General features: G+C 67.4%; 50 protein-coding genes and 1 pseudogene (2 of these 51 only partly in view). 32 read left to right on the top strand and 19 right to left on the bottom strand.

Annotation, left to right across the window (positions count from 1 at the left end; translation table 11 throughout):
• From WFK61_RS06055 to WFK61_RS06030, 6 genes are all read right to left on the bottom strand, one after another.
• Window positions 1-490: the 5' portion of an HAD family hydrolase gene (locus WFK61_RS06055; protein ID WP_336810643.1), read on the bottom strand. Its footprint begins 188 nt before the window's first position; 490 of the gene's 678 nt are visible here — the first part of the coding sequence; it begins with the start codon at window positions 488-490; its stop codon lies beyond the left edge, outside the window.
• A 73-nt stretch (window positions 491-563) separates the two neighbouring features.
• Window positions 564-2,024: a xylulokinase gene (xylB, locus tag WFK61_RS06050; RefSeq protein WP_336810642.1), complete on the bottom strand. Its 1,461-nt coding sequence runs from the start codon at window positions 2,022-2,024 to the stop codon at window positions 564-566.
• Between the two features lie 20 nt (window positions 2,025-2,044).
• A complete protein-coding gene (locus WFK61_RS06045; RefSeq protein WP_336810641.1) occupies window positions 2,045-3,085 on the bottom strand; it encodes a zinc-dependent alcohol dehydrogenase in 1,041 nt (346 codons plus the stop codon).
• 89 nt (window positions 3,086-3,174) lie between these two features.
• Entirely contained in the window at window positions 3,175-3,903 is a 729-nt protein-coding gene (locus WFK61_RS06040; protein ID WP_336810640.1) for an SDR family oxidoreductase, read from the bottom strand.
• Window positions 3,900-5,555 carry an FGGY-family carbohydrate kinase gene (locus tag WFK61_RS06035; RefSeq protein ID WP_336810639.1) on the bottom strand — a complete coding sequence of 552 codons (1,656 nt, stop codon included), beginning with the start codon at window positions 5,553-5,555 and terminating at the stop codon, window positions 3,900-3,902. The genes WFK61_RS06040 and WFK61_RS06035 overlap by 4 nt, the downstream gene beginning before the upstream one ends.
• A gap of 140 nt (window positions 5,556-5,695) precedes the next feature.
• Window positions 5,696-6,784 (bottom strand): LacI family DNA-binding transcriptional regulator, encoded by a 1,089-nt coding sequence (locus tag WFK61_RS06030; RefSeq protein WP_336810638.1) that lies wholly within the window; start codon window positions 6,782-6,784, stop codon window positions 5,696-5,698.
• Between the two features lie 566 nt (window positions 6,785-7,350).
• On the opposite strand from WFK61_RS06030, the gene WFK61_RS06025 reads away from it, so the two are divergent.
• The gene (locus tag WFK61_RS06025; RefSeq protein WP_336810637.1) at window positions 7,351-9,249 is read left to right on the top strand and encodes a caspase family protein; all 1,899 of its coding nucleotides are present in this window, start codon (window positions 7,351-7,353) and stop codon (window positions 9,247-9,249) included.
• 1 nt (window position 9,250) lies between these two features.
• On the opposite strand, the gene WFK61_RS06020 is transcribed toward WFK61_RS06025, so the two are convergent.
• Together WFK61_RS06020 and WFK61_RS06015 are read right to left on the bottom strand one after the other, a co-directional pair.
• On the bottom strand, window positions 9,251-9,679 hold the full coding sequence (locus tag WFK61_RS06020) for a hypothetical protein (RefSeq protein WP_336810636.1): 429 nt from the start codon (window positions 9,677-9,679) through the stop codon (window positions 9,251-9,253).
• Window positions 9,680-9,835: 156 nt separating this feature from the next.
• A complete protein-coding gene (locus WFK61_RS06015) occupies window positions 9,836-11,452 on the bottom strand; it encodes a PucR family transcriptional regulator (protein WP_336810635.1) in 1,617 nt (538 codons plus the stop codon).
• Between the two features lie 273 nt (window positions 11,453-11,725).
• Between WFK61_RS06015 and WFK61_RS06010 the strand changes: the two genes are divergently transcribed.
• From WFK61_RS06010 to arcC, 6 genes are all read left to right on the top strand, one after another.
• Window positions 11,726-13,291 (top strand): SulP family inorganic anion transporter, encoded by a 1,566-nt coding sequence (locus WFK61_RS06010; RefSeq protein ID WP_336810634.1) that lies wholly within the window; start codon window positions 11,726-11,728, stop codon window positions 13,289-13,291.
• Window positions 13,292-13,400: 109 nt separating this feature from the next.
• Window positions 13,401-14,633 (top strand): tetratricopeptide repeat protein, encoded by a 1,233-nt coding sequence (locus WFK61_RS06005; RefSeq protein WP_336810633.1) that lies wholly within the window; start codon window positions 13,401-13,403, stop codon window positions 14,631-14,633.
• Window positions 14,634-15,575, top strand: coding sequence for an oxamate carbamoyltransferase subunit AllH family protein (locus WFK61_RS06000; protein ID WP_336810632.1), 942 nt, complete (start codon window positions 14,634-14,636; stop codon window positions 15,573-15,575). It begins immediately after the preceding gene.
• Window positions 15,553-17,097: an acyl-CoA synthetase FdrA gene (gene fdrA / locus WFK61_RS05995; protein WP_336810631.1), complete on the top strand. Its 1,545-nt coding sequence runs from the start codon at window positions 15,553-15,555 to the stop codon at window positions 17,095-17,097. The genes WFK61_RS06000 and fdrA overlap by 23 nt, the downstream gene beginning before the upstream one ends.
• A 2-nt stretch (window positions 17,098-17,099) precedes the next feature.
• A complete protein-coding gene (locus WFK61_RS05990) occupies window positions 17,100-18,530 on the top strand; it encodes a YlbE family protein (protein ID WP_336810630.1) in 1,431 nt (476 codons plus the stop codon).
• A gap of 98 nt (window positions 18,531-18,628) precedes the next feature.
• The gene (gene arcC, locus WFK61_RS05985) at window positions 18,629-19,612 is read left to right on the top strand and encodes a carbamate kinase (protein WP_336810629.1); all 984 of its coding nucleotides are present in this window, start codon (window positions 18,629-18,631) and stop codon (window positions 19,610-19,612) included.
• Window positions 19,613-19,882: 270 nt separating this feature from the next.
• Here arcC and WFK61_RS05980 read toward each other — a convergent pair whose 3' ends face one another.
• The 5 genes from WFK61_RS05980 to WFK61_RS05960 form a co-directional block, all read right to left on the bottom strand.
• Window positions 19,883-21,076 carry an amidohydrolase family protein gene (locus WFK61_RS05980; RefSeq protein ID WP_336810628.1) on the bottom strand — a complete coding sequence of 398 codons (1,194 nt, stop codon included), beginning with the start codon at window positions 21,074-21,076 and terminating at the stop codon, window positions 19,883-19,885.
• A 190-nt stretch (window positions 21,077-21,266) separates the two neighbouring features.
• Window positions 21,267-22,139 carry an ABC transporter permease gene (locus tag WFK61_RS05975; RefSeq protein ID WP_336810627.1) on the bottom strand — a complete coding sequence of 291 codons (873 nt, stop codon included), beginning with the start codon at window positions 22,137-22,139 and terminating at the stop codon, window positions 21,267-21,269.
• On the bottom strand, window positions 22,136-23,077 hold the full coding sequence (locus WFK61_RS05970; protein WP_336810626.1) for an ABC transporter permease: 942 nt from the start codon (window positions 23,075-23,077) through the stop codon (window positions 22,136-22,138). Before WFK61_RS05970 ends, WFK61_RS05975 begins: the two co-directional genes overlap by 4 nt.
• Before the next feature lie 10 nt (window positions 23,078-23,087).
• A complete protein-coding gene (locus tag WFK61_RS05965) occupies window positions 23,088-24,692 on the bottom strand; it encodes an ABC transporter substrate-binding protein (protein ID WP_336810625.1) in 1,605 nt (534 codons plus the stop codon).
• A gap of 402 nt (window positions 24,693-25,094) precedes the next feature.
• Entirely contained in the window at window positions 25,095-25,643 is a 549-nt protein-coding gene (locus tag WFK61_RS05960) for a cupin domain-containing protein (RefSeq protein WP_336810624.1), read from the bottom strand.
• A gap of 140 nt (window positions 25,644-25,783) precedes the next feature.
• On the opposite strand from WFK61_RS05960, the gene aptA reads away from it, so the two are divergent.
• Window positions 25,784-27,133 (top strand): omega-aminotransferase AptA, encoded by a 1,350-nt coding sequence (aptA, locus tag WFK61_RS05955; RefSeq protein ID WP_336810623.1) that lies wholly within the window; start codon window positions 25,784-25,786, stop codon window positions 27,131-27,133.
• 6 nt (window positions 27,134-27,139) lie between these two features.
• On the opposite strand, the gene WFK61_RS05950 is transcribed toward aptA, so the two are convergent.
• A complete protein-coding gene (locus WFK61_RS05950) occupies window positions 27,140-28,030 on the bottom strand; it encodes a MurR/RpiR family transcriptional regulator (protein ID WP_336810622.1) in 891 nt (296 codons plus the stop codon).
• Window positions 28,031-28,269: 239 nt separating this feature from the next.
• On the opposite strand from WFK61_RS05950, the gene WFK61_RS05945 reads away from it, so the two are divergent.
• The 9 genes from WFK61_RS05945 to WFK61_RS05905 all read left to right on the top strand — a co-directional run bounded on the left by WFK61_RS05945 (window position 28,270) and on the right by WFK61_RS05905 (window position 38,234).
• On the top strand, window positions 28,270-29,595 hold the full coding sequence (locus WFK61_RS05945) for an aspartate aminotransferase family protein (protein ID WP_336810621.1): 1,326 nt from the start codon (window positions 28,270-28,272) through the stop codon (window positions 29,593-29,595).
• Window positions 29,596-29,602: 7 nt separating this feature from the next.
• Window positions 29,603-31,072 (top strand): M81 family metallopeptidase, encoded by a 1,470-nt coding sequence (locus WFK61_RS05940; protein ID WP_336810620.1) that lies wholly within the window; start codon window positions 29,603-29,605, stop codon window positions 31,070-31,072.
• 43 nt (window positions 31,073-31,115) lie between these two features.
• On the top strand, window positions 31,116-32,696 hold the full coding sequence (locus WFK61_RS05935) for an ABC transporter substrate-binding protein (RefSeq protein ID WP_336810619.1): 1,581 nt from the start codon (window positions 31,116-31,118) through the stop codon (window positions 32,694-32,696).
• Window positions 32,697-32,790: 94 nt separating this feature from the next.
• A complete protein-coding gene (locus WFK61_RS05930) occupies window positions 32,791-33,735 on the top strand; it encodes an ABC transporter permease (RefSeq protein WP_336810618.1) in 945 nt (314 codons plus the stop codon).
• Window positions 33,732-34,604 carry an ABC transporter permease gene (locus WFK61_RS05925; protein WP_336810617.1) on the top strand — a complete coding sequence of 291 codons (873 nt, stop codon included), beginning with the start codon at window positions 33,732-33,734 and terminating at the stop codon, window positions 34,602-34,604. Before WFK61_RS05930 ends, WFK61_RS05925 begins: the two co-directional genes overlap by 4 nt.
• Window positions 34,604-36,271, top strand: a complete 1,668-nt coding sequence (locus tag WFK61_RS05920; RefSeq protein ID WP_336810824.1) for an ABC transporter ATP-binding protein — start codon at window positions 34,604-34,606, stop codon at window positions 36,269-36,271. Before WFK61_RS05925 ends, WFK61_RS05920 begins: the two co-directional genes overlap by 1 nt.
• On the top strand, window positions 36,268-37,131 hold the full coding sequence (locus tag WFK61_RS05915) for a carbon-nitrogen hydrolase family protein (protein WP_336810616.1): 864 nt from the start codon (window positions 36,268-36,270) through the stop codon (window positions 37,129-37,131). The genes WFK61_RS05920 and WFK61_RS05915 overlap by 4 nt, the downstream gene beginning before the upstream one ends.
• A 17-nt stretch (window positions 37,132-37,148) precedes the next feature.
• Entirely contained in the window at window positions 37,149-37,694 is a 546-nt protein-coding gene (locus WFK61_RS05910; protein ID WP_336810615.1) for a carboxymuconolactone decarboxylase family protein, read from the top strand.
• Window positions 37,695-37,934: 240 nt separating this feature from the next.
• Window positions 37,935-38,234, top strand: a complete 300-nt coding sequence (locus WFK61_RS05905) for an alkylphosphonate utilization protein (protein ID WP_336810614.1) — start codon at window positions 37,935-37,937, stop codon at window positions 38,232-38,234.
• A 179-nt stretch (window positions 38,235-38,413) separates the two neighbouring features.
• On the opposite strand, the gene WFK61_RS05900 is transcribed toward WFK61_RS05905, so the two are convergent.
• Window positions 38,414-38,818 (bottom strand): AtzH-like domain-containing protein, encoded by a 405-nt coding sequence (locus tag WFK61_RS05900; RefSeq protein WP_336810613.1) that lies wholly within the window; start codon window positions 38,816-38,818, stop codon window positions 38,414-38,416.
• On the bottom strand, window positions 38,815-40,026 hold the full coding sequence (locus tag WFK61_RS05895) for an amidase (protein WP_336810612.1): 1,212 nt from the start codon (window positions 40,024-40,026) through the stop codon (window positions 38,815-38,817). Before WFK61_RS05895 ends, WFK61_RS05900 begins: the two co-directional genes overlap by 4 nt.
• A gap of 38 nt (window positions 40,027-40,064) precedes the next feature.
• Here WFK61_RS05895 and WFK61_RS05890 point away from each other — a divergent pair, with 38 nt between their 5' ends.
• Window positions 40,065-40,679, top strand: coding sequence for an RNA polymerase sigma factor (locus tag WFK61_RS05890; protein ID WP_336810611.1), 615 nt, complete (start codon window positions 40,065-40,067; stop codon window positions 40,677-40,679).
• Between the two features lies 1 nt (window position 40,680).
• On the opposite strand, the gene WFK61_RS05885 is transcribed toward WFK61_RS05890, so the two are convergent.
• Entirely contained in the window at window positions 40,681-41,211 is a 531-nt protein-coding gene (locus tag WFK61_RS05885) for a phosphatase domain-containing protein (protein WP_336810610.1), read from the bottom strand.
• 159 nt (window positions 41,212-41,370) lie between these two features.
• On the opposite strand from WFK61_RS05885, the gene WFK61_RS05880 reads away from it, so the two are divergent.
• From WFK61_RS05880 to WFK61_RS05870, 3 genes are all read left to right on the top strand, one after another.
• Entirely contained in the window at window positions 41,371-42,615 is a 1,245-nt protein-coding gene (locus tag WFK61_RS05880; RefSeq protein ID WP_336810609.1) for an amino acid ABC transporter permease, read from the top strand.
• A gap of 1 nt (window position 42,616) precedes the next feature.
• On the top strand, window positions 42,617-43,714 hold the full coding sequence (locus WFK61_RS05875) for an amino acid ABC transporter permease (RefSeq protein WP_336810608.1): 1,098 nt from the start codon (window positions 42,617-42,619) through the stop codon (window positions 43,712-43,714).
• Between the two features lie 75 nt (window positions 43,715-43,789).
• A complete protein-coding gene (locus WFK61_RS05870) occupies window positions 43,790-44,476 on the top strand; it encodes a GntR family transcriptional regulator (RefSeq protein ID WP_336810607.1) in 687 nt (228 codons plus the stop codon).
• Here the strand turns inward: WFK61_RS05870 and WFK61_RS05865 are convergent.
• A complete protein-coding gene (locus WFK61_RS05865) occupies window positions 44,452-44,970 on the bottom strand; it encodes a phosphatase domain-containing putative toxin (RefSeq protein WP_336810606.1) in 519 nt (172 codons plus the stop codon). The genes WFK61_RS05870 and WFK61_RS05865 overlap by 25 nt on opposite strands.
• A 178-nt stretch (window positions 44,971-45,148) precedes the next feature.
• Window positions 45,149-46,192: a transporter substrate-binding domain-containing protein gene (locus tag WFK61_RS05860; protein ID WP_336810605.1), complete on the bottom strand. Its 1,044-nt coding sequence runs from the start codon at window positions 46,190-46,192 to the stop codon at window positions 45,149-45,151.
• Between the two features lie 244 nt (window positions 46,193-46,436).
• On the opposite strand from WFK61_RS05860, the gene pip reads away from it, so the two are divergent.
• The 11 genes and pseudogenes from pip to WFK61_RS05810 form a co-directional block, all read left to right on the top strand.
• The gene (pip, locus tag WFK61_RS05855; RefSeq protein ID WP_336810604.1) at window positions 46,437-47,414 is read left to right on the top strand and encodes a prolyl aminopeptidase; all 978 of its coding nucleotides are present in this window, start codon (window positions 46,437-46,439) and stop codon (window positions 47,412-47,414) included.
• 10 nt (window positions 47,415-47,424) lie between these two features.
• A complete protein-coding gene (locus tag WFK61_RS05850) occupies window positions 47,425-49,239 on the top strand; it encodes a S9 family peptidase (RefSeq protein ID WP_336810603.1) in 1,815 nt (604 codons plus the stop codon).
• Between the two features lie 14 nt (window positions 49,240-49,253).
• Window positions 49,254-50,681 (top strand): M20 family metallopeptidase, encoded by a 1,428-nt coding sequence (locus WFK61_RS05845; protein ID WP_336810602.1) that lies wholly within the window; start codon window positions 49,254-49,256, stop codon window positions 50,679-50,681.
• Between the two features lie 90 nt (window positions 50,682-50,771).
• Window positions 50,772-52,409 carry an ABC transporter substrate-binding protein gene (locus tag WFK61_RS05840; protein ID WP_336810601.1) on the top strand — a complete coding sequence of 546 codons (1,638 nt, stop codon included), beginning with the start codon at window positions 50,772-50,774 and terminating at the stop codon, window positions 52,407-52,409.
• 64 nt (window positions 52,410-52,473) lie between these two features.
• Window positions 52,474-53,490 carry an ABC transporter permease gene (locus WFK61_RS05835; protein ID WP_336810600.1) on the top strand — a complete coding sequence of 339 codons (1,017 nt, stop codon included), beginning with the start codon at window positions 52,474-52,476 and terminating at the stop codon, window positions 53,488-53,490.
• A gap of 9 nt (window positions 53,491-53,499) precedes the next feature.
• Window positions 53,500-54,426, top strand: coding sequence for an ABC transporter permease (locus WFK61_RS05830; protein WP_336810599.1), 927 nt, complete (start codon window positions 53,500-53,502; stop codon window positions 54,424-54,426).
• 70 nt (window positions 54,427-54,496) lie between these two features.
• Window positions 54,497-54,955 (top strand): annotated as a pseudogene (locus WFK61_RS26120) (ATP-binding cassette domain-containing protein); the annotation flags it as partial.
• 144 nt (window positions 54,956-55,099) lie between these two features.
• Window positions 55,100-55,285, top strand: coding sequence for an ABC transporter ATP-binding protein (locus WFK61_RS26115; protein ID WP_404979083.1), 186 nt, complete (start codon window positions 55,100-55,102; stop codon window positions 55,283-55,285).
• On the top strand, window positions 55,282-56,076 hold the full coding sequence (locus WFK61_RS05820; RefSeq protein ID WP_336810597.1) for an ABC transporter ATP-binding protein: 795 nt from the start codon (window positions 55,282-55,284) through the stop codon (window positions 56,074-56,076). Before WFK61_RS26115 ends, WFK61_RS05820 begins: the two co-directional genes overlap by 4 nt.
• Window positions 56,077-56,119: 43 nt before the next feature.
• Window positions 56,120-57,130: a serine hydrolase domain-containing protein gene (locus WFK61_RS05815; protein WP_336810596.1), complete on the top strand. Its 1,011-nt coding sequence runs from the start codon at window positions 56,120-56,122 to the stop codon at window positions 57,128-57,130.
• Window positions 57,131-57,164: 34 nt separating this feature from the next.
• Window positions 57,165-57,468: the start of an MmgE/PrpD family protein gene (locus WFK61_RS05810; RefSeq protein ID WP_336810595.1), read on the top strand. It continues 1,049 nt past the right edge of the window; only the first 304 of its 1,353 coding nucleotides appear in the window; it begins with the start codon at window positions 57,165-57,167; its stop codon lies beyond the right edge, outside the window.

Raw genomic sequence — 57,468 nt, 5'->3', positions numbered from 1 at the left:
GCTCGGGCGCGACGCCGCGCTCGCTTGCGGCCAGCAGGAAGAGGTCGGGCGCCGGCTTGCCGCGTTTCACGCGCGTCGTGCTGAAGATCCGGCCGGCGAACAGGTCCCAGAGCTCGGTCTTGCGCAGGCAGATCTCGATGCGCTCCTCGTCGCTGGACGAGGCCACGCAATAATCACCGGCGAAGGATTCGACGGCGTCGCGGACGCCTGCGACGGGCTGGAGATCGCTCCTGAACGCCGCGAAGAGCTGTGCGCGCCAGTCCCGCGTGAAGTCAGCCGAGGCCGGGCGGCCGGTCATTCTCTCGTAATCCTCGATGACTGCGCTGGCCGGCCGCCCGAGATAGCGGCGCATGACCGTCTCCAGATCATAGCTCTCGTCGAAAGGCGAGAGAATATCGACCAGGGTCTGGCAGCTGATGGTTTCGCTGTCGACGAGCACGCCGTCGCAGTCGAGGATGACGAGGTCGAAGGGCTGGCGCGGTGTGAGCATCGGGCAACAGTCGATTTGAACGAATGCTCACATGAAGAGCATTCGCCCGATCATCTGTCAAACTTCGCCCCGGTCAGCGCAGCGCGTGACTGACCTCCGCGGCGCGACGCCAGAGGGCGTGGCGTTCGGCATAGGCCGCAGCCCTGTCAGGGTGCGGCCTGAAGATATCGGCCTCGCCTGACGGTGGCGCGCAGACCGCTTCCGGGCTTTCGCCGGTGCAGGCGAGGCGGGCGAGGCGCGCGGCGCCGAAGGCCGCCCCGGCCTCGGCCTGGCGATAGCGCCGGAGTGGCAGGTTCAAGACGTCGGCGAGGATCGCGAGCCACGTATCCGAACGCGCGCCGCCACCGATGGCCATCGCTTCGCCGATCGGCGATGTCCCGTCTTCAAGCGCTTCCTTGCCATCCCGGAAGGCGAAGGCGACGCCCTCCAGCACGGCCCGGGTCATGGCCTTGCGGTCCGTGTCATGGCCAAGGCCGAGGAAGCCGGCACGCAATTGCGGGTCGTTATGCGGCGTGCGCTCGCCCGAGAGATAGGGCGTGAAGATAACCGGCGAGGGGCGGTCGATCTGCCCGCCGAGCTCGCCCAGCAGAGCCGCTTCGGATTGCCCGGACATGGACGACCACCAGCTCAGGCTCGCCGCTGCGGAGAGATGGACGGACATCTGGTGCCAGCGGCCGGGCAGGGCGTGGCAGAAGGCATGCACGGCGCTGCCCGCGCGGGGCTCGAAGCCAGCTGTCGTGCGCCACAGGACGCCCGAAGTGCCGAGCGACAGGAAGCTGCTGCCGGGATCGACCGCGCCCAGCCCGACCGCTCCAGCGGCATTGTCGCCCGCGCCTCCCGCGAAAAGGGGCGGAGCATCGAAGCCGAGTTCGCGGGCCAGTTCGGGGCGCATGCGGCCGGCGGCCTGCGAGCCTTCGACGAGGGCAGGCATGTGGCTGCGGTCGAGACCGGTCGCGGCCAGCATCCGGTCCGACCAGTCGCGTCGGCCGGTATCGAGCCAGAGCGTGCCGGACGCATCGGACATCTCCTCGATCGCGTCACCAGTGAGGACGAGCCGGAGATAGGCTTTCGGCAGCAGGACCTTGCGGGTGCGGCGGAAGATGTCGGGCTCGTGCTTGCGCACCCAGAGCAGCTTGGGCGCGGTGAAGCCGGGCATGGCGATGTTGCCGGTGATCGCGCGCGAAGCCGGTTCGCCGGTTTCGATCTCGGCGCATTCGGCTGTGGCGCGGCCATCGTTCCAGAGAATGCAGGGGCGTAGCGGCTCGTCGCGCGCGTCCAGCAGCACCGCGCCATGCATCTGTCCGGAGAGGCCGATGCCGGCGCAGCGCCGGAAGGCTTCCGGGGCCGTATCCTTCAAGCGGCGCAGGGTTTCCAGCGTGGCTGCGACCCAGTCCGCCGGCGCCTGTTCCGACCAGAGCGGGGCAGGGCGTGTGATCGTGAGTTCCCGTGCCGCAGTGGCGAGCACGCGCTGCCGGTCATCGACCAGAACGGCCTTGACCGAGGAGGTTCCGAGATCGATGCCGATGAAGCTCACATCAGCTCCTGCTTGCGGTTTCAGCGGCGATCTTCGGGCAGGCCGCCCGGATAGATCATGCTCTTGACCATGCCGGCCTCGTTATCGGCATGGCGGCGGAAGGCAGCCGGCCCCTCCGCCAGCGGGAAGCGATGGCTCACGACCGCCTCGACATCGACCTTGCCCTGCGCCACCAGCTCGATCGCGCGCGGGTAGACATGGCCCATCCGGCGCGAGAACTTGATATTCAGCCCGCGCCGGCGCGCTTCCGCGGCCGGGATGACGTAGCTGTCGCCGTCGGGGATGCCGACCAGCACGACGCGCCCGCCGATGCGGGCGGCGCGGATGGCATCACGGAAACCCTCGGGGGCATTGGTCGCCTCGATCACCAAAGGCAGGCCCTCGCCCTTCGTCCATTCGGCGATGTCGGCGACGCTGGCGCCAGCCTTGCCGGCGCCCAGCCTGAGGGCCAGTTCGCGGCGATGCGGTTGCGGATCGCAGGCGAGGACCTCACCGACGCCGGCCGTGCGCAGCACCTGCAGGATCAGGAGGCCGATCGGGCCGCAACCGATCAATGCCACGCGTTCGAGCAGGCGCGGCTTGGCGAGATCGACGGCATGGATCGCGACGCCGAGCGGCTCGAGCATCACCGCATCGCTCGGCGAGAAAGTCGGGGGCACCGCGACGATCTGCGACTTGGGCACCCAGATGCGTTCGGTCATGGCGCCGTCATGCGGGGGCGCGCCGATGAAGACGACCTCGGGGCAGAGATTGGGGTGCCCGCTGCGGCAATGCTCGCAATGGCCGCAGGCCTGGTTGGGGTCGACGGCGACGAGGGCGCCGCGCGTGAGGCTGAGCTCCGGCAGATCCTCGGTCAGCCAGCCGCTGAATTCGTGACCGGGCACGAAGGGCGCCGCGATCACCGCCGAGCCGATGCCGCCATCCTTGTAATAGTGCAGGTCGCTGCCGCAGAGCCCGACGGCGGCGACATCGAGCAGGGTTTCGCCCGCCGCGCCCTCGCGAAGATTGAACGGGGCGACACGCGCATCGCCGGCGGCGTGAAGGAAGACGGCTCGGGACATGACGATCGAAACTCCCCTGGCGAACAGGACGCAAGCGAACCCGCCTGTCGCCGAAATTGACTTTATCCAGTGCTCTCAAGGCATCGCGGCTAGAGGTCCGTGCTTTGCGGCAGGATCACGAGGTCGCGGATGGTGACGTTGCGCGGGCGGGTCAGCATGAAATGCACGGCTTCCGCCACCTCCTCCGCGTCGATCAGGCCGCCGCGGGCGCGCTCGGCATCGAGCTTCTCCTGCGGCCAGTCGGCGATCAGGGCGGTGACGACCGGGCCGGGCAGGACGGCGCCGACGCGCAGGCCATGCGGGATGACCTGCCGGCGCAAGGTATGGACGAAGGCCTGAACCGCATGTTTCGAGGCGGTGTAGATGGGCTCCCAGACCACGGGGACGACGCCCGCGACCGAGCTGGTGACGAGGATGTCGCCGGTCCTGCGCTCGATCATATGCGGCAGCACGGCATGGATGCTGCGGAAGACGGCGTTGACGTTGAGGTTCAGCATCCGGTCCCAGGCATCGGGATCGCCCTCGCTGACCGGGCCGCCGACATAGGAGCCGGCATTGGCATGGAAGATGTCGAGCGGGCCGGCCTGGTCGAGGATCGCCGGCAGCATGCCGGCGACGGAGGCGGGATCGGTCAGGTCGGTTACGAGCGGGATCGCCTCGTCGCCAAGAGGTTGGCAGGCGCGTGCCAGCGCCTCGCCATCGCGGTCGATCAGCACGACGCGGGCTCCGGCGGCGAGCAGGCGTTTCGCGCAGGCGAGGCCGATCCCCGAGGCGCCGCCGGTGATCGCAGCGGTCTTTCCGGTCAGGTCCTGGGTCACGTCGCGGTCTCCGATGCGGCTTGAATCCGGGCGGCATGCATCAAATCCCGCGCTGCCCGGGCGGCGGTCTGCAGCGTCTCGAACGCGGCGAGGCGGCCCGCGTGCAGTTCGGCGATGTCGCCGCCTGCGGGCATGAAGACGGCGGCGCCCGGTGCCATCCCCGTCATGGCCGCGTCGAGATCGGGAAAGGCTTTCGCGGCGGTCGCCCCAAGCATGGCCGAGCCGAGCAGGACGGGATCGACATCATCGGGCGCCAGCAAGGGCAGCCCGGCGCAATCCGCCAGCACTTGCCGGATCAGGGGATGGCGGCCGGCGCCGCCGCTGAGCACGATCGCCTCGATCGTGGCGCCCTTCGCGCGGCTGGCCTCGATGATCTGGCGCAGGCCGTAGCCGATGCCGGTGAGCCCAGCGACATAGAGCGCGACGAGATTGCCGAGGTCGCGCGCCATGCCGAGCCCGGCGATCACGGCGCGGGCCTGCGGATCGGCATGCGGAGAGCGATTGCCGAGGAAGTCGGGCACGACGATGATCTCGCCGGCGAGACGGGCCGTCTCCGAAGGTGTGGCGGCATGCCGGGCCGCTTGTGCCGCGAGCCAGTCAGGGAGCGAGAGGCCCTCCGTTTCGGCAAGGCGCTGTGCCTCGGGCGCGGCCGGGTGGAAGCCGATGAGCTGTTCGATGGCGGCGCCGGCACCGGACTGCCCGCCCTCACTGAGCCAGAGGCCCGGCGCCATCGCCGAGAAATACGGGCCCCAGATGCCGGGGATGAAGATCGGTTCCCGGCTGCTCGCCATCGTGCAGGCCGAGGTGCCGAAGACATAGGCCATGCGGGTCAGCGCCGAGCCGTGCGGCGAGCGCAGGCCGACCGAGCCGACGCCGCCGGCATGGGCGTCGATCAGGCCGGCTGCGACGGCGGTGCCGGGATTCAGGCCGAGCTCGGCGGCGGCCTGCTCGGTCAGGCCCTGCCCGAGCGCGGTGCCGCCCGGAACGATCTCCGTACCGATCCGGGTGAAGCCGTCATCAGCGAGATCACCCAGGCCGATCTGCCGGAAATAGCCCGGATCCCAGCGCCCTTCATGGGCGAGATAGGTCCATTTGCAGGTGACCGTGCAAGTCGAGCGCGCGAGCGAACCGGTGGCGCGCCAGGTCAGGAAATCCGGCAGGTCGAGGAATTGCCAGGCAGCGTCATAGGTCGCGCGCAGGTTCTCCTTGAGCCAGAGCAGCTTCGGCGTCTGCATCTCCGGCGAGATCGTGCCGCCGACATAGGCGAGGACGGGATGACCGGTCGCGTTGATGCGCTCGGCTTGAGCGATGGCGCGGTGGTCCATCCAGACGATGATGTCGCGTGTGGCGTCACCATGCGGCCCGACGGCTAGCGGCGTGCCGCCCGGTCCGAGCACGACGAGCGAGCAGGTGGCGTCGAAGCCGATGCCGGCGATGTCGTCGGGCGTGAGCCCGGCCTCTGCCATCGCGTCGCGCACGCTCGCGCAGATGGCCTGCCAGATATCCGCGCTCGATTGTTCGGCGAGATCGGGGCCGTCGCGATGGAGCGCGATGTCGCGCTTCGCCGTCGCGAGCATGCGCCCGGCCCGGTCGAAGATACCGGCACGGGCGCTGCCGGTGCCGACATCGATGCCGATGAAATGCCCGCTCATCTCAGGCCGTAGCGCGGTTCCGCCGGCCGGCATGAGCGATATGCGGTTTGTCGAAGCGGCACGTTGTCCTCCAGAGTGTCTTGCCTCCGGGCTCTGCCGGCCCGGTGGTTCGGACGCCGGGCGCCCGCAGGGGGTCTTCGTCAATGCACCGCCTTGGGCGAAGCGGCCGGCCTTTCCGGATTCGGATGGGGATCGGGATCGCGGCTGTTTGGGGCCGCAACGGCGAGGTCGCGCACGGAATCGCGGACCTGCAAGCTTGCCTGCAACACGGAATGGGTGGGTGGCGCCGGGTCGCCGGCCATGCGGGCGCGCAGGCGCGCCCAGGCCGCTTCGGCGATCTCAGCGATCGGCTGGCGGATCGCGGTGAGGCCGGTCTTGCGGGCGCTCATCCAAGGATAATCGTCGAAGCCGACGACCGAGACGGGATCGGGAATGTCGATCCGCATCCGGGCGAGCGCCGAAAGCGTTGCAAGTGTCGTGACGTTGGTCAGGGCGATCACGGCGCTGGGCTGCGGATGCCGTTCGAGCCAGCGCAGGAAGGTCGCCGCGCCGCGATCCGCGTTCGAGCCGAGTTCGATCACGGTCGGCTCGCGGCCGAGCAGGGTCCGGATCAGCGCGCTGGCGCCGCGGACGCGCTCGCGGATCGGCGAGATCGCGAGGCTGGAGGCGGCAAGCAGGATGTCGCGATGGCCTCTGGCGATGAGATGCCGGGCGGCGATCTCGCCGGCCTCGCGGTTGTCGATCGCGACGGTGTCGACGAGCGAGCCTTCCGGCGGCACGCGATCGGCGAAGACGATGGGCAGGCGGCCGATCTCGCCGCGCAGGACTTCGGGAACGGTGTCGGAGCACGGCACCGCGATCAGCCCCGAGGGGCGCCAGGCGAGCAGGGTTCGCAAGCGCGACTGTTCCAGCCCGAGGTCGTCGCGGGAGCTGGCGACGAGGATGTCGTAGCCGTCCTTCTGGGCGAGTACCTCCAGTTGCGAGACCAGCGACGTGAAGAAGACGTCGTCGAGATCGGGCACGAGCACCCCGACGACGCGGGCCTGGCCCGAGCGGAGCTGCGATGCCGCGCGATCGACCTGATAGGCGAGTTCGTCCGCCGCCTTCAGCACGCGCTCGCGCAATTCGGCATTCACCGGCTTGTTGCCGCTGAACACGTTCGAGACGGTCGCGATCGACACCCCGGCGCGGGCGGCAACCTCGCGGATCGTGACGCGTGCTTTATCCATCGCTCAGGCTGTTAAACGTTTTACAGAAAAACGTTTAACAGCGCCAACGAGGCGCTGCAAGTGGGTCTGGCCGCTGTGAGCTTGTCGAGATTTTCGCCGGGGTTCGTCGCTCGGAGGTGGCGAGCGATATGGCCGGTGAACTGCCGCTGCCTCAGCCGGTTCGCGTCCAGCGCAGGAAGGCGGATAGCCGCAGCAGGCTGTTGATGATCAGGGCATAGACCACGTCCGGGGTCTCCTTATGGGAGCCCACGATAGTCCGTGGTGCTTTTAGCGTTGTTGACGCGGCGCAAGCTGCTCCGACAAATCCCGCGACCGGATCGCTCCGATGGGTTGAAGCATCCGGGGAATGCCGGAACGGGTCAATCGCAGGGATTTCCAAGTTTTCGGGCGCTAGGAGAAGAATGTTCCTGCTCTCTTGGCTCGATCTGAGGGCGCGTACCGCGATTGCGATGGGTCAAGGAGGCCTCCATTGCGTGCGGTCTGTCATCAACCTGAATGAGGCGCGTGCTCTGGCCAGCGGCTACAGAGGCCGGTAGCCTTCTGCCTCTGCGTCAACCTGGAGGTCCATGTTGTCCCGTCCTCGCCTGGTGTCGGCCGGCCTGGCTCTGATACTGATCGCCGCGCCCGAAGCGGCAAGGCCGCAGGCCCCGGCCGACATGGCTGCCTGTGCCGACGAGCGCGTGAAGACGGCAATGCTGCAACCCGCGCAATTATCGGCCGCGGAAGCAGCCTGCAGCCGCGTGCTTTCCGGCAGCGCCGCCATGGCGGACCAGCAGAAGGCTTCGTTCTATCGCGGGCTGATGCGCTTTCTGCAGGTGGTGCAGAAGGGCATGGCATCGTCGGGAAAGGCGGATGGCTCGGTGGCCTATGCGCCGCCGACCCTGCTGCAGGTTCGGCCGGCGCTCGTCGATATCGAGGCGGCGATCGGGCTGGACGGTCCGATGAAGGGCGATGCGCTGGCCCTGCGCGCAACGATCAACCAGACGATCGGGCGCAGCGCCGAGGCGCGGGCGGATGTCGCGGAAGCGATGCAGGCGGCTCCCCAGGATGCGACGCCGTTCGTGCAGCGCGCGCTGGAGCATGAGCGCGACGGCGACGTGAACGCCGCCATGATCGATCTCGACCGGGCGCTGGAGCTCGATCCGAAAGCCGGAACAGCCCTGTCGGCGCGCGGCGACCTGCTGCGGCGCCTCGGCTATCTCCAGCGGGCGCGGACCGATCTGGAGGGCGCGGCAGCGCTGGGGCCGCCATTCCGGCGGCTGGCGCTGATGCGCAAATCCGAACTCGAATTGCGTGCGGGCGATCTGCGCGCCGCTTATGAGGACATCGTCGCGGCCTCGCGCGAGACCGGCGACATGCCGAAGGCGGATGCCGCGCTGGCGAGCGCCGATCTCTTCGTGCAAGCGGGGGCGCTGGCGCTCGACAAGCTCAAGGATACCGAGACGGCGGAGACGCTCTATCGCGAGGCCGAGAAGCTCTCGCCGAAGAATTGGTCGGCGGCGCTGGGTCTTGCGCGGGTCGCCGAGGACAAGGGCGAGCGGGCGAAGGCCGAGGCGATCTACAAGCGCATCCTGGCGGGTACGCGTGCGACGCCGAAGCTGCTCGAACGCATCCTCGCTTCCTGGCGACTGAAGCAGCTCTCGCAGCCTGCCTTCCGCGGCACGGGTCCATTCCGCAGCGGGCTCGATTCCGGCGTCGCGCCGGCCAAGCCCTCGCCGGACGGGTTGAAGCGCATCGCCTTCGTCATCGGCTCCAGCGACTATGCCGAGCTGTCGAGCCTGCCGAATGCGCGGCGCGACGCGGCCGTCATGGCGCATGCGCTGGCGGATATGGGCTTCGATGCGATCGAAATCGCGGAGAATGTCGGGAAGGCCGATCTGCGCCGGATTCCCGCTCTGATCGCCGAGCAGGCTGCGCAGGCCGATGTCGTGCTGGTGTTCTATGCCGGGCATGGCGTCGAGACCGGCGGGGTCAACTATCTCGTGCCGACCGACGCGACGCTCGACAGCGGCAAGGCCCTGCAGGGCGATGCGCTCGCATTGCGCGACCTGACGGCGGCGGCGGCCAAGGCACGACGCGGCGCGCTCGTCATCGTCGATGCCTGCCGCGACGATCCCTTCGCGGAGGCGCAGGTGGTGGCGGCTTCGCGCGGGACAGGCGGACGGCAGCTCGCGGCCCTGCCGGCGCGCATCCATGGCGGGCTCGCGGCCGCGCCGCAGCCGGCGCCCAACAATGTCGTGCTGCACTCCACCCAGCCGGGCAAGACCGCTTCCGACGGCGATGGCCTCGACAGTCCCTTCGTGCGGGCCCTGTTGGAGACATTGTCGTCACCGGGCAAGACGCTGGATGCGGTCGTGCGGGAGACGGCGGCCCGCGTCTCCGAAAAGACCGAGGGGCGCCAGGTGCCCGCGGCCTATGGCGCGGCGCCGGCGGTCGCGCTGCTTCCCAAGAAGGTCGCGCGCTAGCTTATTTGGCTTCCGCGACCGTCAGCGTCATCTGGCTGCGCCCGATGCGGCCTTCCTTGTCGGTCGCCTCGATGACGATCACATGCTTGCCGGGCGGCACGATGACGGCAGGCGCCTCGATGCCCGCCGCCGTGACGAAGGGCTTGAGCCGCGCGGTCAGGTCGATCTCGGGCAGGCGCCGATAGGTCACGCGCACGGTTTCGGGGTCGATCGCCACGCTGTTGCGCGGCTTGAACCTGACCGCCAGCCGGAATGTGCCGCTGACCCCGATCGGCGGCGGAGCGACCGCGTCGATGCCGGGGCCACGGGTCAGGTTGCGCTCCTGCGCCGTGCCCGGATCGGCCGAGGGGAGGCGCGCTTCCTCGGCCGTGATCAGGCGGACGGGCTCGACGGCCAGCGCCAAAGAGCCGCTCAGGGCGAGAGCCAGCATGGAAAGAGTGATCGCGCGATATCCTGGAAAACGGCTCATCGGCTTCCCTGTGGGGCTGGTGGCGTTCATGGCGCGATGATCTCCGCGATGCTGTCGCTGCGTCAACCGACCTTCGCGGAGCGGCCCAGACTCTCGCGCGCATGACGGGCGATAGCGTCAGGCGGCGTCCGCCGCATCCTCCATTTTCAGGATCTTGAGGCCGATCTGGACCATCAGCATCGCGTCGGCATCGTCGAGATCGATGCCGGCTTCCGTCCTGATCTTGTCGAGCCGGTACAAGACCGTCTTCGGGTGGACATCGAGGCGTCGCGAAGTTTCGAGCGCGTTGCCATTGCAGGCGATATAGGCTTCCAGCGTCTCGACGAGATCGGCGCGCGCCCGCGTCCTGACCGAGACGAGCCGCTGCAGCGAAGGCGGGACCATCTCCCTGAGCTCGTGCTGCGGCGCAAGCCGGCAGAGCATGCGGTAGATGCCGAGCTCGTGAAAGGCGACGATCGGCTTCGCGAACCGCGCGCGGATGCCGATATTGAGCGCGTCGAGCGCCTGCCGGTAGCTCCGGGGCAGGCTTTCGATATCGGCGGCGATCTCGCCGATTCCGGCATGCAGGGCGGCGCGTTCCTCGCCGCGGGACCAGAGCGCGTTCAGCTCGGCGAAGCGGCGTTCGAGCTGGGTGCGCCATTCGCGGCCCTCGCCGGCAGGCCAGAACAGCACGACATGGCCGCCCCGGACCTGGGCATGGGCATTGTCGATGAGGTCGGTCAGAAGCTGCGCCAGCCGCTCCAGCTTCTTGCCGTCGCCCGGACCGGGCTGCTTCTGTGCCGCCTTGAGGCCGAGCACCACGACGGCGTGCCTGCGCTTCAGGTCCCACTGGATCAGTCCGGCACGGCGATGCAACTCGCTGGAGGGCAGGGCGCTGCCGCCGAGCAGGTCCCCGATCAGGTCGAAGCGGAACTGTTTCTCGACCTCGATCACCGCCTGCTGGCGCAGGAAGTCGAGCGCCAGCGCGTTGATCGCGCTTTCGATGGCGATGGACTGGACGTCTTCCAGCTCGCCGTTCAGTTCGAGCACGGTGAGGTAGAGCCTGACCTCGTCCCCGACGCGGACCGAGAAGACATAGCGGTTGCAGATGCGGTCGTCGGCCTCGGGAGCGGTGATGGTCTGGATGTAATAGGGCGCAGCCTCCTGATGGCCCTCGGGCGGGGCAAGGCTCACCGAGCTGCCGGTGGTGCCGGCGAGGCATTGCAGCTTCTCGTCATAGAGCCCGACCGGATTGCCGATGAAGGTCTCCAGCGATTTCAGGATGCGGAAGGCGCCCTGGTTCGCCAGCGAGGCGCTGAGAAAGTGGTCGCTGATCTCCTTGAAGCGTTCGAGCACGCCGAGCCGCTCGCTGAGGAGATGCTCGGAGATGCACAGCACGATCGTCCGGTAGAGCACGCTGCGCGGAATCTCGATGACGGGCAGGTGGTGCCTGCGCGCGGCCTCGACGATCTCCTCCGGGACCTCCTGCACGAAGAGGCCAGTCTTGACGATCAAGGCGCTGAGCTTGCGGGCCGCGACCTTCTCGATGAAGGCGTCGAGCGGGCGCAAACGGTCGAGCGAATAGAAATTGGTGAGGAGCACGTCGCCGGGCTGCACCCAATCGGTCACGTCCGGGGCCTCGATGACGTTGACGCCCCGCACGGGGTTGGACAGGCCCTCTTCCCCGCAGATCAGGCGGGCCTGCCTGAACGGCGCGAATTGCAGCAGTTCGGAGATCTTGAGCTGATGGGCCATGGTCCGGGCTCCCAGGGTGGCCCGCGCCTGCCGTTCCCGCCGTGCCAGCGACCACTCCGTCACGGCGATCTATGCGTGAATGGTCCGTATTCGCAAGCCAAACCCGGTTAGAACGGTTCGATATTTATCCGCTCTGGATAAAATAAGGCCGGTCAATTTAGGCGGCTTGGCAATGGTTCGCCTGCCGCCGGCTCACTAGGCTCCCCTCAAAAGAAGATCGTTCGACGGCGGGATCGCGCGGCTGGAGCGCGCCCGAGAGGATGGGGACAATCGATGGATAGATCGCTTATCTGGCGAAAGGGCGATTGGGGCGGGTATTTCGGCCTGCTGGCCAACAACCTGACCAATCTGCTCACGATGATCGGCCTGCTGCTCTTCGTCGTCGGCTTCCCCAAGGAGATGGTCTATGGCCGGATCGCGCCGGCCTTCGGCCTCGCCGTCTTCGCTGCGAGCCTCTGGTACACCTATTTCGCCTACAAGCTCGTCAAGGAAACCGGCCGCGCCGACGTGACCGCGCTGCCCTCGGGCCCGAGCGCGCCGTCGATCTTCACGGTGACCTTCCTCGTCATCCTGCCGGTCTATCTCCAGACGAAGGACGCGGAGTTCGCGCTGCAGATCGCGCTGGTCTGGTGCTTCGTCGAGGCGATGATCCTGGTCGGCGGCTCCTTCCTGGGCGAGACCATCCGCAAGACGATCCCGCGCACGGTGCTCCTGTCCTGCCTCGCCGGCCTCGGCCTGCTGCTGCTCGCCATGAACCCGATGCTGCAGTCTTTCGAGACGCCGACCGTCGCCTTCGTGGTGCTGGCGCTGATCTTCCTGAACTGGTTCGGCAAGAAGCCGCTCTTCCCGAAGGTTCCGACCGGCTTCCTGCTGCTTGCCGCCGGCACGGCGCTGGCCTGGATCTTCGGTCTGCAGAGCCCGGCCGAGATCAAGAACTCGCTGTCGACCTTCGGCTTCAACCCGCCGACGCTGCATATTTCGAGCTTCATGCAGGGCCTGCCGCATGCGCTGCCCTATCTCGCCTCGGCCGTGCCGCTCGGTCTCGCCAACTACGTGTTCGACCTCGAGAATATCGAGAGCGCGCATGCCGCCGGCGATCCCTACCCGACGCGCCAGGTGATGATGGCCAACGGCCTGTCCTCGACGCTCGGCGCCTTCTTCGGCAACCCGTTCCCGGTCACCGTCTATATCGGCCATGCCGGCTGGAAATCGATCGGTGCCGGCACCGGCTATACCTTCTTCACCGGCCTGACCATGTTCCTGGTGTCGCTGTTCGGCCTCGGTGCCTTCCTGCTGGCGCTGATCCCGATGGTCGCGGTGGTTCCGATCCTCGTCTATATCGGCATCGTCACGGCCAATCAGGTGGTGCGCGAGTCGCCGCGCGACGAAGTGCCGGTGATCTTCGTCACGATGTTCCCGTGGATCGCCAACTGGGCGCTGACGCTGACCAACAACACGCTGTCGGCCGCCGGCACCGCCGCCAAGACCGTCGGTGTCGAGGCGCTGGCCAAGAAGGGCGTCTACTATCAGGGCCTGTCCAATCTCGGGAACGGCGCGCCGCTGAGCAGCATGACCTGGGGCTGCATCACGATCTTCGCGATCACCGACAAGCCGATGCGCGGCGCGGTCGCGGCGCTGGTCGGCGGCTTCCTGACACTGTTCGGCGTGATCCATGCGCCGACGGTCGGCTTCGCCCAGCCGCACGCCATGCCGCTGGTCTATGCATACTGCATGATTGCCGGCGTCTTCGTGCTCAAGCACTACCTCAACCTGCGCGAGGCGGATCGCACGATCGCCACCGGCGAGATGAAGCCGGCCGCCCAGGCCAGCAAGGCATGAACCGGCGAGGCGAGCCCGCCGCCTGCGGATGGGCTCGCCTCGCTGCCGCCTGCCATGCCTTTCGCGGCGCCCGTCCGGGCGCCGCACCACCGATCGACAGGAAGACCCGATGAACGCCCCGTCCGCCAACCCACCCCTGATTGCCGCCGCCGACAAGGGCGACATGGCCGCCGTCGAGCGCCTCCTCGCCGAGGGTGCCAAGGTGGATGCCAAGGACGAGACCGGCCGCACGGCGCTGATGGCGGCGACCCAGAAGAACAACCTGCCGCTGGCGCGGCGCCTGATCGCGGCGGGCAGCGACGTCAATGCCCGCGATATCACCATGCTCTCGCCCTATCTCTGCGCGGGCGCGAATGGCTTCAACGAGATCCTGAAGCTCGCCATCGCCTCGGGCGCGGATCCCAACAGCGTCAACCGCTTCGGCGGCACGCCGCTGCTGCCGTCGAGCGAGAAGGGCTTCTTGCGTACGGTACGGGTCTGCCTGGCCGCGGGCATTCCCGTGAACCGCTCCAACGATCTCGGCTGGTCGGCGCTGCTGGAGGCCGTGATCCTCGGCGATGGCGGCCGGCTCTATGGCGACGTGGCCGAGGCTTTGGTCGAGGCGGGTGCGGACCAGCATCTCAGGGATCGAGACGGCAAATCGTCGCTGGAGCATGCCCAGGCGCTCGGCCAGGAGCGCGTCCTGAAGATATTCCGCGGTGAAGGCGCTGCGGCCGGGCCGGGTGCCGAGGCGATCCGGCAGGCTAAGCGGGCCGAGAAGGCGGAGCGCTACGAGGAGGCGCTCGCCATCGTCGATGCCGCGCTCGCGCAGCATCCGGGCGATGCCGATCTCGCCTACTACAAGGGCTATTATCTCTACGAGCTTGGGCGCAACGAGGAGGCGATCCGCGTCTTCGAGGCGGTGCTCGCCGCCAATCCCGCCGCCATCGAGTTCCATTTCTACATCGCCTATGCCTGGCGGGCGATGAAGCAGCCGGAAGCCGCGCTCGCGGCCTTCGACGCGGGCATCGCGAAACAGCCGGACGAGCTGTTCCTGCGCTACCACAAGTCGAACTATCTGCGTGAACTCGGCCGGCACGAGGCCGCCGTTACCGTGATGGACGAATTGCTGGCGCGCTCTCCCGGCCGCTACGATTTCGCCTTCCACAAGGGCAACAGCCTGCGCTCGCTCGGCCGGCACGAGGAGGCTATCGCGGCGATCGCGATCGCGATCGCGTCCGATCCCGGCAACCCGCTCTACCGCCAGCACAAGGCGCAGTCGCTCCGGCTGCTCGGCCGTGAGGCCGAGGCGCAGGCCGAGCTTGCAGCGGCAGGCCGGCCTTCGGCCGCCCGCGCCAGCTGAATGCCGGCCTGGCCCGCCCCGATGCGCGCGCATGTCACCATGCAGGCAAGGTCCGGCGACGGCGCTTTCCTTGCGCGCGTGAACGGCGCGGCCTTCGCGGGCGTGGTCCACAGTGCCTTCCGCCGGGCGGTCAACATTGCTTGCCTGAGCAATGGCGAATTGCACACGCTCGTCACCGGCGATCTCGATGACGGGCCGAACTCGCTGGTCGTGGTGACCGAGGATTTCCTCGCGATCGGCATCTGCCAGGGCGACAGCGTCCGGGCTGGAGGCGGCAGCCTCGCCATCGCCGGCAAGGCGATGGTGAATGTTGCGGGAGCGGCGGTCTGGCGCACGCCCGTGCCGGAGACGCAGTGCGCGGCCGGCCTGCTGCGGCGCCGGCTGGCGGAAGCCGAGGCTGCGATCTGGCGCAACGGCACCCCCGGCGGCTTCATCGAGGGCATGGCCGATACCGAGGTCGCGCGACTGACGACACGGATGCTGCATGAAGGCGCGGACGGGCTCGCGCTCGCTCTGGGGCGGGGCGACACGGATGCGGCGCTGGCCCATGCCCGCCGGCTCCTCGGCCTTGGGCCGGGGCTCACGCCGTCGGGCGACGACTTCCTTACCGGGCTGCTCGCGGCCCGCGCGCTCTGCCGGCGGCAGGCCGATCTCGGCAGCGATGCTTTCGCGCACGGCGTGATCAGGCTCGCCAAGAGCGCGACCAACCCGATCGCCTACGCGGCCATCGCCAAGGCGGCGCGCGGCGAGGTCCGGGACCGGGTCGCGCGCCTCATCATCGCGCTCGGCAGCGCAACGGCGGAGCCGCCTTCGCAGGCTCTCGCGCAGGTTCTCGCGATCGGCTCCTCATCCGGGACCGAGATCGCTTTCGGCGTCATCCGTGGGCTGGCGTCGCTCATTGACAACGGAGAATGGGATCATGGCCATCAAGACCGCCATTAAGCGGAACACCTATTTCGACTCGGTCTCGCTGATGTCGGTGACCGGGCGGGCCAACGCCGTCGCCGGGGTCGACCAGGCGATGATCGGCATGGGCACCGCCATGAACAAGGAGGTGCTGCAGAATGTCGGCATGCTGACACCGGAGGCGGCCGAGGCCCAGAGCGGCGACCTGATGATCGTGGTGCGCTCGGCGTCCGACGAGATCGCCGAACAGGCGCTGGTCGAGATCGACGAATTGTTCAAGCAGAAGGGCGGCAACGAGAGCGGCCGCAAGATGAACTACGCGACGATCGAGTCGGCCGTCGCGCATGTGCCCGGTGCCAATCTCGCGATCATCGCGGTTGCCGGCGAATTCGCCAGCCGCGAGGCGCGCCGCGCGCTGGAGAGCGGCCTGCATGTCATGATGTTCAGCGACAACGTCTCGATCGAGGACGAGGTCGCCCTCAAGACGCTCGCCCATGACAAGGGCCTGCTGATGATGGGGCCGGATTGCGGCACCGCCTATATCGGCGGCGTCGGGCTGTGCTTCGCCAATGCGGTGCGCGCCGGCAATATCGGCATCGTCGGCGCCTCCGGCACCGGCAGCCAGGAGGTCGCGGCCCGCATCCATGATTTCGGCGGCGGCATCACCCAGATCATCGGCACCGGCGGGCGCGACCTCAACGAGAAGGTCGGCGGCATCATGATGATCGACGGCATCAACGCGCTTGCCCGCGATCCGGCGACCGAGGTGATCGTGCTCGTCTCCAAGCCCCCGGCGAAGTCGGTGCAGGACAAGGTGCTGGCGGCGGCCGCGGCCTGCGGCAAGCCGGTCGTCGCCTGCCTGCTCGGCGGCTCGGAGGAGGCGGTCACCAGGGCCGGCCTGCTATTCGGCAAGACGACCAAGGAGGCCGCGCTCAAGGCCGTCATCCTCGGCGGCAGGAAGGAAGAGGAGATCAACAAGCGGGCGCTCAACCTGCCGTTGATCGCCGAGACCCGCGCCAAGCTGAAGCCCGAGCAGCGCTATATCCGCGCGCTGCTCTGCGGCGGCACGCTCTGCGAGGAGGTGATGCTGATCGCCAAGGAGAGCTACGACAACGTCTACAGCAACATCGCCAAGGACCCGGCGCGCAAGCTGAAGGACGTCTCCACCAGCATCGAGCATACCTTCATCGATTTCGGCGACGACGATTTCACCCGCGGCCGGCCGCACCCGATGATCGACCCCTCCCAGCGCCTCGCGCGATTGGTGCAGGAGGCGCGCGACCCCTCGGTCGGCGTCATCGTGCTCGATTTCATCCTCGGCTACGGCGCCCATGAGGACCCGGCCGGCGTGATGATCCCCGCCCTCGTCGAGGCCAAGCAGATCGCGGCGGCCGAGGGCCGCCATCTCGAGATCCTCGGCTATGTCCTCGGCACGGATCTCGACAGCCAGTCGCTCGCCGAGCAGACGGCCAAGCTTTCGGAAGTGGGCGTCACCATCGCCAGCAGCTGCACCAATGCCGGCCTGCTGGCGCGCGGTTTCGTCTCCAAGGAGAACTGATCATGTCCAGCATCAACGACCTGTTCAGCAAGGTCAGCGTCATCAATGTCGGCCTCGAAATGTTCAAGGACGACATCGAAAAGCAGGGCGGCAGCGCCGTCCATCTCGACTGGCGCCCGCCGGCGGGCGGCAAGCCCGAGCTGATCGACGCGCTCGAAGCGCTCGCACGCCCCGAGATCGCGGCGCGCATCGAGAAGGCTAACCAGGAAGCGGTCGAGCGCATCCTGAAGTCGCAGCCCGTGCTGGTCGGCTTCGGTCCGGCGCTCGAAGTCGTGCCCGGCATGACCAAGACGACCATTCTGCATGCCGGCCCGCCGATCACCTGGGAGCGGATGTCCGGCCCGATGAAGGGCGCCGTCACCGGCGCGCTGGTCTTCGAGGGGCTCGCCAGGAACCTGGAGGAGGCGGCTGCGCTGGCGGCTTCCGGCAAGATCACCTTCTCGCCCTGCCACGAGCATAACTGCGTGGGCTCAATGGCGGGCGTGACCTCGGCCTCGATGTTCATGCACGTGGTCAAGAACAAGACCTATGGCAACGTCGCCTACACCAATCTCAGCGAGCAGCTCTCCAAGATCCTGCGCATGGGCGCCAATGACGAGACTGTCATCGCGCGGCTGAACTGGATGCGCGACGTGCTCGGCCCGATCCTGCGCGAAGCCATGCAGATCGCCGGCGAGATTGACCTGCGCCTCCTGCTCTCGCAGGCGCTGCACATGGGTGACGAGTGCCATAACCGCAACGTGGCCGGCACGACGATCCTGATCCAGAAGCTCGCGCCCTTCATCCTGGAGACCTCGTTCACGACGGCCCAGAAGCGCGAGGTCTTCGACTTCGTCGCCAGCAGCGACTATTTCTCCGGCCCGACCTGGATGGCGATGTGCAAATGCGCGCTCGACGCCGCCCATGACGTGCCGCACTCGACCATCCTGACGACGATGTGCCGCAACGGCGTCGAGTTCGGCATCCGCATCAGCGGCGTGCCCGGCTTCACCTGGTTCACCGGCCCGGCGCAGAAGGTCATCGGCCCGATGTTCGCCGGCTACAAGCCGGAGGATTCCGGCCTCGATATCGGCGACAGCGCGATCACCGAGACCTACGGCATCGGCGGCTTCGCCATGGCGGCGGCGCCGGCCATCGTGCCGCTCGTCGGCGGCACGGTCGATGAAGCCATCGGCTTCTCGGTCCGCATGGCCGAGATCACCACGGCCGAGAACCCGAACGTCACGGTGCCCCTGCTCAACTTCAAGGGCGTGCCGACTGGCATCGACATGCGCAAGGTGCTGCAGACCGGCATCATGCCCGTCATCAACACGGCCATCGCCCATAAGGAAGCCGGCATCGGCATGATCGGCGCCGGCATCACCTATCCGCCAATGGAGGCTTTCGAAAAGGCTCTGCTGGCCTTCGCGCGTCAGGAAGGCGTCGCCGGCTGAAGACTGCCGCGGGCCGCCTCTCGCGGCCCGCGTTCCGCATCAACGAACAATTTCAACATGCGTCGCGACCTGCCGGCCGGCGCGTGGGAGGAGGATTCATGACTTCGATCGACGCCGTTCCGGATCGCCTGATCATCGCCATCGGCGGCAACGCCATTCATCCCGAGGGCATCCGCGGCACGGCGGCGGAGCAGGAACAGCTGGCTGCCGAGACGGGCGCCGCCCTGCTGCCATTGATGGAGCTCGGCTCGCAGCTCATCATCACCCATGGCAATGGCCCGGTCGTCGGCAAGATGCTGCTGCGTCACGCCATCGCCCGCCATCGCGTCGCGCCGATGCCGCTCGACATCTGCGTCGCGCATAGCCAGGGCGGGATCGCCTATCTGCTGACGCAGGCGCTGGAGAACGCGCTGCGCGCCAAGGGCAATCCGCGCGAGGTGACCTGCGTCCTGACGCAGGTCGAGGTCGACCCGAACGACCCCGCCTTCCAGAACCCGTCCAAGCCGATCGGCTATTTCTACACCGAAGAGGAGGCCAAGGCGCTCAGTGCCGAGATGGGCTGGCTGATGAAGGAGGATTCCGGCCGCGGCTACCGCCATGTCGTGCCCTCGCCGCTGCCGCAGCACATCGTCGATTTCGACCTCGTGCAGGCGCTGGCCGAGAAGGGCGCAGTCGTGATCGCGGGCGGCGGCGGCGGCGTGCCGGTGGTACGCCAGCCGAACGGCCAGAGCCGTGGCGTCGAAGCGGTGATCGACAAGGACCGCACCACCGCCAAGATGGCGAACCTGCTCGACATCCCGGACATGATCATCCTGACCGCCGTGCCGCGCGTCGCCGTGCATTTCGGCAAGCCGGAGCAGCGCTTCCTCGATCGCGTCAGCCTGTCCGAGATCAAGCGCCTGCATGCCGAAGGGCATTTCCCACCCGGCAGCATGGGCCCGAAGATCGACGCGGCCGTCCAGTTCATCGAAGGCGGCGGCCGGCGCTGCATCATCGCGCGCATCGAGGATGCGGTTGCGGCGCTGCGCGGCGAGGCCGGCACGCAGATCGTCTCCGACGAGGCCTTCGCGGCGGCGGCCTGAGTTTCTTCGACGCTTGTCGCGTTTCTCGGAACCGCGCCGATCCGGGATTCATCGTAGAGCTCTGAGCCCTCCGATGGATCCCGGGGCAGGCCCGGGATGACGGCGTGGTTCCGAGGACAAGGACCAGTCTTAGTCAGGTGAATTGAAGCGGGCGGCCGGAATGACCGGCGGCCCTTTTTCATGCTGCCGGCCGTCTATCGGGCGACAAACGAAAACGGCGCCGCGAAGCCTGAAGCCTCGCGACGCCGCTGATGAGAGGGGATCGGTCCGTCAGGCGATGGGCTGGGTCAGTTCGCCATGGCGGGCGACGATCTTGCCGCGCTTGACGACGGTGCGGTCGGCGGGGCGCTCGACGATGGCTTCGCAGATGGTCTCGCCGGGCAGGATCACGAGATCGGCGATGCAGCCGACATCGAGGCCGTAATCGGCGATGCCCATGGTCTTGGCGCCGGCATAGGTGCAGACGTCCAGCGCCAGCTCCATCTCCTCGTCGCGGCGGAAATTGTTGCGCAGGCCGACCAGCGTCGCCCGCTCCAGCATGTCGCCCATGCCGTAGGGATTCCAGCTGTCGCGCACGCCGTCCGAGCCGCCGCTGATCACGACGCCGGCCTTGATGCAGGCCATGACCGAAGGCGCCGGCGAGGCGGCAGGTGCCGTGGTGACCAGCGCGATGCGCTCCTTGGCCAGGTCCTCCATCAGGCGGCGGACATAGTCGGCATCGGGCATGCCCAGGCAGAAGGCGTGGCTGATCGCGACCTTGCCTTGCATGCCGAGCGCACGGGTGCGCTCGATGATCAGCTCCATCGAGAAGGCGCCGACCTCGCCGCGCTCATGCAGGTGGATGTCGAGCGGGCGGCCGTATTTCTCGGCGAGGCCGAAGATCGCGTCGAGATGGCCCTTGGGGTCGCGGTCGAGCGTGCAGGGATCGAGGCCGCCGACGACATCGGCGCCCATTGCCATCGCCTGGTCGAGCAATTCGAGCGTGCCGGGCCGGATCAGCATGCCGGATTGCGCGAAGGCGACGATCTCGACATCGATCACGTCCTTCAGCCGCTCGCGCATGGCCATGACGCCCTCGATGCCGGCAAGCCCGGTCTCGGTATCGACGTCGACATGGCTGCGGATATGGGTGGTGCCCATCTTGACCATCTGGGCGACGAGCCGGCCGGACTGGCGGTTGGCGTCGATGCCGAACTCGCGGCGGTTGCGGCGTTCGGTCTCGATCTTGTCGATCAGGGCGGGGCCGGCGGTGTGCCGGTGCCAGCCCATGCCCCAGAAGCTCTTGTCGAGATGGGTGTGGGCTTCGATGAGGCCGGGGATCATCAGGCGGCCGCCGGCATCGAAGGTTACGTCCGCCCCGGTGGCGCCGGCGCCGACCGCGGCGATGCGCCCGTCACGGACCAGCACGTCCGTTGCCGCGCCGCCGGCCGGGCGGACATTCCGGATCAAGAGGGTATCAGTCACGAGGCGTCTCCTTCTTCCAGACCGGCCCAGGCCGGCTTCTCAACGTCGATGACGGCTGCGGCGGCCGGATCATAGAACCGGTCGCCGCAGCCGTCGGCATAAAAGGCGCCCCGCCGGCGTCGCGCGGCGGGGCGAGTTGTCCACGAGAGTGGGGCGTACCGAGCTTGGCTCCCGTGGAGGCGTTCAGGGCTTACACCCGCTTGCGCAGGCGCGGATCGAGGGCATCGCGCAGGCCGTCGCCGAGCATGTTGATGGCGAGCACGGTGATCGAGAGGAACAGCGCGGGGAAGAAGATGATGTAAGGCTTGATCTGCCAGAGCGCCCGGCCCTCGGCCATGATGTTGCCCCAGGACGGGGTCGACGGCGGCACGCCGGCGCCGATGAAGGAGAGGGCGGCTTCGGCCAGGATCGCGACCGCGCAGATATAGGTCGCCTGGACCGCGATCGGCGCGAAGGTGTTGGGCAGGATGTGGCGGAAGACGATCCAGGGCACGCTGGCTCCGCAGGAACGGGCCGCCTCGACATAGGGCTCTTCGCGCAGGAAGAGCACGACGCCGCGGATCAGGCGCACGACGCGGGGCGTCTCGGCGATGGTGACGGCGAGAATGACGTTCCAGATCGAGGCGCGGTTGAGCGCGATCAGCGCGATGGCGAGCAGGATCGAGGGGATCGCCATCAGCCCGTCCATGACCCGCATGACGACGGCGTCGAAGCGGGGCAGGAAGCCGGCGAAGACGCCGATCAGCACGCCGAGGATGGTCGCGCCGATCGCCACCGAGAAGCCGACGATGAGCGAGACGCGCGTGCCGTAAAGCACGCGGGAATAGAGATCGCGGCCGAGCATGTCGGTGCCGAACCAGAACGTGGCCGAGGGCACCTTGGCGCGGTCGAAGGCCGAGATCACCGTCGGGTCACGCGTGCCGAGCCAGGGCGCGAGCAGCGCGATCAGGATGAGGAGCACGAGCACGGCGGCGCCGCAGGCGATGCTCGGATTGCGGACGAGCTGCCCGAGCCGGCTCTGCCGGCCGCCGCGCGGCGCGACGTCGGAGGCGATGGCGGTCAATAGCGGATCCTCGGATCGAAGACGGTGTAGAGCATGTCGACCAGCAGGTTCACGAGCACGTACATGAAGCTGAACAGCAGGATGACGCCCTGGATGACGGGGTAGTCGCGGCGCAGGATGGCATCGACGGTGAGCCGCCCGAGGCCGGGAATGGCGAAGACGGTCTCGGTGACGATCGCGCCGCCGATCAGCAGCGCGACGCCGCTGCCGATGGTCGTGATGATCGGCACCGAACAGTTCTTCAGCGCGTGCTTGAACAGGATCTTGCGCTCCTCGGCGCCCTTGGCGCGGGCGGTGCGGACATAGTCCTGGGCCAGCACCTCCAGCATGGTGGCGCGGGTGATGCGGGCGAGCAGGCCGATATAGACGCTGCCCAGTGCGATCGCCGGCAGGATCAGACTGCGCACCGCCGGCCAGAGGCCGTTGGACATCGGCACATAGCCCTGAACCGGCAGCCAGCGCAGCTGCAGGCCGAAGACGAAGGCGAGCAGGTAGCCGACGACGAAGGAGGGCACCGAGAAGCTCAGGACCGCGAAGACCATGACCGCGCGGTCGCTCGCCGTGTTGTGCTTCCAGGCGGCGATCACGCCGATCGGCAGGGCCAGCGTCACCGAGACGACGAGCGTCATCAGCATCAAGAGATAGGTCGGCTCGAGGCGCTGCACGATCATCGTGGCGACCGGCTGGTTGGTGAAGAGCGAGAGGCCGAGATCGCCGTGGAGCAGGCTCCAGACCCAGTTCCCGAAGCGGATCGGGAACGGGTCGTCGAGCTTCAGCGCGATGCGGATGCGGGCGATGTCGGCCGCCGTCGCCTGGTCGCCCGCCATGATCGCGGCGGGATCACCCGGCGCGAGATAGAGCAGGCCGAAGACGAACAGCGCGACGAAGGTCATGACCGGCAGCGCTGCGAGCAGCCGGCGCGCGATATGCGAGAGCATGGGTTTCTTCTCAGCCCTTGGCGGTCATCGTGAAGAAGAGCGGCCGCTGGAGCTGGATATCCGTGACGTTGTTCCGGTAGCCGCTGACGGTCGCGAAGCCGCCGAGCGGGATATAGGGCACGTCGATCAGCGCCTGCTTCTGGATCTCCTCGCAGATCTTCTTCTGCGTGGCGACGTCGGGCGCATCGAGCCATTGCTGGCGCAGCTCCTCGAGGCGCGGCGCCGTCGGCCAGCCGACCCAGGCGTCGTTGCCATTGCCGCGCAGGCCGATATGGCCGACGGGGTTGAAGTTGCTCATGCCGGAGAGCGCGGTGAGGAAGACGTTCCAGCCGCCCTTGTCGGCGGGCTCCTTGCTGAGGCGGCGCTGCATCAGCGTACCCCAGTCCATCGCCTGGATGTCGACGTTGAGGCCGACCTTCTTCAGCGTGTCGGCGGCGAGCAGGGTGCAGGGATGGGTCCAGGGATAGTCGACGGGATCGAGCACCACGACGCGCTCGCCATTGTAGCCGGCGGCCTTGATCTCCTCGGCCGCCTTTTTGACGTCGCGCGGGCTGGTGAAGGCTTCGAGGCCGACCGTGGTTGTCATCGGCGAATCCGGGCTGAAGAAGCCGACGCCGGACTGCCAGAACTCCTTGTTCTCCTCGCCGAAGGTGCCGGACATGATCGCCCGCTGGTCGAAGGCCTTGAGCAGCGCGCGCCGGATTACCGGGTTGTTGAAGGGTGGCTGCAGGTGATTGAAGCGCATCACCGCGAAATTCGGCGTCGTGCGCGGCAGCAGGCGGATATTGGGATCGGCCTTGAGCACGGGCAGGAAGTCGGCGCCGACCATCTCGATCATGTCGATCTCGCCAGCCTGGAGGGCGGCCGCGGCAGTCGAGGCGTCGGGGATGATGTTCCAGACGATCTTCTCGAAATGCGCGATCTTCGGGCCGGCCGTATAGGTCGGCGGGAAGGAATCGCTGCGCGGCTTGTAGCCGGCAAATTTCTCGAAGACGGCTTTCGAGCCGGAGACCCATTGCTCTTTCGCGAAGCGATAGGGGCCCGAGCCGATGCTCTCGCGGATCTGCTCGGTCGGCGAGGTCATGGCGATGCGCTCCGGCATGATCGCCGGCATGTTCGAGCCGCTCGTGGCGAGCGTCATCGGCAGCAGCGGGAAGGGCTTCTTCAGCGTGAACCGGAGCGTGCGGTCGTCGACCGCGGTCAGCGTATCGACGACGCCGAGCAGCGCCGCGCCCATGAAGTCGCGCTTGCCCCAGCGGTTGATGCTGGCGACGCAGTCCTTGGCCAGGACCGGGGTTCCGTCATGGAACTGCAAGCCGTCGCGCAGCTTGATCGTCCATTGCAGCTTGTCGTCCGAGACGGTGTGACCCTCGGCCATCTGGGGATGGACGTTGTAGTCCTTGTCGAAGCCGTAGAGCGTGTCGAAGACGAGATGCCCGTAGACCTGGACGATGGTCGAGGTGCTCCAGACGGGGTCGAGGATGTTCAGGTCGGCTTCGGGAATATAGCGCAGTTCCTTCTTGCCGGCGGCATGGGCCGGAGCAGTGAAGAACGAAGTAAATTGTGTAAAGACGGCCGACTGGGCGGCCGCCTTGAGGAAATCGCGCCTATTCATGTTTCGTCCATGATGTTGCCGGGAGATTGAATTGCGTTTCGGTCGCGATTGCCGTGTCGTGCGCGAGCAGGTTCGACTGCCGACGTCATGAGAATCGTCAAAAGGTGCCGATTTTTATTTCCCGGAATTGTTATATTATTCAGGCGTTATGATGAGGCCATCTTTCTGATTTTCAAATTAAATCATCCAATTATTATCATGCAGAAATCGAATGAAGGTATGCGCGGCCACCTTTGTCATTCCGGGGCGCGCCGCAGGCGCGAACCCGGAACCCACGACTGGATGAAGCGTCTGATGTCCCATTGAGAAGGGCTCACCCGGTCGTGGATTCCGGGTTCTTCGCTGCGCGAAGCCCCGGAAAGACAAAGGCGGTTTGAAGCCGTTCTCGTCGGACGCCGTGTCCTAGAAGCTCGGCGGCGTGCAGGCGCTGACGATCTCGCAGGGGACCGGGCCGACGCAGCGGAAACGGTGCGGGCGGGTGCTCTCGAAGTAATAGGCGTCGCCGGGGCCGAGGATGCGGCGCTCCTCGCCGACGGTGAGTTCGATCCGGCCGGCCAGCACGACGCCGCCCTCTTCGCCCTCATGGGTCAGCAGCACGCGGCCGGTATCGGCGCCGGGCTCGTAGCGCTCCTTGATGATCTGGAGGGCGCGGCCGAACAGGTTCTCGCCGACCTGGCGGAAAGAGATGCCGCCCTTGCCGATCTCGACCAGCTCCTCGGCCTGGTAGAACACCTGCCGCGGCTTCTCCGGTTCGAAGGCGAAAAACTCCGACAGGCTGATCGGGATGCCGTCGAGGATGCGCTTGAGGACGCCGACCGAGGGGTTCACCTCATTGGCCTCGATCAGCGAGATCGAGGAGTTGGTCACGCCGGCCTGCTTGGCGAGCGCGCGCTGCGACAAACCGCGCTGCATCCGGACATATCTGAGCCGGGCTCCGACATCGATATTCATCGCCGGCCTGTTCCTGCTGTTCTCGATCTTGAACGATACTCAGATCGATCCAGATTTTTCAATAGATTAGGCCGTCACTGAAACAGACTTGTTGCCGTGACGAAAACATGAGCACTGACGGGGCACACAGGGAGGCCGTCATGACCGTGAACACCAAGCCGTCCGCACTGCAGAACGCCCGTTCGCTCGACGCTTTCTGGATGCCGTTCACCGCGAACCGGCAGTTCAAGCAGGCGCCGCGCCTGCTCGCCAGCGCCAGCGGCATGCATTACGCCACCGAGGACGGCCGCAAGGTGATGGACGGTACGGCCGGCCTGTGGTGCTGCAATGCCGGCCATGGCCGCCGGCAGATCAGCGAAGCCGTTTCGCACCAGATCGCCGAGCTCGATTTCGCGCCGGCCTTCCAGATGGGCCACCCCATCGTGTTCGATTTCGCCGAGCGGCTGGCCGCCATCGCCCCGGGCGAGGGCGCGAACAAGCTCGATCGCGTGTTCTTCACCGGCTCGGGTTCGGAATCGGTCGACACCGCGCTCAAGATCGCGGTCGCCTATCAGCGTGCCATCGGCCAGGGCACGCGGACCCGTCTGATCGGGCGCGAGCGCGGCTATCACGGTGTCGGCTTCGGCGGCATCTCGGTCGGCGGTCTCGTTAACAACCGCCGCGTCTTCCCGCAGCTTCCGGGCGCCGATCATCTGCGCCATACCCATGACCCCGCCCGCAACGCCTTCACCCGCGGCCTGCCCGAGCATGGCGCCGAGCTCGCCGACGATCTCGAGCGGCTGGTCGCGCTGCATGGTGCCGAGACGATCGCGGCCGTCATCGTCGAGCCGATGGCTGGCTCCACCGGCGTGCTGCTGCCGCCGAAGGGCTATCTGCAGCGCCTGCGCGAGATCGCGACGAAGCACGGCATCCTGCTGATCTTCGACGAGGTCATCACCGGCTTCGGCCGTCTCGGCACGCCCTTCGCCGCCGATTATTTCGGGGTGATGCCGGACCTGATGACCACGGCCAAGGGCCTGACCAACGGCGCGGTGCCGATGGGCGCGGTCTTCGCCAGCCGCAAGGTGCATGATGGCCTGATGACCGGGCCGGAAGGCATGATCGAGCTGTTCCACGGCTACACCTATTCCGGCCATCCCGTCGCCTGCGCGGCGGGCCTCGCCACGCTCGACATCTATGCGGCCGAGGGGCTGCTGACGCGGGCGGCGAAGCTGGCGCCGGCCTGGGAGAACGCGATGCATTCGCTGCGCGATGCCCCGCATGTCGTCGATATCCGCAATCTCGGCCTCGTCGCCGGGATCGAGCTGTCCTCGCGCGACGGCGCTGTAGGAGCCCGTGCCTACGAGGTCTTCGTCGACTGCTTCGAGAAGGGGCTCCTGATCCGCGTCACCGGCGACATCATCGCGCTGTCGCCGCCGCTGATCGTCGAGGAAGACCAGATCGGCGAGATGGTCGAGACGCTGCGCGGCGCGCTGAAGCGCGTCGCCTGACGACGCTCAGATGCGGCGGCGCGGGATCGCCGTCGCATAGGTGTTCAGCGAGAGCAGGTGGCGGTCGGCGCGCTGGAGCGCGGCGAGCGCCGCATTCCGGTCCTTGTTGGCGAGCAGGCCGCAGAGCACCTCCGAGATCGCCAGTGCTGGCGCCAGGGTGTGGAAGAAGCTCTGGCTCTCGGTCGAGCAGAGGATCGCGATATCGGCGAGGCCGACCAGCGGAGAGACTTCGCTGTCGGTGATGGCGATGACGCCGAGCCCCTTCTCGCGGGCAAGCTGCGCCAGTTCGAGACTGTGCAGGGCATAGGGATTGATCGAAATGGCGAGCAGGACATCCTCCGCGCCCGCCCGGATCAACCCGTCGCCGACCGTGTCGGCCGGGCCGTCGAGATGGGTCGTCTTCTCGCCGAGCAGGGTCATCACGTAATGGAAGTGCCAGGCCACCGAATGGCATGAGCGCAGGCCGAGCACGAAGATTCGGCGCGCCTGGGCCAGCCGGTCTGCGGCGGCGGCGAGGCGTTCGAGCGAGGCCGGCTCCGTCAGCCGGGCGATCTGGGCGGCGAGGCCCTGCAGCATGCGGCGCGACAGTTGTGCCGCCGCCATGTCCTCCTCGCTCTCCTCGGTCTGCATCGCACGCGCTGCGAAGCCATCGACGCGGAAGCGGATCGCCTCGGCATGATGGGCGCGGATGTCGTCATAGCCGGCCAGCCCGAGGAACTTGGCGAGCCGGGTCATGGTCGAGGGCTGCACGCCGGCATTGCGGGCGAGCTCCCGCATCGAGACCAGCGCCACCTCCTGCGGATGCTCGATGATGTAGCGCGCCGCCTGCCGCAATTGCGGGGACATGCCGTCGAAGAGGCTGACGATGCGTTCGCGCAAGGGATCGGCCTGCAACATTTGAATCGCGCCCTTCTCTGTCCGCTCGCGACCATTCCCGCGCGGCGGACGGATTTCAAACGGTTTCTCGGCTTTCCCTCAGTCTTGAAGGCGGCAAGCCGGTTTGTTCCGTTGCAACAGTTTTAGAGTCAATCGTTTCCTATTTGTATCATATAAAACAAATGTTGCATTTTTTAATGAGCCGTGTCATGAGGCTGCGCGCCGCGGCGGCCTGTCCGCGCCAATCCGGGAATGCCGAGATGACCAGGATTCTCCATCGCTCGATCGGCGGCAGCCTGCCGCAAGCCGTCGCGGGGCAGGGTGTCTTCATCACTGACGAGGACGGGCGCAGCTACATCGACGGTTCCGGCGGCGCCGCCGTCTCCTGCCTCGGCCACGGCCATCCCGAGGTCATGGCTGCGATGCAGGCGCAGATGGACCGCATCGCCTATGCCCACACCTCCTTCTTCACCACCGATGTCGCCGAAGAACTGGCCGAGCGGCTGGTCGCGCTGGCGCCGGAAGGGCTCGATTACGTCTATCTCGTCTCCGGCGGTTCGGAGGCGGTCGAGGCCGCGATGAAGATGGCGCGGCAATATTTCGTCGAGATCGGCCAGCCGCAGCGCCGGCATTTCATCGCGCGCCGGCAGAGCTATCACGGCAACACGCTGGGCGCGCTGGCGGCGGGCGGCAATGCCTGGCGGCGGGCGCAGTTCCAGCCGATCCTGCCCGAGACCCATCACGTCTCGCCCTGCTACGCCTATCGCGACCAGAAGGCCGGCGAGGCGCCGGAAGCCTATGCCGCCCGGCTGGCCGACGAGCTGGAAGCCAAGATCATCGAGCTCGGCGCGGATGAGGTCATCGCCTTCATCGCCGAGCCGGTGGTCGGCGCGACGCTCGGCGCTGTCGGCCCGGTCGCGGATTACTTCGCCCGCATCCGCCGCATCTGCGACAAATACGGCGTGCTGCTGATCCTCGACGAGGTGATGTGCGGTATGGGCCGCACTGGCACGGTGTTCGCCTGCGAGCAGGAGGGCATCTCGCCCGATCTCGTCACCATCGCCAAGGGGCTGGGCGGCGGCTACCAGCCAATCGGTGCGGTGCTGCTCTCGGAGAAGATCTACCGCGCCTTCGCCGAAGGCTCCGGCCTGTTCCAGCACGGCCACACCTATATCTGCCACCCGATGGCGGCAGCGGCGGCGCTCAAGGTCGTCGAGCTGATCTCCCAGCCGGAGATGCTGGCGAATGTCCGCCTGATGGGTGAGCGCCTGCAGGCCGGGCTCGACGCGCGGCTCGGCCAGCATCCGCATGTCGGCGATATCCGCGGGCGTGGCCTGTTCCGCGGCATCGAGATCGTCGCCGACAAGGAGACCAAGACGCCCTTCGATCCGGCGCTGAAGATCCATGCCCGGATCAAGAAGGAGGCGATGGCGCGCGGCCTGCTCTGCTACCCGATGGGCGGCACCATCGACGGGCGTCTGGGCGACCATGTGCTGCTGGCGCCGCCCTATATCATCGCGCCTGAAGAGATCGACCAGCTCGTCGAGCGGATCGCCGGCGCCATCGACGCGGCGGTCAAGGGCTGATGCCGGCATGACGCTCCGCATCGCCTTCGCCGGCTTCAATCTCGAATCGGTCACGGCCGTTCCGCAGATCGTGGAGCTGGCGGAGTTTGAGCGCGTCTGCGTGCGCGGGGCGGAGCTGACGGAGCGCTTCCGCGGCACCAATACCGTGCCGGGCGGCTGTCTCAGGATCTGCGAGGCGGAGGGCGCGGAATTCGTGCCGCTGTTCCACACGCTGCTCGGCGCGCTCGGCCCGACGGCGGACGCGGCGGTGGCGCATTACACGCGCGAGATTGTCGAGGGCCTCCGCAGCAGCGGCCCGCTCGACGGCGTCATCCTGTTCCTGCACGGCGCCTGCTGGGCGGCGGGATATCCGGATGTCGAGCGGCATGTCATCGACGCCGTGCGCGCGGCCTTTCCGGCGCTGCCGATCGCGGTTGCGCTCGACTATCACGGCAATATCGATCGCGAGACGTTGCGCGGCGCCGATATCGCGGTCGCCTATCGCCATTCCCCGCATATCGACATGGGCGAGACCGGCGAGCGGGCAGCCCGCGCCTTGATCCGCTTGCTGCGCGAGGGACGCCGGCCCGGTCTCGCGGTGGCGCGACCGGATGTCGTCATTCCCTCGATCATGTCGGCAACGGCATTGGAGCCGCTTGCCTCGATCATCGCCAAGGCGCGCGCCGCCGAGCAGGCCGGCGATTGCGACATCTCGATCATGGCCGGCTTCTCCTATGCCGACAGCGCCAATACCGGCATGTCGGTGATCTGCCTGGCCTGGGCGGGGCAGGAAGCGGCCGAACTCAAGGCGCAGGTCTTCGCGGGTCTTTTGCGCGCGGCGCGCGAGCCCATCGCCAACGCCATTCCGATCCTGAGCGCCGAACAAGCCTTGGCCGATGTCGAGCGCAAGCCAGCGACGGGCCGGCCGATCGTGCTGCTCGAACATGCCGACCGGATGAACGACTCGACCCATCTGCTGCGGGCTCTGCTCGGCCGCGATGTCGGGCGGGTCAACGTGCCCTTCCTGCTCGATCCCGAGACCGCCGCGCAGGCCCATGAAGCGGGGGAGGGCGCCGAGATCAAGGTCGCGCTCGCCGGCAAGACGGCGCCGGAGACCGGCGGACCGGTCGAGGCCATGGCGCGGGTCATCTGGTCGGGGCCGAAATCCTTCAACGTTTCCGGGCGCTACCAGCGCGGCTCATTCGTCGATCTCGGGCTCACCGCGCTCCTCCAGATCGGCGCGATCCGCGTCTCCGTGGTTTCGCATTTCGCCTTCGCGGTCGATGGCGATCCGTTCTTCATCTTCGGCGAGCGGCCGGAGGATTACGACGTCATCCTGCTGCGCTCGAAGACGCATTTCCGCGACTATTACGAGCCGATGGCCGACCGCATCCTCGTGGTCGACACGCCCGATCTCGGCCCTGCCGATGTCCGGCTGATCCCATACCGCCAGCTCGATACCGCGAAGGCCTATCCGTGGAGCGAGGCTCCCGCCTGACGGCGCTCAGCCAATCCAAGCAACCAAAAACGAGGGGATAACAATGACGTTTCGGTTCAAGACTGTCGGGGCTGCCGCGCTGGTCGCCGGCTCCCTTTCCGCCATGCCGGCCCTGGCCGAGACGACGCTCAATGTCGTGATGCAGGCGCCGCTGCGGTCGCTCGACCCAATCCTGAGCACGGCGCAGATCGTGCGCACGCACGGCTTCATGGTGTTCGACACGCTGCTCGGCATGGACGCCAAGTACAACCCGCAGCCGCAGATGGCGGATTACGTCGTCTCGGCCGACAAGCTGACCTATACGCTGACGCTGCGCGAGGGGCTGAAATGGCATGACGGTACGCCGGTCACGGCCGCCGATTGCGTGGCATCGCTGAAGCGCTGGGGCGAGAATGACGGCGCCGCCCGCACGATGATGGCGCATGTCGCCTCGATCGAGGCCACCTCCGACACCGTGCTGGTGATCAAGCTGGCCAAGCCCTTCGGGCAGGTGCTCGAATTGCTGGCAAAGCCCTCGCCGGTGCCGCCCTTCATGATGCCGAAGCGCCTCGCCGAGACGCCCGCCGGCAAGCAGGTGACCGAGATGATCGGTTCCGGGCCTTTCCGCTTCGTGGCGGATCAGTACCGGCCGGGCGACCAGGCCGTCTATGTCAAGAACAAGGACTACAAGCCGCGCTCCGAGCCGATGAGCTGGACCGCCGGCGGCAAGGTGATCAATGTCGACAAGGTCGTGTGGAAGGCGATGCCGGACATGCAGACCTCGATCAACGCGCTCCAGTCCGGCGATGTCGACTTGATCGAGCAGGTGACGATCGACCTGCTGCCGCTGCTCAAGGCCAATGACGAGATCAAGACCGGCGCCATCAATGCGCTGGGCAGCCAGGTCACCGGCCGCTTCAATCATCGCCTGCCGCCCTTCGACAATCCGAAGGTTCGCCAGGCGGCGATGTATGCGCTGGACCAGGACCAGCTGATGCAGACCGCGATCGGCGACAGCCAGTATTACAAGCTCTGCGCCTCGGTCTATGGCTGCGACGTGCCGCTAGCCTCCGATGCCGGCGCGGAATATCTCAAGGGCAGCGCGAAGGAGCGCATGGCCAAGGCGAAAGAGCTGCTCAAGGCCTCCGGCTATAACGGCACGCCGGTGCTGATGATGCAGCCGACGGACCTGACGATCCTCTCGACCCAGCCGATCGTCGCGGCCGAGCGCCTGCGCGAGGCCGGTTTCAAGGTCGATGTCGCCTCGATGGACTGGGCGACGCTGCAATCGCGCAAGAACGGCTGGCAGCCGGTGGCGCAGGGCGGCTGGAACATGTTCTTCACCTACTGGGGCGTGTCCGGCATCTGGAACCCGACCGTGCATGCGATGCTCGACGCGTCCGGCGCCGATACCGCCTGGTCCGGCTGGCCGAAAAGCGCCCGCGTCGAAGAATTGCGCACCGCCTACATCACGGCTTCGACCCTCGACGAGCAGAAGAAGATCGCCCGGGAAATCCAGCAGATCGCCTTCGACGAGGGCTTCTACTTCAATGCCGGCGAGTTCCAGTCCGTCGCCGCCTGGAACGCCAAGCTGAAGAACCTTCAGCCCGGCCCGATCACCCTGTTCTGGGGTGTCAGCAAGTAACGCCGAGGCGCCGGGCGGTGATCCACCGCCCGGCCTGACGGCCCGGTTTCCGGCATCGCCCATGTGGCTGATGCCCAGGCGCGTGGAGAACTCCATGGCTTCCTATTTCCTGCGCAGGCTCGCGATGGCGATCCCCGTCATGTTCTTCGTGGCGCTGTTCGTCTTCCTGCTGCTGCGATTGACGCCGGGCGATCCGGCACAGGCCATCGCCGGTGATCAGGCGACGCCGGCGCAGCTTGCCGCCATCCGCGAAAATCTCGGACTGGACAGGCCGATCGCCAGCCAGTTCGTCACCTGGATCGCTGGCATGGCGGAGGGCGATTTCGGGTCGTCGCTGATCTCGCAGCGCCCGGTTCTGGAGATGATCGGCCAGCGCATCGGCCCGACGCTCGCGCTCGCGGTCATGGCGATGATCTTCACGGTGGTGATCTCGCTGCCGCTCGGCGTGCTCGCCGCATGGCGCCATGGCGGCATGGTCGACCGCTTCGTCATGGCGCTCTCGGTCGTCGGCTTCTCCGTGCCGATCTTCGTGATCGGCTACGTTCTGATCGCGGTCTTCGCGGTCAACCTGAAATGGTTTCCGGTGCAGGGTTACAAGCCGCTGGCCGAGGGCTTCGGCCCGTTCTTCCATCGTATCCTGATGCCGGGCCTGGCGCTCTCCTTCTTCTATATCGCGCTGGTCTCGCGGATGACGCGCGCCTCGATGCTGGAGGTGCTGCGCGAGGATTATGTCCGTACCGCCCGCGCCAAGGGGCTGGGCGAGCGGATCGTGCTGTTCCGCCATGCGCTGCGGAATGCCGCGATCCCGATCCTGACCGTCGTCGGCACCGGCTTCGCCATGATGGTCTCCGGCGTCGTCGTCACCGAGACCGTGTTCAACATCCCCGGTCTCGGCCGGCTCGTGGTGGATGGCGTGCTCGCCCGCGACTATCCGCTGATCCAGGCGATCATCCTGCTGACGGCCGGCACCTATGTGCTGATCAACCTCCTGATCGACCTCTCCTATGCCCTGACCGACCCGAGGATCCGCTACCAATGAGCGCTTCGTCGAACCCCGCGCAGGGCACGCATCCGCGCCGCCGCCTGCTCGAGAACCCGCCGCACTGGACGACGGTGCTGGCTGTCGCCGTCCTGGTCGTCGTGATCGTGATGGCGGCGTTCGCGCCGCAGCTCGCCAATTTCGAGCCGACCAAGCTCAACGCCGCGATGCGCCTGAAACCGGCTTCCGACACCTATTGGCTGGGCACGGATTCCTTCGGCCGCGACCTCTATTCGCGCGTGGTCTATGGCGCGCGGGTTTCGCTTCTGGTCGGCGCGGGCGTCGCCATCGGCGCGATCGTGATCGGCCTGCCGCTCGGCCTGATCGCCGGCTGGTATCGCGGCATCGACGGCGTGCTGATGCGGATGATGGACGGGCTGATGGCGATCCCCGGGATCCTGCTCGCCATCGCCATCGTCGCGCTGGTCCGGGGCGGGCTCGTCACCGTGATCATCGCGATCATGATCCCGGCGATCCCGCAGGTCGTTCGCCTCGTCCGGGCGCGGGTGATCGCGGCGCGCGAGGAGACCTATGTCGATGCCGCCGTGCTGCTCGGCACCCGGCCGGGCAAGCTGATTCGCAAGCATCTGCTGCCGACCACGATCGCGCCGCTGATCGTGCAGGGCACCTATATGTACGCCTCCGCCATCCTGACCGAGGCGGCGCTCTCCTTCCTCGGCGTCGGCATCGGCACGGAGGTTCCGAGCTGGGGCAACATCATGGCCGAGGGGCGGCTCTATTTCGCAATCAATCCCTGGCTGGTGTTCTGGCCGGCGATCGTGCTGTCGCTCTGCATCCTCTCGATCAACCTGCTCGGCGATGCGCTGCGCGATCGGCTTGATCCCAAAATGCAGGGGAGGGCTCCGTGATGGCGACCGCCGCGACCCAGCCTGTCCTCTCCGTCCGCGATCTCAAGGTCGCGACGCGCGGACGCCAGCCCAGCGACATCCTGAAGGGCATCAGCTTCGACATCCATCCCGGCGAGACGCTCTGCCTCGTCGGCGAATCCGGCTCCGGCAAGTCGGTGACCTCGCTGGTCGCGATGGACCTGCTGCCGCGCGACGAATTGCGCGCGACGGCCGGCACGGTCAGGCTCAATGGCGAGGATATCCTCACCGCGACGCCGGCCCGGACCAAGGCGCTGCGCGGTGCCGAGATGGCGATGATCTTCCAGGAGCCGATGACTGCGCTGAACCCGGTGCTGACCATCGGGCTGCAGATGGACGAGGTGTATTGGGCGCATACGCAGATGCGCCCGAAGGAGCGCCGCGAGGCCGCGCTCGCAGCATTCGAGTCCGTGCATCTGCCCGACCCCGCGCGCATCTACGACAGCTATCCGCATCAGCTTTCGGGCGGGCAGCGTCAGCGCGTGATGATCGCGATGGCGCTGGCCCTCAAGCCGAAGCTGCTGATCGCCGACGAGCCGACGACCGCGCTCGACGTCACCACGCAGAAGCAGATCCTAAGCCTGATCCGCGAATTGCAGGACAAGCAGAATACCGCCGTCCTGTTCATCACTCATGACATGGGCGTGGTCGTCGATATCGCCGACCGGGTCTGCGTGATGCGCCGCGGCGAGATCGTCGAGACCGGTCCGGTCGAGCAGGTGCTGAGCCGGCCGCGCGAGGACTACACGCGGGACCTGCTGCAATCGGTGCCGTCGCTGACGCCGCGGGCGCCGCGCGTTTCGTCCGGGGGCGAGATCGTTCTGGAGATCAACAATCTCGAGAAGACCTTCAGCTTCGGCTCGCTGCTCGGGAAGCTGATGGGCCGCGAGAGCCGCAGCGTGCGCGCGGTGAAGGATGTCAGTTTCGGCCTGGCGCGCGGGCGCACCCTCGGCATCGTCGGCGAAAGCGGCTCGGGCAAGTCGACGGTGGCGCGCTGTCTGATGCGATTGGAGCATCCGACCGGCGGCGAGATCCGCGTCAACGGGCAGGACATCGCCAACCTGCAAGGCCAGCAGGCGCTGGCTCCGGCGCGGCGGCGCGTGCAGATGGTGTTCCAGGACCCGAACCGCTCGCTCAACCCGCGCTTGCGCATCGGCGAGAGCCTGATCGAGGGGCCGCTCAATCTCGGCGAGGATCGCGAGACCGCCCTGAAGCGCGCGGGCGAATTGATGGAGGTGGTCGGCCTGCCGAGCTCCAGCCTTGAACGCTTCCCGCACCAGTTCTCCGGCGGCCAGCGTCAGCGCATCGCGATCGCGCGGGCCCTGATGATGGAGCCGGAGGTGATCGTCGCCGACGAGGCGGTTTCGGCGCTCGACGTATCCGTGCAGGCGCAGGTGCTGGCGCTGCTGGCAGAGATCCAGGAGCGGCGCAATCTCGCCGTGCTGTTCATCACGCATGATCTGCGCGTCGCCGCGCAGATCTGCGACGAGGTGATGGTGATGCAGCGTGGCAGCGTCGTCGAGATGGGGCCGGCCGCCGAGGTTCTGGGCAGGCCGAGCCATGAATATACCCGCGCGCTGATCAACGCTGCGCCGGGCCGGGACTGGGATTTCGCGGCTGGGCGCCGCATCGCTGGAGCCACCGCATGATTTCCGCCAGCCTCGTCCAGATGGACGTCCAGTCCCTGGCGCCGGCCGAGAACTTCCGGCGCATCCACGAATTCGTTGCGGCGGAAGCGGCAAGGGGCGCGCAGCTCATCCTGTTCCCGGAGTTGGCCAATACCGGCTATGTCGAGCCGCTGGTGCCTGGTGGGGCTGTCATTAGCGATGTCCCGCATTTCGGGGCTGCGCTCTACGAGGCCTGCGCTGCGCCGGATGGCGAGGAGATCAAGGCGCTCGTCGCGCTTGCCGCGAAGCATCGCGTGCATCTCGTCATCGGGCTCGGCCTGCGCGACCGCCTGCGTGCCGGCGTGATGCGCAATGCCTCGCTGCTGATCGGGCCGGAAGGCGTGATCGGCAACTACACCAAGATCCACCAGTGGCAGAACGAGAAGCTGTTCTTCAGCGGCGGCGACAGCATCGATACCTTCCCCGTCTTCGGGACGCGGCTCGGCATGCAGGTCTGCTACGATATCCGCTTCCCCGAGATCACCCGCATCCTCGCGCTGCAGGGCGCGAGCATCGTGACCTCGGTCTGGGCCTCCTTCGGGGCCGAAAGCGCGCCCGTCACCGATGAGGCGCTCTTCATTCATCGCGCCTATACGCGCGCGACCGAGAACGGCGTGTTCTTCCTGAGCTGCAACCGCAGTGGCAGCCGGGGCGGGCAGCGCTTCTTCGGCCGCTCCTGTGCTGTCGCGCCGGATGGCCGCGTGCTCGGCGCGCTCGATCATGATCGCGAGGACGTGCTGCGGGTCGAGATCGACCTCGCCGAGGTCGCGCGCTATCGCAGCTTCACGGGCATCTGGGCCGACCGGGCGCCTGCCCTCTACGCCAAGTACCTCACGCCCTGACTTTAGCGAGACCTCCGATGACGACCTCTCCCTGCCCGCCGATCAGCGATGCCGACTGGCCCGAAGCGCTCGCAGAGATGAAAGGCGGCTTCGCCGGTGCGCTCAATGTCTACCGGACGATGGCGCATCATCCGGCGCTGCTGAAGGCCTGGGCGCCGCTGCGCCAGCATGTCGTCAAGGACAGCGCGCTCGGGCCGGTGCGCTCGGAGGTGGTGATCCTGCGTGCGGCCCATCGCATGGGCTCGCCCTATGAATGGGCGCATCATGTCAGCCGGGCCCGCGTGCTCGGCATGAGCGACGCCCGTATCGCCGCCCTGCGCGGCGAGCCGGAGGGGGAGGACGGGCTGATCGTGCGGGCGGTCGATGCGCTCTTCGACGGCAAGCGCCTGTCGCTTGCACAGGAAGCCGAACTTGCCGCGACGATCGGGCGCGAGGCGGTGTTCGACCTGATCGCGACGGTCGGCTTCTACTCGGTGCTCGGCTATATGCTGATGACCTACGAGACGCCGATCGATGAGGCTATCGCGACCGAGATGGCCGAGAAGCCGCTGGGCACCGCTTAGTCACGCCGGGGTTTCGCACGGAACCACTCCCGTTATTGCGAGCGCAGCGAAGCAACCCAGGGGGCTGGGTTGAACGTCTCACCCGGTCCCCCTGGATTGCTTCGTCGCTGCGCTCCTCGCAATGACGGCTCAGCCAAATCGTGATCGACCATAGCCGCCGATTTGGCGAAGTCGCCGGGCATCGTGTAACTCCGCCCGACCGGGCCGATGGCGAGCGCCCGGCCGCAAGACGGGAAAGACATGTCCGACGACGATTACATCTATGACGAGGCGACCGGCGAATGGCGCCCGGCCTCGGAAGTGAAGCAGGCGGCTGCGGCGGCCGCGCCGGTGGTGCGCGATGCGGCCGGCAACGTGCTCGCTGACGGCGATTCCGTCGTGCTGGTCAAGGACCTGAAGGTGAAGGGCGCCAACCAGACCCTCAAGCAGGGAACGGTTATTCGCACGATCCGTCTGACGGAGAATGTCGAGGAGATCGACTGCCGCCACGACACGATCAAGGGCCTCGTGCTGCGTACGGAATTCGTCCGCAAGCGCTGATGAGCCATCCTGAAAATCTTCCGAGCCCTCATCCTGAGGAGCGCTCCGCAGGAGCGCGTCTCGAAGGATGCTTCAGGAGGCTCGGGAGGCAGCTGGAGCATCCTTCGAGACGCCGCTGACGCGGCTCCTCAGGATGAGGGCTGCGAGTTTCCAAGCGAGAGCCGACGTTCGGCCGCACTCTACCAGAGGCGCGGCCCCTCCATCGTCGAGACATGGGCGGAGACGACCTTCCAGCCCAGATCGGGAAAGCGCACCCAGCTCTGGCTCTGCCGCCCGATCACGTCGCGCCCGCGCACCTTGAACTCCAGGTTCACCGTGGCGATGTCGCGTCCCAGCGTCAGGATCTCCAGCCGAATCCGCTTCTCCTTGATGCCCGGTCCCGGCGGGCGGGCGACACGGTGGCCGTGGATCTCCTTGAAGCCGTAGCCGTTCTCATGCAGCGCATAGCGGATCGTGTAAGGGCTGTTCCAGAACGAGGCGTCGAGCACATCGACATCCTTGTCGACCAGCGCCTGTTCGTAACGCTCGAACAGGGCGCTGATCTCGGCCACGATCTCGGGAATGTTCGGGGTCAGGTCGGTCATGACGATGCGGCCTCCATGGCCTGTGCGACGGCGACGAGGCTGGCATCGCTGCCGCGCGCGCCGATGATGGACAAGCCGACGGGCGCGCCGTCGACGAGGGCGCCGGGCAGGTTGACCTGCGGATGACCGGCAAGTCCGCCCTGCGCGCAGAGGCAGGTGATGCGGTCCCGCATCGGCCGGAGCTCGGGCATGGGCAGACCGCGCGAGGGCGCCGGGAAAGGTGTTGTCGGCAGGCACAGGATGGTGCCCGGCGGCAGCAGGTAGCGCAGGCGGGCACGGGCCTCCTCGCGCATCAGGGCGGCCCAGTTCTGCTCGGCGACGGGCACCTGCGAGCCGGCGATCAGTCCGGCCGCGACGGTGAAGGCCATGCGCGGATTGTCCCGTTCGATCCAGGGACGGAAGGTCTGCCAGGCCTCGACCGGCTGAAGGCTGCGCTGCGCGCGAGCCCAGACCGACAGGCCCTGCGGCGCCATGATCTCGTCGCGCGGCGCCGCTCCCAGCACGCGGGCGAGTCGCTCGACCATCGGCCGTAGCGCCTCCGCGACCTCCAGGTCGGCGAAGCCGAAAGCGTCCGTGGCGACGAGCAGCTTCGTCGGCAGCGGACCGGGCGCCTCGCCGAGCAAGACCGTGCCGACACGGGCGAAGGTCGCGGCGTCGCGGGTGAACCAGCCGGCCGTGTCCGAGCTCGGTGCCTGCGGCATCAGCCCGGTCAGGTCGAGCCGGCCCTGGGTCGGCCTTATGCTGTAGAGCCCGCAGAAGCTGCCGGGCACGCGCATCGAGCCGCCGGTATCGGTGCCGAGCGCGGTGTCGCAGAGCCCGGCGGCGACGGCTGAGGCTGAGCCGGAGGAGGAGCCGCCCGGCACGCGGTCGGGCGCCGCCGTGTTCAGCGGCGTGCCGTCGAAGGCGTTCTCGCCGAGGATGCCGAGCGAGACCTCGTCGGTGATGGTCTTGCCGACGAATTCCGCGCCGGCATCGAGCAGGGTCTGCACCGCCCAGGCATGGCGCTCCGGGACAGGGTTGCTTCGGGCCCAGTCATGGTTGCCGCCGCCGGTCGGCGTGCCCGCGACGTCGAACAGGTCCTTGACGGCGAAGGTGAGCCCCGAGAGCGAACCGCCGGGCCGGCCAGCGATGCGGATGCGCGGGCCGGGCACGAAGGCGTTGACGCGATCCTCCATCACGGCCTCGGCGATCGTGTTTCGCCAGGGCAAGTCAGTCGGGTCGGCATCGGCACGGCTTTTAATCCTTCGTGGTGTTCGGGCGGCAGCCTAAGCGGGTTTGCCGCCGCTGCAAACGGCAGCTTGTCCTCCCGCCGTTCATCGGGAACCTTTTGCGGCCTGCACCATCCGATGCGGCGAGGAGGACAGATCATGCCAGCCATCTCGACAGCTTTCGCGGCGAGGCGGCGCTTTCGACCTGGCTGTCGCGCATCACCCTCAACGAGGCGCTCGGCCGCCTGCGCCGAAAGAAGCGGGCAGACCGGGTGCTGCGCGCCGAGGACCCCGTTATTCCGGCGCAGATCATCGCCTTTCCCGGCAGCACCGGTAGCGACGACCCGGAGCGAATGATGGCGCAGCGGCAGATCCTGCAACTGGTCGAGCACGCGACCGACAATCTCCCCGACGTCTATCGCGGCGTGTTCATGGCGCGGGTGATCGAGGGGCGCAGCGTCGAGGAAACCGCCGATCTCCTCGGCATCCGGCCGGAGACGGTCAAGACCCGGCTGCACCGGGCGCGGCTCATGGTGCGCAAGGAGCTGGAGCAGCAGATCGGCCCGGTGATGCTCGATGCTTTTCCGTTCGCCGGCCGGCGCTGCGAACGCCTGACCGCCGCCGTGATGCAGCGGCTCGGCTACACGCTTTGAATCAGGCTGTGCGGGATGGGATGGCAGCCGGGAACGCGCCCTGCTGCCGCGCGATCAGGAAGGCTTCCTGCGCCTCGGTCTCGACTGCGGCGGCATCATGCTCGCGGCGGATGCGCGCGATCGCTTCGGCGGCCCCGGCTCCGTTCTCGACGAGCAGCAGAGCAGCAATCGTTCCGGTGCGGCCGAGGCCGGCGCGGCAATGGATCGCCCAGCTCTCGCCCTCGCGCAAACGGCGGGCCAAGTCGAGCTTGCGCCAATCGGCGATGAACCCTGCATCCGGCACGCCGTAATCTGGGATCGGGAGATGTGTCCATTCGAGCCCGGCCGCACGGATGGCGCCGGCGAAACCGCCCGGGAATTCCTTGGCTTCCACGAGGCTGAGCAGGCCTCTCGCGCCCATCGCCGCCAGCCGCGCCAGATCATCCGTCAGCGCCGCCCGCGATGCGGTGTCGCCGAGCGCCTCCTTGCGCCGGCCGGGGCAGGGGCCGAGCAGCAGCGAGCCGGCGAAGCCCGGTAGGTCGAGGCGGGACACGGAAGGCGGCGGGCTGGGCAAACAATCCTCCAGAATGGCGGAAGGGCGGAGCATCCTACCTGTCGCATCGTTTCGCGTGAAACGGTGGTCTCGCCACGCGGCAGGCTTCAGGGGCTCGCTGATTGACATGATGATATAGCTGTGTACAGCTATATCATCATGTTGTCCACACGCGACCCAGCCTGCGAGATCGTGCCCGCGCCGGGCAGTCAGGCCTTCGCGGCCGGCGCGCTCAAGCCGCCGAGTCCGCCGCCGCCGGGCGCGCCTTTGCGCGAGCGCCTGCGCGGGCTGATCAGGCCGCTGGTCGTCCTGCTTGCACTCGTTGGCCTGAGCGTGCTGGGGGCGCGGAACGTCTCGGCCAATCTGGCGGCGGCCGGGATGGAGATCGATTTCTCCTTCCTCTGGCAGCAGGCCGGCTTCGATGTCAGCGAGAGCCTGATCGCCTACTCGCCGCGCGATACCTATGCCTATGTGCTGCTCGTCGGCATCCTGAACACGCTGGCTGCCGCGGCGGTGACGCTGGCGCTGGCGAGCGTCGTCGGCCTTGTCGTCGGCATCGCCATGACCAGCTCGAACTGGCTCGTGCGCAATCTTGCGCGGCTCTATGTCGAGCTTTTGCGCAACCTGCCGAAGCTGCTGATCGTGATCGCGCTCTATGTCGCGCTGGTTCGCGGCCTGCCGCATATCAAGGCGGCCTGGATCGGCCCGTTCGGGGCGATGCTGAGCAATCGCGGGCTCGCCCTGCCGTCGCCGGTGATCGGGCATGGCGGGTTGGCCTTGGCTCTCGCGGCCTGTCTCTGGCTCGCCGGCTGGGTGTTCTGGGCGCGGGCGGTGAAGCGCCATCAGGACGCGACCGGGCAGCGTCGGCCGATTGCCCTGCCGGTGCTGTTGGCGGGCTTCGCGCTCTATGCCGGGCTTACCCTGTCGGGGCTGGTGGAGATCAGCTGGTCGATGCCGAAGCTCACCGGCTTCAATGTCAGCGGGGGCATTGGGCTCTCGCTGCAATTCGCCGCGCTCGTTCTGGCGCTCTCGGTCTATCATGGCGGGCAGATCGGCGCGATCGTCGAGGGCGGCATCCTGGCGACCTCGCGCGGCCAGCACGAGGCGGCGCTGGCGCTGGGCCTGAGCCGCCTGCGGACGATGCGGTTGATCGTGCTGCCGCAGGCCCTGCGCGTCATCACGCCGCCGCTCGGAAACCAGTATTCCAACCTGCTGAAGAATACCTCGATCGCGCTCGCGATCGGCTATTCCGACCTGCTTAGCGTGGTCAGCACCTCGGTGAACCAGACTTTCCGGCCGATCGAATTGATGACGCTGGTCGCGCTGTTCTTCCTGATCGCGAACCTGCTGATCTCGGCGGGGGTCAACTGGTGCAACCATGTCTTCCGCATCAGGGGGCGTTGAGATGACCACGCTCGCCGAGACAGCCTCCGTCGCCGGCCCGCCGCGCAGCCGCCGCCTCGTCGCGACCGGCCGCTGGCTGCGGTCGAACCTGTTCTCCAGCTGGTGGAATGCGCTGCTCACCGGCCTCGTCCTGTACGGGGTCGTGGTCTTCGTCGCGAAGGCGCTGAGCTGGGGCGTGGTCGATGCCGTGCCCTTCTCCGGCAGTCGGGCCGAGTGCGCGGCGGCGAGCGGCGCCTGTTGGGCCTTCCTGCGCGAGAAGGTCCATCTCGTCCTGACCGGGACCTATCCCGAGCCCGAGCGCTGGCGCGCCTATCTCGCCAGCGCCGTGATGATTGCGGCCATCCTCGCCTTCGCCAAGGCGCCGATCGGCGTCGCTGGCCGGGCGGTGCTCGTGGTGGTCTCCGGCATCTGCGCCTATCTGCTGCTGCGTGGCGGCGTCGCCGGCCTTCCCGTGGTCGAGTCGCATCGCTGGAACGGCTTGCCGCTGATCCTCTTCCTCTCGGCCTTCAGCATGGCCGCGGCCTTTCCGCTGGGTGTCGTGCTGGCGCTGGCGCGCTGGTCCGGCCAGCGCGGTCTTTCGCTGTTCGCCGTCGGCTATATCGAGGCCGTCCGCGCGATCCCGATGGTCGCGGTGCTGTTCGCCGGCATCTTCATCCTGCCTTTGCTGCTGTCGCGCGGCGCGGCGATCGAGCCGGTCGCCGCGATCCTGATCGTGCTCACCCTGTTCTATGCCGCCTATTTCGCCGAGGACGTGCGGGGCGGTTTGCAGGCCCTGCCGAAGGGCCAGACCGAAGCCGCCGCGAGCCTCGGGCTTTCGTCGGCGCAGCGCATCCGGCTCGTCGTGCTGCCGCAGGCGCTACGCACGGCGATCCCCGGCATCACCAATTCGATCATCGGCAGCTTCAAGGACACCTCGCTCGTCGCGATCGTCGGGATGCATGACCTGCTCTCGACTGCGCGCATGGCCTATGCCGATCCGCAATGGCAGGCCTATTCGCTTGAGGCGAACCTGGCGATCGGCCTGTTCTACTTCATCTGCTGCTGGTTGATCTCGGAGCGGGCCCGGCGGCTCGGCCACGGCGCCGTCAAGGCGCGCTAAAACCGGCTTTCGACAAAAGAAGTGGCCAGCCGCTCAAGCGATGCTCTAAGCACAAGGCGGGCAGGAAGAGAGACGATGACGGTCGATATCGCCGGTTCGGATACGCGCCAGCTGCGCCAGCTGGTCCGTTCGCGCAACGACGTGATCTTCGAGATCGTGCGCGACCGCATCTGCCTGCGCGAATATGACGAAGGCCATGTCATCCATGAGACGGCGCTGGCGACGGAGTTCCGTGTCAGCCGTACGCCGATCCGGCAGGTGTTGCAGCGCTTGGTCTACGAGCAGCTTGCCGAGACCCGCAACGGCGTCGGCACGATCGTCTCCTATGTCGGTCCGCAATCGGCCGATATGCTGCGTTTCCGCATCGGCCTGACGCGCCTGATCGCCGATCTGATTCCGCTCCAATTGCCGTCGGCGCTGGGCTCCGACTACGCGCGGCTGCGGGCCCTGGCTGGTTTGCTCAAGCCTGATTCCGCGCTGAAGGAGGCCTGGGATGTCTGGCGGACGCATCACGAGGTCCGCAATGCCCTGATCGGCGACGAGGCGCTCAGGCAGATGGACGACACCATCTTCTTCCGCACCGCGCGTAGCTGGATCGGCTGGCTGAAGCAGGAGCCTGCCGCGATGTATGCGCTGCTGGTCGAGGAGATCGCGGCTGTTGCCGGCAAAGCGACGGCTCTGTCGGCGCCGGAGCTGTTCCGCCTGCATGCGGCGCATCTCGAGCGGATGCTGGCGCGCTACGGCGCGCAGGATAGCAAGTAGGCGACCTGCTCCTCGCTCTCGATGGCGCCGGGCCTTGCCGTCCGCACGGCCGTGATCGCGGCTTCCGGCGTCGAGCCCGTGGCGATCAGCAGCCGCGCCGCCATCATGCCCGAGCGGCCATAGCCGGCGAGGCAGCAGAAGGCGATGCGCTGCCCTTGGCGCAGGTCGCCGGCGAGGCGTTCGATCAGGGCTGGCCAGGCGAGCCTCTGGTCGGGCGCGGAGAAATCGGGGATCGGGGCAGCGAGCAGGGCGATCGACCGAGCTTCGGCAGCGTGACCCAGATCCTCGATCTCGTCGGGATCGCATTCGCCGTCATCGAGCAGGCTCACCAGCAGCACTGTCCGCCGTGCCGCGAGGGCATCCAGGACCTCCTCCTGCAAGGCGCCATCGACGAAGCGCTCGCCGCGCCGCGCGATGACGAGACCGGGCAGCGACAGCATGCCGATCGCCCCGGCAAGGCCCGGGGGCTCGACCCAGGCAATCCCCTCAGCCATGCGCCCCTCCGCCCGGCTCTCCCGTCATCGGGAGATGCGGTGCTCGTCGCTTCCATGAAGCGGATTGCCGTGGGGATTGTCCACTCTTGAACGCATGCCGCTGTCGAGCCTGTCGCCAACGAAAAGCCCTCCCGGATCGCTCCGGGAGGGCTCAGTTCGGGTGTCCCGGTCGTGGGTTTTACCGAACCGGATAGGAGAAGATCAGGCCACCGTCGCGGGCGAGGCGGTTCGGCGACTGGGCGCGGTCCATCGCCAGCGGCGAGGCCTTGCCGATATGCTTCTCAAAGACCTCGCCGTAATTGCCGACCTGCTTGATGATCTGGAAAGCCCAGTCCGGGCGCAGGCCGAGCTTCTTAGCCATGTCGGCGGTCGGGCCGTTCGGCGCGATCAGGCGCTGGGCGTCGACCGGCAGATCCTTGAGCGCGGCGAGCTTGGCCTCGACGTTCTTCGACGTCAGGCCGAATTCCTCGGCCGCGACCATGACCTGCACGCCCCAGAACAGGGTCTTCTCCAGCTCGGTATCGGGGCGGGAGACCAGCGCCAGCGGCTCGGTCGCGGAGCGCTGGGGAACCAGCACGTAATCGTCCGGCTTCGGTGCCAGCAGGCGGTCGGCGGCGAGCGCCGAGACCGAGCTCGCGACGGCGTCGCACTTGCCGGAGAAGAAGGCCTGGAGGCGGGCGGTCTTGTCGGCGATGTTCTCGACCTTGTAGGGCAGCTTCGCCTCGCCGAACCAGTCGGCAAGATAGAGGAGGGTAGTCGAGCCTTCCTCGGCGCAGACCGTCGCGCCCGACAGGTCGGCGAGCTTGGTCATGCCGAGGCTCTTGGGCACCATGAAGCCCTGACCGTCATAGAAGGTGGTGGTGACGAAGGAGACGCCGGGATCGGCGTCGCGCGTGCCGGTCGCGGTGATGCCGCGCGAGGCGATATGGGCGCTGCCGCTGATGATCGCCTTCAGGCTGTCTGAGAAGCCGATGCCGCGCAGCTCCGCCTTGCTGGCGTCGCCGAAGATCGCGACGGCGGCCATGCGGCAGAATTCGACATTGAAGCCCTGGAAGCGGCCGGCGCTGTCGGGGACCGAGAAGCCCGGCGAATTCGGGTTCACCAGGCAGATGATCTTGCCGTCTTCCTTGACCTTGTCGAGCACCGGCCCGGCCTGTGCCGCCGGCGCGACCAGGGTAAGCGTTGCCGCGGCGAGCGCCGCACGAATGATGCCGTATGCCATCCCGATCTTCTCCCGTTATCGAGCTATAGAGCTGTATACAGCAACTCAGACATACGTCAAACGCCGCGCTTGCACCGGTGCCTGAGTTTGGCGAAGGTCGTGCGTGGCGGTCTCGCGGAAGGCGTCAATCTATTCCGGATCGTCATAACAATGCGCCGCGAATGCATTAGCCAGCGGCGCTTCGGGCGTGCCATCCTCGCCTTATCGAGGAGCGTCGCGACGCTCCGGTTCGGCGGAGCCCGGCGTGCCAGACGACCAGAACGGCCTCTACGAGGCGGTTGAGCCCTATCGGTCCCTGCGCCTGCTGGTTGGCGACGGGCACGAGCTTCATGTCGACGAGAGCGGCAATCCCGACGGCATTCCCGTGGTCTTCCTGCATGGCGGGCCGGGCGGGGGCACGAAGCCGGCGCAGCGCAGGACCTTCGACCCGTCAGCTTTCCGGATCGTGACCTTCGACCAGCGCGGAGCCGGGCGCTCCAGCCCCTCGGCCGAACTCGCGGGCAATACCACGCAGGCGCTGGTCGCCGATCTCGAACGCATCCGGGCGCATCTCGGTATCGACTGCTGGCTGGTGACGGGCGGCTCCTGGGGCAGCTGCCTCGGGCTCGCCTATGGGCAGGCCCATCCCGAGCGTTGCCTCGGCTTCCGCCTGCACGGCATCTTCATGGCCGAGCGCGCCGAGATCGACTGGTGGTTCCACGGCTCGCGCACGATCTTCCCGGACCATTGGGAGGTCTTCGCCAACTTCGTGCCGGAAGCGGAACGCGGCGACCTGCTCGGCGCCTATTACCGCCGGCTCACGGGACCGGACCGCGAGCAGCAGCTGGCCGCCGCGATCGCCTTGCGCACCTTCTCGGGGAAGACACAGACCTTCCTGCCCGATGCCGAGCATGTCGCGGCCCTGACCGAGCCGGAGGCGGCGCTCGCGCTCGCACGCATCTTCACGCATTACTGCGTCAACGGCGCCTTCCTCGAACCCGGCCAGTTGCTGCGCGACGTCTCGCGCATCCGGCACCTTCCGGCGGAGATCGTGCAGGGGCGCTACGACATCGTGACGCCGATGTGCACGGCCTGGCGCCTGAAGACGGCCTGGCCCGAGGCGCGCTTCACCATCGTGACCGAGGCCAATCACGCGGCGACGCCGAGCGCGCCGGCCCTGTCGCTGGCGCTGCGCGATGCGACCGATCGCCTGCGCGACTCGATGCCGGCCCTCGCGGCCTGAAGGAACGACGATGTACGAAGCTGCCAGCCAGATCCGCCTGGGCATCGAGCCCTATCTCGAAATCCGCAGCGCCAAGAGCCCGGCGGTGGCGCCGGATGGCGAGCTTCTCGCCTATCTCAGCGACGAGAGCGGTACGCACCAGATCTGGCTCCGGCCGCTCGCCGGCGGGGCGCCCTGGCGCCTGACCGACATGCCGGAGCCGGTCGGCGCGATCGCCTTCAATCCGAAGAGCCGCGATCTGCTGTTCACGATGGATTGCGGCGGCGACGAGCGCCATCAGCTCTGGCTCGTGCCGGGTGCCTCCGGTGTACCGCAGCCGCTGACGGACGATCCGACCGTGGTGCATGTCTGGGGCTGCTGGGCGCCGGACGGGCAGCGCATCGCCTTCGCCTCGAACGCCCGCGACCGCGAGCATATGGACATCTATGTGATGGACATGGCGACGCGGGCGGCGCGGCGCGTTTTCGAGGGCAACGGCTATCGCGAGGCGGTGGCCTTCTTCCCGGACGGGCGCTCGCTGCTGGTGGCCGACGCCACCCATGCGATGAACGACCAGGACCTCTACCGGCTCGATCTCGAAAGCGGGGCGCGCGAGGCGCTGCTGCCGCATGAGGGCCGCGCCCGCTATGCCGCCAACCGGATGAAGAAGGATGGCAGCGGCTTCTTCTCCATCACCGACCAGGGCCGCGAATTTCTCAGTGTCGCCTTCCGCTCGGCGGCCGACGGCACGCTCAGCTGGATCGTCGAGCGCGACGGACAGGATATCGAGGCGGTGGCGCTGGCGCCGGACCAGAACCGCCTCGCCTATGTCGCCAATGATCGCGGCTGGAACCGCATCTTCGTGCGCGACATCGCCGGTGGGGCCGAGTTCGAGGTCGAGGGGTTTCCAGCCGGCTCGATCGGCTCCGTCGCCTGGCTTCCGGATGGTTCCGGGCTCGTCTTCCCGCTCGACGGCTCGACCTCGTCGCCGGATATCTGGCGTTTCGACATCGCCTCGAAGCAGGTGAAGCGGCTGACTGACGCCTCGAAGGCCGGGCTCGATCCCGCAAGTTTCATCGAGCCGACGGTCGCGAGCACCAAGAGCTTCGACGGGCTGGAAGTGCCGTTCTTCGTCTATCGCCCGCGCGGCAAGGCGCCGGAAGGCGGCTACCCGGCGGTGGTCGTCGTGCATGGCGGGCCGGAGGCGCAATGGACCCCGATTTTCCGGGCGGACCTGCAGTTCTTCCTGAGTCAGGGCATCATGGTGATCGCGCCGAATGTGCGCGGCTCGACCGGCTATGGCCGCAGCTATCACCATCTCGACGACAAGCATCTGCGCATGGACAGCGTCGCCGACCTCAAGGCGGTCAGGCTCTGGCTGCGCGAGCAGAGCGATGTGAACGATGACCGTGTCGCGGTCTATGGCCGCTCCTATGGCGGCTTCATGGTGCTGGCGGCGCTGACTGAGCAGCCGGAGCTCTGGAAGGTCGGGATCGAGTTCTACGGCATCGCCAACTTCCTGACGCTGCTGCAGACGACCGGGCCGTGGCGCCGCTATCTGCGTGCCGTGGAATATGGCGATCCCGTCGTCGATCGCGAGAACCTGATCCGCTTCTCGCCGATCCACAAGCTCGACCAGATCCGCGTGCCGCTCTTCATCGCGCAGGGGTTCGATGACCCCCGCGTGCCGCCGGGCGAGAGCGAGATGGTCTATTCGGTGCTGCGCGACCTCGGCCGGCCGGTCGAATATGTGCGCATCCCGCACGAGGGCCATGGCTTCGCCCGGATCGAGAACCGGCGCACCGTCTTCGGCGGCGTGGCCCGTTTCCTGCGAGAGCATCTCTGAAAGAGGACCAACCCATGCAGAATTCCGAGATCATCTGGGAGCTGGTCGATGCCAAGCGGCAGCCTTTCGAGGCGCTGAGCGACCGCGTCTGGGGCATGCCCGAGATCGCCTATACCGAATATGGCTCGGTCGCCGAGCATATCGCCATGCTCAAGGAGCAGGGCTTCCGCATCACCGAGAATGTCGCGGGCATCCCGACGGCCGTGATGGGCGAGGCCGGCGAGGGCGGCCCGGTCATCGCCATCCTCGGCGAGTATGATGCGCTGCCGGGCCTGAGCCAGGAGGCTGGTATCGCCGAGCCGAAGCCGGTCGAGGCCGGTGGCCACGGCCATGGCTGCGGCCACAACATGCTGGGCTCGGCCGCCTTGCTGGCCGCGACCGCGGTCAAGGACTGGCTCGCCAGGACCGGCCGGCCGGGGCGCGTGCGCTATTTCGGCTGCCCGGCGGAAGAGGGTGGCGCGGCCAAGGCCTTCATGGTGCGCGCCGGCGCCTTCGACGATGTCGATGTCGCGATCTCGTGGCACCCGGCGACGATGACCAAGGTCGACGATGCCTTGTCGCTCGCCAATACAAGGATGGATTTCCAGTTCACCGGCCGTGCCTCGCACGCTGCTGCCGCGCCGCATCTCGGCCGCTCGGCACTCGATGCCGTGGAACTCATGAATGTCGGCGTCAACTACATGCGCGAGCATGCACCGTCCGACGCGCGCATCCACTATGCCTATCTCGATGCCGGTGGCATCGCGCCCAACGTCGTGCAGGCCTCGGCCAAGGTGCGCTATGCCATCCGGGCGCGCGACCTCGCCGGGATGCTGGAGCTCAACGAGCGCGTGAAGAAGATCGCCGAGGGTGCGGCGCTGATGACCGAGACCACCGTCTCGATCTCGATCATGAGCGCGGTCTCCAACATGCTCGGCAACACGCCGCTGGAAGACGCGATGTTCAGGAATATCGACCGGCTCGGCCCGGTGCCGTTCGATGCGGCCGACAAGGCCTATGCGGCGAAGATCCAGGCGACGCTCGGCCCGGCCGATATCCTCAACGACTATCGCCGCACCGGCATCGCACCGCGCGAGGACACGCCGCTCTGCGATTTCGTGGTGCCGCAAGGCACGCGCGGCGTGCCGATGATCGGCTCGACCGATGTCGCCGATGTCAGCTGGAAGGTGCCGACCATCCAGGCGCGGGTCGCGACCCATGCGATCGGCACGCCCGGCCATTCCTGGCAGATCACGGCGCAGGGCAAGGCGCCGGCCGCGCATAAGGGCATGGTCCATGCCGCCAAGATCATGGCGGCGACGGCGGTCGACGTGATCAGCGACGAGACGCTGCTGGCGCGTGCCAAGAAGGACCATCAGGAGCGGACGACGCAGACGCCTTATGTCTGCCCGATCCCGGCCGATGTGAAGCCGCCGATCAAGCCACGGCCCCAGGCTGCCTGAGCCGGCATTGCCCGGGAGCATCCGGCAGAGTTGCTCCCGGCGACCGAGACGTCTTCAATCAAACAACAACCACAGAGCGGGATCGAGATCATGGCCAACCGAAACGACCGGACCGGAACCACGCCGCGCCTCGCCGGGCACAAGCTGCTCCCGGCCGTCGCTGCCGCCGCCCTCTGTGCGGGCGCAGGAGCTGCCATCGCCGCCACGCCCAAGAACGCGCTGGTCATGGCCTGGAATATCGACGCGATCAGCACCTTCGACCCCGCCCAGGTCGGCGAGGTCGTCACCAACGAGATTCTGCAGAACACCTGCGACACGTTGGTCGATTTCGACCCGGCCGACGAACGCAAGGTCGTGCCGAGCTTCGCCTCGCGCTGGGACGTCTCGCCGGATCGCAAGGAGATCACCTTCCATCTGCAGAAGGGCGCGAAGTTCCCCTCCGGCAATCCGGTTACGGCCGAGGATGTCGCCTGGTCGCTGCATCGCGTCGTCAAGCTCAATTTCGGCAATGCGGCGACGCTGACCGAGTACGGCTTCACCAAGGACAATGTCGAGCAGACCATCGTTGCGGGCGCGGGGGATACGCTCACCCTCAAGCTCGACAAGACCTATCCGACGACGCTGGTGCTGCAGGCGATCGCGGCCAACCGGGTGTCCATGGTCATGGACAAGAAGACCCTGATGGCGAACGAGCAGGGCGGCGATCTCGGCAACAAGTATCTGGCGACGCGCACAGCCTGCGTCGGTCCCTACAAGCTGACGCGCTGGAATGCCGGCGAGTCGATCGTGCTGGAGGCCAATGACGGCTATTGGGGCAAGGCCCCGGCGCTGAAGCGAGTGCTGATCCGCCATGTCGCCGAGCCCGGCACCCAGCGCCTGCTGCTCAGCCAGGGCGATGTCGACGTGGCGCGCGACCTGACGCCCGAGGACCTGAGGGATCTCGAAAGCTCGAAGGACATCACGATCGACAAGGTCCTGCGGCCGCAATTGTTCTACTGGGGCTTCAACGTCGCGGATGGCCCGTTCTCCAAGGAGAAGGTGCGCCTCGCGATGCGCTACCTGATCGACTATGACGGCCTCGGCAAGACGGTGATGACCCATCTCGGCGTGCCGCGCGCCAGCTTCGCCCAGCTCGGCGCCGTCGGCGCGCTCGACGCGAAGGAAGGCCAGCCCTTCAAGCTCGACCTCGACAAGGCCAAGCAGCTCCTGACCGAAGCCGGCTATCCCAACGGCTTCGAGGCGACCATGATCTTCGGCACGCTGCCGCATGCCAATCCGATCGCCCAGAGCGTCCAGCAGAACGCTGCCAAGGTCGGCGTCAAGCTCTCGCTGGAGCGCATGGCCAATGCCCAGCTCTTCAGCAAGGTGCGCGGGCGTGAATACCAGTCGGCGATGCTGGCCTGGCAGACCGGCGTGCCGGACGCCCATGGCAACGCCTCGCGCCTCGTCTTCAACCCCGACAACCGGCTGGAAGCCAAGCAGACCCAGTATCCGAGCTGGCGCTCGGCCTATCAGGACCTCGACCTGAACAAGCAGATCGACGCCGCCCTGCTGGAGCCCGATACGGCCAAGCGCGACGCGCTCTACGCCACCATCCAGAAGGAGGTCATGGCCAAGGGACCGATGGCCTTCATGTTCCAGATGAACAGCGTCGCCGGCGTGCGCAAGGACCTGAAGTCGTGGACCTGGAACGGCTTCCGGACCTATTACGAGCGCGCCGCCAAGTAAGGCCGCCGCAATGTCCCGGACCGCCGCCGCGGCGCCCGGCCTGAGCACCGATCCGGGACGGACCATGCTTCCGTCCTGGCTCAAGGCTTCCGGCCGGACCCTCGCCTCCTTCGCCGTGACCCTGCTCGGGCTTGCGGCGCTGACCTTCTTCATCGGCCGCCTGCTGCCGCTGGACCCGGTCGTCGCCGTGCTCGGCGACAACGTGACCCAGGAAGCCTATCAGGCGATGTACAAGCAGCTGGGCCTCGACCAGCCGCTCTACATCCAGTTCGGCCGCTATCTCTGGGGCGTGCTGCATCTCGATTTCGGGATGGCGCTGACCACCGGCAAGCCGGTCGTGGCGGATATCGCCCGCGTCTTCCCGGCGACGATCGAGCTTGCCAGCGTGGCGATCGTGATCGGCACGAGCTTCGGGATTCCGCTCGGCGTGCTCTCGGCGATGTATCGCGGTTCCTGGCTCGACCAGATCGTCCGGGTCGTCGGGCTGATCGGCTATTCCGCGCCGAATTTCTGGCTCGGCCTGATGGGGCTGGTGCTGTTCTACGCGACGCTGGGCTGGGTAGGCGGCCCGGGCCGCATCGACTTCACCTATGAGTTCGATCTCGAACCGGTCACCGGCTTCCTGCTGATCGACAGCCTGCTCGCCGGCAACTGGGAGATGTTCGGCAATGCCGTGTCGCACATCATCCTGCCGGCCTCGATCCTGGCCTTCAGCTCGCTCGCCTATATCAGCCGCATGACCCGCAGCTTCATGATGGAGCAGCTCAGCCAGGAATATGTCGTGACCGCGCGCGTGAAGGGCCTGTCCTGGGCGCGCACCGTCTGGGGCCACGCCTTCCGCAACATCGCCGTGCAGGTGTTGACCGTGGTCGCGCTGTCCTATGCCTTCCTGCTCGAAGGCGCGGTGCTGACCGAGACGGTCTTCGCCTGGCCGGGCTTCGGCCGCTACCTGACCAATGCGCTGCTCGCCGGCGACATGAACGCCGTCGTCGGCTGCACGCTCCTGGTCGGCGTCATCTTCGTCACGCTCAACCTGTTGTGCGACCTGCTCTATCGGGTCTTCGACCCGCGGACCCGCTGAGGCATGGCCATGGCACCACAACCCATCGACCAGGCCGGCGGGCAGGGCCTCAGGGCCTGGCTCGCGGCGCCCGTCCCGTCCTCGCCCTTCCAGGCGCGGATGCAGCAACTCTCGCTGAAATGGTGGCGGCTCAGGGCCAACCCCGCCGCCATGTTCGGGCTCGCCATCATCGTGCTGATCGCGCTGGTGGCGCTGTTCGCGCCATTGGTCGCGACGCATGACATCTACGCGCAGGACCTGACGAACCGCCTGCAACGGCCTTCCGGTGCGCATTGGTTCGGCACCGACGAGCTCGGCCGCGACATCTTCAGCCGGCTGGTCTTCGGTGCGCGGATCACGCTCTACATCGCTCTGCTGACGGCGGTGATCGCGGCGCCGCTCGGCCTGATCATCGGCACGACCTCCGGCTATCTCGGCGGCTGGGCCGATATCGTGCTGATGCGCATCGTCGATATCTTCCTGGCCTTCCCCAGCCTCGTTCTGGCGCTCGCCTTCGTCGCGGCGCTCGGGCCGGGCATCGACCATGCGATCATCGCGATCGCGCTCGCCGCCTGGCCGCCGATCGCTCGTCTGGCGCGAGCGGAGACGCTCTCGATCCGCAAATCCGACTATATCGCGGCGGTGCGGCTGCAGGGCGCGTCGCCGCTCAGGATCATCCTCGGCCATGTCGTGCCGATGTGCATTCCCTCCGTCGTGGTGCGCATCACGCTCAACATGGCGTCGATCATCCTGACCGCGGCGGGGCTCGGCTTCCTCGGCCTGGGCGCACAGCCGCCGAGCCCGGAATGGGGCGCGATGCTGGCATCGGGCCGCGAGTTCATCCTGACCAATGGCTGGATCGCCGGCATTCCCGGCCTCGCCATCCTGATCACCAGCCTGGCCTTCAACCTGTTCGGCGACGGCCTGCGCGACATCCTGGACCCCCGCCATGGATAAGCCGCTGCTCGAGGTCGAGGACCTCTCCGTCACCTTCAAGGGCGCGCATCGCACCGTGCAGGCGGTGCGCGGCATCTCCTTCAGCGTCGGCCGCGAGAAGGTCGGCATCGTCGGCGAATCCGGCTCCGGCAAGTCGCTGACCGGGCGCACGATCCTGAAGCTGACGCCGAAGGCGGCGACGATCTCCGCCAGGAAGCTGTCCTTCGACGGGATCGACCTGCTCGGCGCCAGCGAACGGCAGATGCGGACGATCCGCGGCAACCGCATCTCGATGATCCTGCAGGACCCGAAATTCTCGCTCAACCCGCTGATGCGTGTGGGCGAGCAGATCACCGAGGCCTATCGCCTGCATCACAAGGTCGGCGGCAAGGAGGCCGAGGCCCGGGCGCTCGCCATGCTGGAGGCCGTGAAGATCCGCGACCCCGCCCGCGTCTTCAAGCTCTATCCGCACGAGGTCTCGGGCGGCATGGGCCAGCGCATCATGATTGCGATGATGCTGATCCCGGAGCCGGACCTGATCATCGCGGACGAGCCGACTTCGGCGCTCGACGTCACCATCCGCCAGCAGGTGCTGAGCATCCTCGACGAGCTGGTGACGCGGCGCGGCGCCGGGCTGATCTTCATCAGCCACGACCTCAATCTCGTGGCGGATTTCTGCGACCGCGTGCTGGTGATGTATGCCGGCCGCATCATGGAGGACATCCCGGCGCGCGAATTGCGCAATGCGCGCCATCCCTACACGCGCGCGCTGCTCGACAGCCTGCCGCGGCTCGACCGGCAGACCGACATGCTGCAGGTCCCGAGCCGCGATCCGGCCTGGCTGGACGGGCCGACCTTGCAGAGCGGGAGCCGGGCATGAGCGCGAGCGATCCGGCCATGGCGGGGAACCGTCCGGCTGCCCTCACGGTCAGTCATCTCTCCATCGTCTTCGGCCGCGGTGCGTCCGCGCTCAAGGCGGTGGACGATGTCTCCTTCACGCTCGGCCATGGCGAGGCCTTCGGGCTGATCGGCGAGTCCGGCTGCGGCAAGTCGACGGTGCTGCGCGCGCTTGCCGGGCTGAACAGCGAGTATGGCGGCACGATCGCCTTCCATGACCGCGAGGTGCCGCACAAGCGCGACAAGGCCTTCTTCCGGCGCGTGCAGATGGTGTTCCAGGACCCCTATGCCTCGCTGCACCCGCGCAAGATGGTGCAGAACGTGCTGGCCGAGCCGCTGAAGATTCACGGCTTCGACCGGCCGCAGGAGCGCATCGACGAGATACTGACCGCTGTCGGCCTCGGTCCCTCCTTCCGCTACCGCTTCCCGCACGAGCTCTCGGGCGGACAGCGCCAGCGCGTCGCGATCGCGCGTGCGCTCATCATCGAGCCGGAGCTGCTGCTGCTGGACGAACCGACCTCGGCGCTCGACGTCTCCGTGCAGGCGGAAATCCTCAACCTGCTGAAGCAGCTGCGCCGCGACCGCGACCTGACCTATCTGATGGTCAGCCACGACCTCGCCGTCGTGACGCATCTCTGCGAGCGCGTCGCGATGATGAGCGAGGGACGCATCCTCGAGGAGATGAGCGCAGCGGATGTCCGGGCCGGCCGGGCGCAGGAGCCCTATACGCGCGAATTCCTTGAGGCGAGCGTGGGTTATCGCCCGATCGCCTGAGCGGTCGGGACTTTCGGAAGATCAGCAGATGGACGAGGCAGGCATGACGGGTAAGGCCCTGGCGGGAGAGCATTGGCCGGTGAAGGACTGGGAGAGCGTCGCGCCGGAGGCGGCCGGCTGGTCGCGCGAGGGGCTCGACCGGGCGTGGCGCTATGCCGACACCATCTCGACCGCGACGGTCATGATCGTGCAGGGCGGGCGCGTCGTGGCAAGCCGCGGCGACCTCGCCCATCGCTACCAGTGTCATTCCGTCCGCAAGAGCTTCCTCAGCGCCCTGATCGGCATCCATGAGGAGGAGGGCCGGATCGACCTGTCGCGTACGCTCGCCGATCTCGGCATCGACGACAAGGACGGCCTGAGCGAGCGCGAGAAGGCGGCGACGATCTACGACCTGCTGACGGCGCGCTCGGGCATCTTCCATCCCGCCGGCTATGAATCGCCTTGGATGAAGTCGATCAAGCCGCCGCGCCATTCGCAGCCGCCCGGCACCTTCTGGCTCTACAACAACTGGGACTTCAACGCGCTCGGCACGATCTTCACGGCGCTGACCGGCGCCGGCATCCATGACGATTTCCTGGCGCGGATCGGCCGCCCGCTCGGTATGGAGGATTTCCGCCTCGACGGCGAGCGGCGCGACGGCTGGCTGGAGCCGGACGATTGCTCGGTCCACCCCGCCTATCCGTTCCGGATGTCGACGCGCGATCTCGCACGCTTCGGCCTGATGTTCCTGCGTCAGGGCCGCTGGCAGGGCGAGCAGGTCATCCCGGCCAACTGGGTCGCGACCAGCGTGCTGCCGCTTTCCGATGCCGGGCCGCGCGGCGGCTATGGCTACATGTGGTGGACCGAGCGCTCCGGCGCGGGCTTCCCCGGGGTCGTGCTGCCGGCCGGCAGCTACAGCGCGCAGGGCGTGGGTGGGCAGAACTGCCTCGTCATCCCGTCGCTCGACCTCGTGATCGTCCATCGCGTCAATACCGACATCAAGGGCACGGAGGTGAACCGCTTCGCCTTCGGCCGTCTGCTGCGCCTGATCCTCGAAGCGCGCCGGCAGGATTGAGCCGCCCCAACCTTCAGACCGACCGGGAGAGATCATGCCCAGCGCCATCGAACGTATCGCCGCATGGAGCCGCTCCGGGCCGGTCTTCTCGCCGCTCGCGCGGCTGAGGGCGCATCACGCCATCACGGATACGGTGGCCTGCATGCTGGCCGGCATCAGTGATCAGGCGACACAGGCCGTTCGCGAAGCCTTCGCGCCCGGGATCGGTCCGCAGGGAGAGGCGGCGGTCGCGGGCGGTGGCCGGGCAAGCGAGGCGATCGCTGCGCTGGTCAACGGCACCGCGGCGCATGCGCTCGACTATGACGACAATTTCCGGCCGGGCATCACCCATGCCTCGG

The sequence above is a fragment of the Allobosea sp. MMO-172 genome (genome assembly GCF_037147855.1).
Lineage (GTDB): Bacteria > Pseudomonadota > Alphaproteobacteria > Rhizobiales > Beijerinckiaceae > Allobosea.
Note: the sequence above shows the minus strand (reverse complement) of the source record. Positions and strands in the feature narration are given on the sequence as shown.

Bases quoted from the DNA above. Each gene is read 5' to 3' on its own strand.
- WFK61_RS06045 (WP_336810641.1), bottom strand. From the start codon at position 3,085: ATGTCCCGAGCCGTCTTCCTTCACGCCGCCGGCGATGCGCGTGTCGCC.
- WFK61_RS06035 (WP_336810639.1), bottom strand. From the start codon at position 5,555: ATGAGCGGGCATTTCATCGGCATCGATGTCGGCACCGGCAGCGCCCGT.
- WFK61_RS06030 (WP_336810638.1), bottom strand. From the start codon at position 6,784: ATGGATAAAGCACGCGTCACGATCCGCGAGGTTGCCGCCCGCGCCGGG.
- WFK61_RS06025 (WP_336810637.1), top strand. From the start codon at position 7,351: ATGTTGTCCCGTCCTCGCCTGGTGTCGGCCGGCCTGGCTCTGATACTG.
- WFK61_RS06020 (WP_336810636.1), bottom strand. From the start codon at position 9,679: ATGCTGGCTCTCGCCCTGAGCGGCTCTTTGGCGCTGGCCGTCGAGCCC.
- WFK61_RS06015 (WP_336810635.1), bottom strand. From the start codon at position 11,452: ATGGCCCATCAGCTCAAGATCTCCGAACTGCTGCAATTCGCGCCGTTC.
- WFK61_RS06010 (WP_336810634.1), top strand. From the start codon at position 11,726: ATGGATAGATCGCTTATCTGGCGAAAGGGCGATTGGGGCGGGTATTTC.
- WFK61_RS06005 (WP_336810633.1), top strand. From the start codon at position 13,401: ATGAACGCCCCGTCCGCCAACCCACCCCTGATTGCCGCCGCCGACAAG.
- WFK61_RS06000 (WP_336810632.1), top strand. From the start codon at position 14,634: ATGCCGGCCTGGCCCGCCCCGATGCGCGCGCATGTCACCATGCAGGCA.
- fdrA (WP_336810631.1), top strand. From the start codon at position 15,553: ATGGCCATCAAGACCGCCATTAAGCGGAACACCTATTTCGACTCGGTC.
- WFK61_RS05990 (WP_336810630.1), top strand. From the start codon at position 17,100: ATGTCCAGCATCAACGACCTGTTCAGCAAGGTCAGCGTCATCAATGTC.
- arcC (WP_336810629.1), top strand. From the start codon at position 18,629: ATGACTTCGATCGACGCCGTTCCGGATCGCCTGATCATCGCCATCGGC.
- WFK61_RS05970 (WP_336810626.1), bottom strand. From the start codon at position 23,077: ATGCTCTCGCATATCGCGCGCCGGCTGCTCGCAGCGCTGCCGGTCATG.
- WFK61_RS05965 (WP_336810625.1), bottom strand. From the start codon at position 24,692: ATGAATAGGCGCGATTTCCTCAAGGCGGCCGCCCAGTCGGCCGTCTTT.
- WFK61_RS05960 (WP_336810624.1), bottom strand. From the start codon at position 25,643: ATGAATATCGATGTCGGAGCCCGGCTCAGATATGTCCGGATGCAGCGC.
- aptA (WP_336810623.1), top strand. From the start codon at position 25,784: ATGACCGTGAACACCAAGCCGTCCGCACTGCAGAACGCCCGTTCGCTC.
- WFK61_RS05950 (WP_336810622.1), bottom strand. From the start codon at position 28,030: ATGTTGCAGGCCGATCCCTTGCGCGAACGCATCGTCAGCCTCTTCGAC.
- WFK61_RS05945 (WP_336810621.1), top strand. From the start codon at position 28,270: ATGACCAGGATTCTCCATCGCTCGATCGGCGGCAGCCTGCCGCAAGCC.
- WFK61_RS05940 (WP_336810620.1), top strand. From the start codon at position 29,603: ATGACGCTCCGCATCGCCTTCGCCGGCTTCAATCTCGAATCGGTCACG.
- WFK61_RS05935 (WP_336810619.1), top strand. From the start codon at position 31,116: ATGACGTTTCGGTTCAAGACTGTCGGGGCTGCCGCGCTGGTCGCCGGC.
- WFK61_RS05930 (WP_336810618.1), top strand. From the start codon at position 32,791: ATGGCTTCCTATTTCCTGCGCAGGCTCGCGATGGCGATCCCCGTCATG.
- WFK61_RS05925 (WP_336810617.1), top strand. From the start codon at position 33,732: ATGAGCGCTTCGTCGAACCCCGCGCAGGGCACGCATCCGCGCCGCCGC.
- WFK61_RS05920 (WP_336810824.1), top strand. From the start codon at position 34,604: ATGGCGACCGCCGCGACCCAGCCTGTCCTCTCCGTCCGCGATCTCAAG.
- WFK61_RS05915 (WP_336810616.1), top strand. From the start codon at position 36,268: ATGATTTCCGCCAGCCTCGTCCAGATGGACGTCCAGTCCCTGGCGCCG.
- WFK61_RS05910 (WP_336810615.1), top strand. From the start codon at position 37,149: ATGACGACCTCTCCCTGCCCGCCGATCAGCGATGCCGACTGGCCCGAA.
- WFK61_RS05905 (WP_336810614.1), top strand. From the start codon at position 37,935: ATGTCCGACGACGATTACATCTATGACGAGGCGACCGGCGAATGGCGC.
- WFK61_RS05900 (WP_336810613.1), bottom strand. From the start codon at position 38,818: ATGACCGACCTGACCCCGAACATTCCCGAGATCGTGGCCGAGATCAGC.
- WFK61_RS05880 (WP_336810609.1), top strand. From the start codon at position 41,371: ATGTTGTCCACACGCGACCCAGCCTGCGAGATCGTGCCCGCGCCGGGC.
- WFK61_RS05875 (WP_336810608.1), top strand. From the start codon at position 42,617: ATGACCACGCTCGCCGAGACAGCCTCCGTCGCCGGCCCGCCGCGCAGC.
- WFK61_RS05870 (WP_336810607.1), top strand. From the start codon at position 43,790: ATGACGGTCGATATCGCCGGTTCGGATACGCGCCAGCTGCGCCAGCTG.
- WFK61_RS05865 (WP_336810606.1), bottom strand. From the start codon at position 44,970: ATGGCTGAGGGGATTGCCTGGGTCGAGCCCCCGGGCCTTGCCGGGGCG.
- WFK61_RS05860 (WP_336810605.1), bottom strand. From the start codon at position 46,192: ATGGCATACGGCATCATTCGTGCGGCGCTCGCCGCGGCAACGCTTACC.
- WFK61_RS05850 (WP_336810603.1), top strand. From the start codon at position 47,425: ATGTACGAAGCTGCCAGCCAGATCCGCCTGGGCATCGAGCCCTATCTC.
- WFK61_RS05845 (WP_336810602.1), top strand. From the start codon at position 49,254: ATGCAGAATTCCGAGATCATCTGGGAGCTGGTCGATGCCAAGCGGCAG.
- WFK61_RS05840 (WP_336810601.1), top strand. From the start codon at position 50,772: ATGGCCAACCGAAACGACCGGACCGGAACCACGCCGCGCCTCGCCGGG.
- WFK61_RS05835 (WP_336810600.1), top strand. From the start codon at position 52,474: ATGCTTCCGTCCTGGCTCAAGGCTTCCGGCCGGACCCTCGCCTCCTTC.
- WFK61_RS05830 (WP_336810599.1), top strand. From the start codon at position 53,500: ATGGCACCACAACCCATCGACCAGGCCGGCGGGCAGGGCCTCAGGGCC.
- WFK61_RS26115 (WP_404979083.1), top strand. From the start codon at position 55,100: ATGTATGCCGGCCGCATCATGGAGGACATCCCGGCGCGCGAATTGCGC.
- WFK61_RS05820 (WP_336810597.1), top strand. From the start codon at position 55,282: ATGAGCGCGAGCGATCCGGCCATGGCGGGGAACCGTCCGGCTGCCCTC.
- WFK61_RS05815 (WP_336810596.1), top strand. From the start codon at position 56,120: ATGACGGGTAAGGCCCTGGCGGGAGAGCATTGGCCGGTGAAGGACTGG.